This window comes from Clostridia bacterium, from assembly GCA_026414765.1.
Classification (GTDB): domain Bacteria; phylum Bacillota; class Clostridia; order Acetivibrionales; family DSM-27016; genus SKW86.
Window position 1 is genome coordinate 115,343 of record JAOAIJ010000039.1, and the last position, 47,015, is coordinate 162,357.

22 protein-coding genes, 5 tRNA genes and 2 pseudogenes (1 of these 29 cut by a window edge) are annotated in these 47,015 nt (G+C 41.6%); 24 read left to right on the top strand and 5 right to left on the bottom strand.

The genetic code is table 11. The features are described from left to right. The 16 genes from N3I35_14515 to N3I35_14590 all read left to right on the top strand — a co-directional run. Positions 1 to 126, top strand: the final stretch of a protein-coding gene (locus N3I35_14515; protein MCX8131298.1) for a S41 family peptidase. It extends 1,086 nt beyond the left edge of the window; 126 of the gene's 1,212 nt are visible here — the last part of the coding sequence; its start codon lies off the left edge, out of view; it ends in the stop codon at positions 124 to 126. A gap of 188 nt (positions 127 to 314) precedes the next feature. Next, a complete protein-coding gene (locus N3I35_14520; GenBank protein MCX8131299.1) occupies positions 315 to 491 on the top strand; it encodes an alpha/beta-type small acid-soluble spore protein in 177 nt (58 codons plus the stop codon). 49 nt (positions 492 to 540) lie between these two features. Next, positions 541 to 1,290 (top strand): class I SAM-dependent methyltransferase, encoded by a 750-nt coding sequence (locus N3I35_14525; GenBank protein MCX8131300.1) that lies wholly within the window; start codon positions 541 to 543, stop codon positions 1,288 to 1,290. Positions 1,291 to 1,346: 56 nt separating this feature from the next. After that, positions 1,347 to 1,652 carry an MGMT family protein gene (locus tag N3I35_14530; GenBank protein ID MCX8131301.1) on the top strand — a complete coding sequence of 102 codons (306 nt, stop codon included), beginning with the start codon at positions 1,347 to 1,349 and terminating at the stop codon, positions 1,650 to 1,652. A gap of 196 nt (positions 1,653 to 1,848) precedes the next feature. Next, the gene (locus tag N3I35_14535; protein ID MCX8131302.1) at positions 1,849 to 2,052 is read left to right on the top strand and encodes a cold-shock protein; all 204 of its coding nucleotides are present in this window, start codon (positions 1,849 to 1,851) and stop codon (positions 2,050 to 2,052) included. 127 nt (positions 2,053 to 2,179) lie between these two features. Continuing rightward, entirely contained in the window at positions 2,180 to 3,085 is a 906-nt protein-coding gene (gene hslO, locus N3I35_14540; protein MCX8131303.1) for an Hsp33 family molecular chaperone HslO, read from the top strand. 179 nt (positions 3,086 to 3,264) lie between these two features. Continuing rightward, positions 3,265 to 3,340, top strand: a tRNA-Val gene (locus N3I35_14545). 5 nt (positions 3,341 to 3,345) lie between these two features. Then, positions 3,346 to 3,422: transfer RNA gene (locus N3I35_14550), tRNA-Asp, on the top strand. 4 nt (positions 3,423 to 3,426) lie between these two features. Next, positions 3,427 to 3,502 (top strand) — tRNA-Phe (locus N3I35_14555). 31 nt (positions 3,503 to 3,533) lie between these two features. Further along, positions 3,534 to 3,608, top strand: a tRNA-Gly gene (locus N3I35_14560). A 49-nt stretch (positions 3,609 to 3,657) separates the two neighbouring features. Beyond that, positions 3,658 to 3,732 (top strand) — tRNA-Cys (locus N3I35_14565). A 147-nt stretch (positions 3,733 to 3,879) separates the two neighbouring features. Then, positions 3,880 to 4,869, top strand: coding sequence for a tyrosine-type recombinase/integrase (locus N3I35_14570; protein MCX8131304.1), 990 nt, complete (start codon positions 3,880 to 3,882; stop codon positions 4,867 to 4,869). 549 nt (positions 4,870 to 5,418) lie between these two features. Continuing rightward, positions 5,419 to 6,132 carry a hypothetical protein gene (locus N3I35_14575; GenBank protein ID MCX8131305.1) on the top strand — a complete coding sequence of 238 codons (714 nt, stop codon included), beginning with the start codon at positions 5,419 to 5,421 and terminating at the stop codon, positions 6,130 to 6,132. A 246-nt stretch (positions 6,133 to 6,378) separates the two neighbouring features. Further along, positions 6,379 to 7,707, top strand: coding sequence for a helix-turn-helix domain-containing protein (locus tag N3I35_14580; protein MCX8131306.1), 1,329 nt, complete (start codon positions 6,379 to 6,381; stop codon positions 7,705 to 7,707). 530 nt (positions 7,708 to 8,237) lie between these two features. Further along, positions 8,238 to 8,873 (top strand): LysE family transporter, encoded by a 636-nt coding sequence (locus N3I35_14585; GenBank protein MCX8131307.1) that lies wholly within the window; start codon positions 8,238 to 8,240, stop codon positions 8,871 to 8,873. After that, positions 8,870 to 9,622, top strand: a complete 753-nt coding sequence (locus N3I35_14590) for an SDR family oxidoreductase (GenBank protein MCX8131308.1) — start codon at positions 8,870 to 8,872, stop codon at positions 9,620 to 9,622. Before N3I35_14585 ends, N3I35_14590 begins: the two co-directional genes overlap by 4 nt. Positions 9,623 to 9,825: 203 nt before the next feature. On the opposite strand, the gene N3I35_14595 is transcribed toward N3I35_14590, so the two are convergent. Beyond that, entirely contained in the window at positions 9,826 to 10,464 is a 639-nt protein-coding gene (locus N3I35_14595; GenBank protein ID MCX8131309.1) for a hypothetical protein, read from the bottom strand. 188 nt (positions 10,465 to 10,652) lie between these two features. Between N3I35_14595 and N3I35_14600 the strand changes: the two genes are divergently transcribed. The 3 genes from N3I35_14600 to N3I35_14610 all read left to right on the top strand — a co-directional run bounded on the left by N3I35_14600 (position 10,653) and on the right by N3I35_14610 (position 13,233). Next, the gene (locus N3I35_14600) at positions 10,653 to 11,465 is read left to right on the top strand and encodes a metallophosphoesterase (protein MCX8131310.1); all 813 of its coding nucleotides are present in this window, start codon (positions 10,653 to 10,655) and stop codon (positions 11,463 to 11,465) included. A gap of 358 nt (positions 11,466 to 11,823) precedes the next feature. Continuing rightward, positions 11,824 to 12,618 carry a hypothetical protein gene (locus N3I35_14605; GenBank protein ID MCX8131311.1) on the top strand — a complete coding sequence of 265 codons (795 nt, stop codon included), beginning with the start codon at positions 11,824 to 11,826 and terminating at the stop codon, positions 12,616 to 12,618. A gap of 123 nt (positions 12,619 to 12,741) precedes the next feature. Further along, complete coding sequence (locus tag N3I35_14610) at positions 12,742 to 13,233, top strand: hypothetical protein (GenBank protein ID MCX8131312.1); 492 nt, start codon at positions 12,742 to 12,744, stop codon at positions 13,231 to 13,233. 35 nt (positions 13,234 to 13,268) lie between these two features. On the opposite strand, the gene N3I35_14615 is transcribed toward N3I35_14610, so the two are convergent. The 4 genes from N3I35_14615 to N3I35_14630 are packed head-to-tail and all read right to left on the bottom strand — an operon-like array spanning position 13,269 to position 17,273. After that, positions 13,269 to 14,381 carry an endospore germination permease gene (locus tag N3I35_14615; GenBank protein ID MCX8131313.1) on the bottom strand — a complete coding sequence of 371 codons (1,113 nt, stop codon included), beginning with the start codon at positions 14,379 to 14,381 and terminating at the stop codon, positions 13,269 to 13,271. A 7-nt stretch (positions 14,382 to 14,388) separates the two neighbouring features. After that, positions 14,389 to 14,598, bottom strand: coding sequence for a hypothetical protein (locus tag N3I35_14620; GenBank protein ID MCX8131314.1), 210 nt, complete (start codon positions 14,596 to 14,598; stop codon positions 14,389 to 14,391). A gap of 3 nt (positions 14,599 to 14,601) precedes the next feature. Then, the gene (locus N3I35_14625; protein ID MCX8131315.1) at positions 14,602 to 15,756 is read right to left on the bottom strand and encodes a Ger(x)C family spore germination protein; all 1,155 of its coding nucleotides are present in this window, start codon (positions 15,754 to 15,756) and stop codon (positions 14,602 to 14,604) included. A gap of 5 nt (positions 15,757 to 15,761) precedes the next feature. After that, positions 15,762 to 17,273 (bottom strand): spore germination protein, encoded by a 1,512-nt coding sequence (locus N3I35_14630; GenBank protein MCX8131316.1) that lies wholly within the window; start codon positions 17,271 to 17,273, stop codon positions 15,762 to 15,764. 691 nt (positions 17,274 to 17,964) lie between these two features. On the opposite strand from N3I35_14630, the gene loaP reads away from it, so the two are divergent. The 5 genes and pseudogenes from loaP to N3I35_14655 form a co-directional block, all read left to right on the top strand. Beyond that, positions 17,965 to 18,486: an antiterminator LoaP gene (loaP, locus tag N3I35_14635; protein ID MCX8131317.1), complete on the top strand. Its 522-nt coding sequence runs from the start codon at positions 17,965 to 17,967 to the stop codon at positions 18,484 to 18,486. Positions 18,487 to 18,720: 234 nt separating this feature from the next. Then, positions 18,721 to 33,105 (top strand): SDR family NAD(P)-dependent oxidoreductase, encoded by a 14,385-nt coding sequence (locus N3I35_14640; GenBank protein ID MCX8131318.1) that lies wholly within the window; start codon positions 18,721 to 18,723, stop codon positions 33,103 to 33,105. Then, positions 33,099 to 35,123 (top strand): annotated as a pseudogene (locus N3I35_14645) (polyketide synthase dehydratase domain-containing protein). The gene N3I35_14640 and the pseudogene N3I35_14645 overlap by 7 nt, the downstream one beginning before the upstream one ends. 90 nt (positions 35,124 to 35,213) lie before the next feature. Further along, positions 35,214 to 37,037: pseudogene (locus N3I35_14650) on the top strand (type I polyketide synthase). Between the two features lie 786 nt (positions 37,038 to 37,823). Next, a partial coding sequence (locus tag N3I35_14655) for an SDR family NAD(P)-dependent oxidoreductase (GenBank protein MCX8131319.1) occupies positions 37,824 to 47,015 on the top strand: 9,192 nt, incomplete at its 3' end.

Genomic DNA, 47,015 nt, shown 5'->3' on the forward strand with positions numbered 1-47,015 from the left:
GGAAAAGGAATAGAACCCAATGAAGTTATTAATCTCCCGGAGAAATATCAAAACATTCCTGTTTCGAGGATTCCTGCAGAAGAAGATACGCAGCTTCAGAAAGCTATAGAAATGATGCGGAACTAAGATAGTGTGACATGCTTGGTGAATTATTCATAAAATCTATCAAGCTGGCACATAAGGCCAAACTATATGTATAAAATCCGATATTCTCCATAAAATACCTGCTGAAGGGTTTGTGTGACAGACTAAAAATCGTAATAAGAACCCTTAAGAGCTAACTGGAGCTCGTAGGAGGTGTAGAGTTGGATAGGATGCAAAAAGAAGAGGATATGAAGTTGAAATACGAGATTGCAGTTGAGTTGGGCCTGTTTGAAAAGGTAAAGCGTGATGGGTGGAAAAGCTTGACTGCAAAGGAGACAGGTAGAATTGGCGGAATGATTTCAAAAAGGAAAAAAATGATGCAAGCAGAAAAAAGTCAGCAAATATGATTTGCTGACTTTTGTGTTATAATAAAATATATGCATTCAGGGGGTAATTATGTACACTAACTTTGCTTATATATATGATGAGATGATGTATGATGTTGATTATAAAAAATGGGCGGATTACATCGAAAAAATATTCAAGAGGTACAGACAAAAACCTTCATTGATTCTTGATTTAGGTTGTGGTACGGGAAGTTTTACTCTGGAGATGGCAAAAAGGGGCTATGAAATGATAGGTATAGATATTTCTCCGGACATGCTTTCATGTGCCCGTTCCAAAGCTGAGAATGCCGGTACGAATATACTTTACCTTAATCAGGACATGACGGAATTTGAGCTTTATGGAACGGTTGATGCAGTTGTATGCCTTATGGACAGTGTTAATTATGTCACAGTAAAAAAAGAATTGCAAAAGCTTTTTAAGCTGGTAAACAACTACCTGAATCCTGGAGGCCTTTTTATATTTGATATAAACACATGCTATAAATTTGACAAGGTACTGGATGGAAATGTGTTTTATGATGTAGGTGACGACATAACTTATATATGGGAAAACCGATTTGATAAAAGAAAAGGTATTTGCCAATTTGACCTGACATTTTTTGTGCGTGAAGGAATAAACTATAGGAAATATGAAGAAATACACCTTGAAAGGGCTTATACTCAAAAGGAGGTATCCCGTCTTATAGATAATTCCGGGATGGAATTGATTAATATTTATAACGAGATGGAGTTTAAACCTCCCTTTAATGAGAGCCTGAGAAATTTCTTTGTTTGCCGGGAAAGGGGAAAGACTAAATAAATAGTTATACTATTTACATACATATTGTTGGAAAAAGTGGAATTGAGGGGTACTAAATGGGTTTTTTTGAAGATGTATACGGAATGGTAAGGCAAATTCCCATGGGAAAGGTTGCTACTTATGGTCAGATTGCAAAAATGCTCGGCGAGCCGAGGAAATCAAAAATTGTTGGGTGGGCTCTACATGCGAATCCATATTATGGGGATGTCCCGTGCCATAGGGTTGTAAACAGAAATGGTGAGCTAAGTGGAGGATTTGCATTTGGAGGAAGTAAAGCTCAAAAGTTACTACTTGAAGAGGAAGGAATAATTTTTGATCAGGGAGAGATAATAAACTTACAGAAATATTTATGGAAACCTTAATATTGTGTATGTGTAGGGGTATGTCCAGGTGAAGAAATGAGCGGTTGTAGCGGGTAAATAACAGGATTTTGTTGACATAATGATGAAATTAATTCATTGACAAGCTGTTTAGACATGTGTTAAACTTTTAATTGTTTGATTGGTACGAATACTATACATACCAAATCATAGTAATTATTTCAGGAGGAGTGCAATAATGGAAAGAGGAAGAGTAAAATGGTTTAATGCTGAAAAGGGTTTTGGCTTTATTGAAAGAGACGGAGGAAACGATGTTTTCGTTCATTTTTCAGCAATAAACATGGATGGATTCAAGACATTGGAAGAAGGCGCTGAAGTTGAATTCGAAGTTGTTGAAGGAGCAAAAGGCCCTCAGGCAGCTAATGTTCAGAAGGCTATGTAATTAAAGTTAATTAGACTTTAACATAAATTCTAGTAGCCAGTAATTACCCCGGTATATAATATTATATACCGGGGTTTTCAATATGTTGCAGCTTCAGGCTATGTAAGAAAGGTGACAGGAGAATATTATGAGTGAAGAGTATACAAGTCTAAACAAAACCGAAGATTATATTATTGCTGCTACTGCTGCCGGAGGGACCGTAAGAGCTTTTGCGGCGACCACTACAAATATGGTTAGGGAAGCGAAAGCTACCCATGACCTTTCTATGGTATCTTCTGCTGCATTGGGCAGGACAATAACAGCGGCTGCCATAATGTCTAAGATGCTTAAAGGCGAAAAAGATACAGTTACAATACAAATTAAAGGTAATGGCCCTATCGGTGGGCTTGTTGTTGTTTCGGATTCAGCTGCCAATGTGCGGGGATATGTATACAATCCTCAGGTTGAGCTTCCGCTTAATGAAGCCGGTAAGCTGGACGTAGGCGGAGCAATAGGCAAAGAAGGCTATATGAATGTAATTAAGGATTTGGGGCTGAAGGAGCCATATATAGGGTATGTTGATCTGGTTACAGGGGAAATAGGGGATGATATTGCATACTATTTTGCGTTGTCAGAACAGGTGCCTTCTGTAGTTGCACTTGGCGTATTAGTGGACACCGATGGAGGTATAATTAATGCCGGAGGATATATTATCCAGCTTATGCCGGGAGCCGAGGATAGCCTGATTAATTATATAGAAAACACAATAAATGCTATCCCTACTGTATCACAGCTGCTAGCTTATGGGGAATCCCCGGAAAGCATTCTGGAAATAATATTCGGTGAAAAAGATCTCAGGATTAATAGTAAATCGCCTTGCCGCTACTTATGCAACTGTTCCAGGGACAGGATGGAAAGAAATCTTATCAGCGTGGGAAAGGATGAAATACGCAGTATCATAGAGGAGCAGCACGGCGCAGAACTCCATTGCCATTTTTGTAATAAAAAGTATCAATTCACTGAACAGGAACTAAAGGGACTTATTGGCGAATAATGGGCTGAGAGCATTAATTGAGTGGTGTTTGAAAAATTACTATAAGCAAGCATGAAATAGAATTAAGCAGATATAGAGAGTTTAATTTGTGTAATTTGAAATTAATAAGGTTTTTGATATTGACTTTGAATTATTATTTTTGTATACTATGTATTGTCGCTTGACGGCGACAGACATGTGGGCGCTTAGCTCAGCTGGGGGAGCACCTGCCTTACAAGCAGGGGGTCATAGGTTCGAGCCCTATAGTGCCCACCACATGTGGCCCGGTAGTTCAGTTGGTTAGAATGCCAGCCTGTCACGCTGGAGGTCGAGGGTTCGAGCCCCTTCCGGGTCGCCAACTTGCCCAGATAGCTCAGTCGGTAGAGCAGAGGACTGAAAATCCTCGTGTCGCTGGTTCGATTCCGGCTCTGGGCACCAAGATTTTTACTCAGGTAAAAATCTTATATATGCGGGTTTAACTCAGCGGTAGAGTGTCACCTTGCCAAGGTGAAAGTCGCGAGTTCAAATCTCGTAACCCGCTCCAAATAGAGACTAGTCACTAAAGAATATTTAGTTCCTAGTCTCAAATATTCGGCGCCATAGCCAAGTGGTAAGGCAGAGGTCTGCAAAACCTTTATCCCCCAGTTCAAATCTGGGTGGCGCCTCCAAACGTATGAAAGTGGCTTGAATCAAGACTTCTAAGGAAGTTGGAAATTCAAGTCACTTTTTGTTTTTCTGAGACCTTTGTGTTGTGTTTTAGGGGTAGACCTTTTCGTGGAGCAGGATAACGGTTCAAATACTAAGGGGGTCTACAAATGGCTAGAAAACGCATTTCTTTGGATGAAAAATTCAACTATTCAGAACCTTTTTGCTCTGAAAAAGAGGAAAATTCGGGCTTTAGTATGAAGGATTTTTTCTCGCAGCACGAGCAGTTTATGACTGTGAAAAAACTCGAAGGGCTTGCAAAAAAAACACTTCAAGACCATGTTGCTTTTATGAGGTATGTGCAGGAGTGGATGAAAACTGAGGTAAAGGACTACGAGGACCGTTTCGTCGAAAAGGGCTTATTTTTGGAGTATATCGCTTATATGTTCGGTAAGGAATATAAGCCCTGCACTATGAATTTGAGGCTGCGAACGCTTAAATGCTATTTGAGGTGGTTGTACTCTGAAAAGCTTATCAACGAGGATGTATCAGCAAAAATCAAGCTTGTGAAAGTTCCTAAAGACACAAAAGAGCCATTAACTCCAGCGGAGATTAAGAGGATATTTAAGGTGCTGGATTTGGCAGAGTATTCACATTACAGGGATTTTGTTATTATGCTTGTTATACTTGACTGTGGAGTCAGGATAAATGAACTGCTGAATGTCACTATTGATGATTACAACAATAAGGATAAGACCATTAAAATCGGCAGCGAGACTGCCAAGACCAGAGAAACAAGGATTTTACCCATCAGCCCCAAGACAGCCAAGCACCTTCAAAGACTGATTGATATTGCCAAGACTAACAATGAGGAATACATTTTTAATTCGACCTATGGAGGCAGAATTTACACTCTTAATGTGATAAAGAATTTTGAGAAATACGGCAAACAGGCTGGGATAACCAATAAACAGACTACGCCTCACCAGTACAGGAGGACATTCGCTGTAGAGTGCGTAAAGGCTGGAATGGATGTGTTTACACTACAGAAGATGTTGGGACACGCAAGCATTTCTACAACCCGTATTTATGTCAATCTTGATAATAGTCATTTGATTAACAGTCACAGCAAGATTAATGTGATATCCAAGTTCATATGAGCAGAAGCTTCCAGCCGATGGCAGTATAACACTGTTGCCGGTTGGACTTTTTATGTAGTAAACAGTAGATGATGACACTAACGGAGGAGGCGGTATAGAGGTTATGTTGCATTAGCATTTAAACGAAATGTACACCCAAAAAACTTTCAGCAATTAAATGATATTCATGAAGCCCAGCAATAATGCGGTATACAGGTGAACAGTCTAACACAAAATTTATATCTGTTAAGTAACGGGCTTCTAATCAGAGCAGCCAAACACAACATTATTTTAACTGCTCATTGACTTATTATGTTGCGATACAGGAAATTTGCCTTGACTTCTTCCCTTACCATTATCATTAATACTGTTCTAAATGCTGTATGAGGGATTGGCAGTATATACAGTAGTATATAATATACTCCCATGTGCTTACACTCTTATAATACTATTAAATTCTGATTGTTTGACACATCATGAGAATTTTTTTCACAATTAACCGCCTTTCCATACATTACTTATGTCACAAATAGCAAAGTATTAACTTATTTATTATGGGAGGCGATAGAAATGTTATTTATTACAGCACATGGAGCTATAACATATAGTTATCAGGAATGGGAAGCAGATTTATATAGAAGACTGTCTGGAAAGTATAAGACATCGAAGATAAAGTTTATTATTGAAGTTGAAGATTTATGGAAGGATGGGTACTTCGATAAGTTATATAAAAAGCTGGCAGGGATAATCCGAGGAAAGGCTAAAAAGCATGTTGGGCAGTGGGGGAATACCTATAAAATTGAGGTAGAAGAACTGGAAAGCCTATATTCTGAACGGCTGTGGCGGCTATTTGAAGATGATTATTACTGCACATCATCGAAACTTTCTTTCTATGAGAACTTTATTAATCATATTGAGAGTAATGTTCTTATGAACTATTTGAAGGGATTGAAGGCAAACAAAAGGTTTTTAGCTTATTCACAAAAAGAAGTTTGTTCATTTGAACAAGCAGTTGAAGATAGAAGCAGAGGGAACGCTTCAAATAAAGATAAGGCATTAGAGGTACCTGATGTTGCAGAGGAAGCACTGGCTAAAGTAATTATTGAAGAAATATATGATAAAATTGGCAGTGGTTACTTCACAGAAAGGGAAGAGGCTGTCTTGAAGGCGTTAAGGCTTAACCCAGAGGCTAATTATAGCGAAATAGCAAGGATAACTGGATTGTCACATGCTAAACAGGTTCAAAGGGTAATGGAGTATATCAGGCGTAAACTATTGCCGTAAACATGCCGCTGGGTAGAGCTGAAAGAGTTGGGAAAATCTAAAAATCAATACACCGGTTAGATAGACCTGTTCTTCTTATGGAACTATTTGCTGTACAACCCAATATCGTGTACTATCATTATAGAAAATTAATTGATAATTTGTTATTTTTGTTTTGCAGAATTCCTGAATTTTCTGCAATATTGAAAAAAATATCAAAAATGAAAAGATGATGTTTGCTATAATTCGTATAGAAGGAGCAAGTAAATGAATTACTATGAACGCGTTCAAAATGCACTTGATTTTATAGAAGATAATCTTACAGAGCCTATAGAGTTAGAGGAAATTGCTTTAAAAGCTGATATGTCATTAACAAACTTTTACAGATTGTTTTACTCTATTGCCGGGTATACAGTTAAGGACTATATCCGAAGGAGAAGGCTTTCTCATGCCTCGATGCTGTTAACTAATACAAATATGAGGATTTTAGATATTTCACTGGAATGTCAATTTGAAAGTCAGGAAGCGTTTACAAGGGCATTTAAACAGCAATTGGGGTGCACTCCGAAGGTGTGTAGGACAGGAATGAATTTATTCAGATTTGAAAGGATTGATATAATGGACACATATTTTGAAGTTCAAGATAAAGAACTCATTAAAAAGTACCCAGATATAAAGGTTTTCAAAAGGCTTGAACCAATAAAGGTTGCATATTACAAGGCATACAGCAGAACTCCAGAAAACGACGCTTTTGCTGTGTTGAGGGAATGGGCGGAAAGGAGTAAACTGCATGTAGGAGATACTAAATACCGCATATTTGGATTTGACTCTCCTGACTCGAAGCCAGGTGATGAAATTTATGGTTATGAAGTATGGATGACGATAGACAAAGACTATGCTGTTAATGATGACAAGGTTCAATCAAAGTTGTTTGAAGGTGGAATGTATGCCGTTACATCAACATTTATCAAAGACATTGTAACTACATGGGACAGGTTTAGAGAGTGGTTAAAGGTAAGCAAATATGGCTTGGGTAAACACCAGTATCTTGAGGAACACCTGCCATTTAGTGAATGGGATAGGGATAAATCCCAGGGTGAACACAAAGTTGACTTGTATATGCCAATAGCTGATAAGGAAGATAAGGTGCCGGAGCAGATACTGCCAGTACAGGTAGTGTATTGTCGGGTAAATGGAGTAGAGAAGAAGGCTCCATTTGAGGCGTGGGGGATAATTCTTGATTGGGCTAACAAAAGTGGCCTTTTTAAAGGTCAACAACATAGTTTTTTCACTTATCATAACTACAACATTGAGAAAGACAAAGATAAACAGTGGTATGAGGTTATGGTAACTTACGATAGAAATATTGAAAATACTGATGAAAAAATAAAACTGAAAGTGTTTGAGGGTGGCGACTATATTACAAGCAAAACTATAAGAAAAAACCTTCCGAAAGCATGGAAGGATATGCTGCGCTGGCAGGATATAACAAAAACTAAAGGTGGAAAACACCAATGGGTAGAAGAATGGATTGTTATTGATGGCTCAATCTCAATGGAAACGGATATGAAGATTTATCTACCTGTACAGAAATAACTTACCGTTTTACAAAGGAGGCTGGTAATATCTGCTGTAAGCTTGCTGTAACTTGACTGTCAGGGTTAGCAGTAGTAAACTGAAGGTAACCGTTACATTTCTGCAAGAGTAAACAGGCTCAAAGCCTTATAATAACTGGGTTGTGACAACTGGATTAACTGTAGGGAACTGCAAAACCTTTACTCCCCAGTTCAAATCTGGGTGGCGCCTCCAAATTATAACTCAAATTTTAATACAACAAGAAGTCCTTATATAAGGGCTTCTTGTTGTATTTAGGGCAAAAATTCAGTAAGAATTCGTTCTGTTATATCCAAATATGATGTTAATAAGTGAGAAAAACGAGCATGTTTTTAGGATTTTTGGCATAAGGGTATGCGTACTATTCGGTGATTATGACATATAAATCTGATTTTTTGATGTGGTAGAATTATGAAAACTCTAGATGTATAATGTTGGTACATGGTATTTTTCGTCCATGTACAATTTTTCTTATGGAGGCTATTTAAATTGGTACTTTTAGGGGATTCAATATGATTGTAAAAGGTTTCAGATTTGGAATGTTACTTCAGCTTGCGGTTGGACCGGTATGTGTTTTTATTTTTAATCTTGCAAGCAACAGAGGTTTTACAGAAGGCATTTTTGCTGTCATAGGAGTTACATTAATTGATGCATTATATATTCTTCTAGCTACTGTTGGCATTTCAAAGCTTGTCGATTTGAAAAGACATGAACGGTTATTTACTATAATAGGAGCATCCGTAATATTACTTTTTAGTCTAAATATCATTTTGGGAGCTGCATGTAGCATAGACATATTCCCCCAATTATCGGGTATCGCTGGCAACGTAAATGCTTTAAGCGGATTCTGGCAAGCGGTTATTCTTACAGTTTCAAATCCCATTACGATATTGTTTTGGTCTGGAGTCTTTTCTGTAAAGATAATAGAACATAAAATGGGTAAAACAGATGTACTTTTTTTCGGCATTGGAGCTGCACTATCAACGTTTGTATTTTTGAGTTTAATTGTCTGTTTAGGAATGCTGTTTCATAGTTTTTTATCTGAGACATTCACAAAATTGCTGAATATTATCATTGCAATAATTCTTATACACTTTTCGGTAACAAACCTTGTGAAAAAAAGAAAAAGGAGTGATATTTCATTATGAATATATATTATGATGAAGTCTTAAAGGGCAAGGTAGCGGTTATTACCGGAGCAGGGCGAGGCATAGGAAAAGCAATTGCAATAGCTTATGCAAATGCAGGTGCGGATGTTGTCTGTGCAGCTAGGACAGAAGCTGAAATCGAGCAAACTGTAAATGAAATATCAGCGAAGGGCGGAAAGGCGATAGCAATAAAAACAGATGTTACTTGTATTGAATCAGTTAATAGTATGTTTGAAAAAGCTGTACAGAATTTTGGAGGTATTGATATCCTGGTTATAAATGCAGGCGCAAACTATGACCGGGAAACAGTAGAAAACAGTAAATTTGAAAACTGGAAGAGAACGCTTGATGTTAATCTGTACAGAGCCTACTACTGCGCTCATGCAGCTATTCCATATCTAAAGCAGAGGGGTGCGGGTAAGATAATCACTGTAGGTTCAGGCCTTGGACACCGTGGATATGCAGGTGGTGCAGCATATTCCTGTTCAAAAGCCGGCTTATGGATGCTGACACGCATATTGGCTCAAGAACTTTTGCAGTACAAAATCAGTGTAAATGAATTAATTCCAGGGCCTGTACAAACATCGATTGATGATAATGCTAAAACCAGTAGTAATAAAGTTCAGGCAATGGAAAGCGAGTGGCAAAAGCAGCCTGAAGATGTTATCCCACTTGCGTTATTTCTGGCAGGCCAGCCTGATATTGGGCCAACAGCTCAAAGCTTCAGCTTAATGCGTAGAGATAATTAGCTTTTGTTTTACGTACTGCTGGCAAGTAATGCTTAGTAAATTTTACCGGTCAGGTTTTATTTGTAATGCACTCTTTTACAGCAACTGGATACGAGTACGCTGATGCCCCTGAACTCGAGGTATATCCACCGGAGAATGAAGATTCAGAAGGCTACCGTTGCGAAGTATGGGTATTTATTCTAAATATTAACCAATGAAATAAATTATGGGATCCTTCTGAAGCCCAGGATGTTGCTCCTATATCGCAGCTCAGGCACTAAATTCCCACTCCCATTAAATATCATATGGCTATACCAAATACGGTAAGGCTTATCCGATTGATTAAGTATGCAGTGCCGGTTCAGGTCTTTATCCTGCCAATACAAATATCTGCCGTTGTGTACATCTCTTTTCCCGTCATCCCTTATGTAACAAAAAGCAATGGATTGGGTAGGGAGTATTTTATCAACATCATTTTTATGGATGGTATAGTATGAAGAGCCCGGCCGGAAATCTTTACAATAACCGCTGATATCCTTATACCTGATAGGATTCTCGAAATCCCTATAACGATAATTGAAGCCCGGAACCAGCTGGACCTCCCTCACATTGAATACTCCGATTTCACTAAAATTCGGATTTCCACTCGTACAATGTCCTGCGTGGTTAAAAACTACTACTTCCACACTATTAATAGCATTCGTATTAAAGGTATCGACCTTAGCCCCATTCACTATTGCATACGTAAATTTTCCATTATGGATGCAATACCGCCCGCTTTTATCCGAATGTGAACAATACTCTTCATTATTTGCACGTGTAAATTTGATTCCAATACAGGAACCTTTCACAATAATTGCCATTTAAGTTCACCTCTATACTATATTATGAAAACTCTATTTATAGTGTTACTCCATCGCTTCAAATCAACAGCCTCCATTATCAACAAATATAGTTATGTTAATGAAGGTAAAAGAATTTATCAAAACACTGGTGACATTTTATGTCTACTCAGCATATCTGTATAGTAATAAGTATACGAGGTGGAATTATGAGATTATATGAAGAGTCACTACAGTTGCTTAACAGGAGAAAAGGTCAATTAAGCCCAATTGACTATAATATTGTATATTTAGGGGACAGCTGGGTAGAAAAAATCAATGTTCCCCACTATAGCTATACCAGTAATGAAATTTTTGCAGCTGCTCTTAACGAAGCAAAAAAATTTAACCCGCTGTTCATCATGCACGGAGGTGACATCGTTTTTACAGGAAGTAGAGAACTCCTCGAAAATTTCATTGTAGTAAAGAATGAACTTGTACCTGATATCCCCTTATTTGTCACCATAGGAAACCATGAGCTGGAGCCTACACCAAGTGGTCCCTGGTCTCCGGAAAATTTCCTGTCCATCATTGGACCTCTACACTTCCTTCTGAATGTGCCCGAATATCAGTTGACTATGATCGCTCTAAACACTTTATATCACTTTGTTTATAATGAATATGGGCTGACGGCGGAAGAACTAAAATTTCTCCGGCAAAGTCTGCAGCAAAGTCTGCATAATACTTTTGTCGCTACCCATGTTCCGCCTCAAAGCAGCGAGTGGTCAACTAATAGTGGTACTTTCACTATAAACAGGGAGCCCTTCCTCCACGAAATAAAGGATAAGGCTTCTATTGCATTTGTGAGTCATGTGCATGCCTACGACACTGCTGAAATCGAGGATACTCGTTTTGTTTTGTCAGGCTGTGCTGGAGCACCTCCAAACGTAAATCAAGTAAACCATATTGTTGTAGTCAATGTAAGAAATGAAGGCGGTAGAAGCCGTATCCGCTTTAAGAAGGTACCCGTAGGTTGGACCTGATAAATTTTATTGCTACGAATCTTAACCACCCGTAAAGGGTGGTTTACTATAACAATATAAGGGGATAGAGGTGAAACCGCTATTTCCAGACAGATACCAGGTAGAGGGCTGAAAATGTTCTCTATTTTTTTCTGTGGCTTATAGGACTAAGAAGTCTTACTGTATAGAAGATAGAAGTAGTAGCGGAGCCGGATAAATAGACCTTTATACTGCAATGCAGATTTTGTCATGCGTTTTAAAGGTATATTGCTCAAGACCAATCATATACTATTCAGTGCTGTGGAAATTTGGTATGCTATGGTAATAAAGGTTGTCTAATTTTGTTATATATAGAAGATCTTTTTGAAAGGGGTCATGTATGAGCAATAACAGTTTTAAAATACCTAAATTAAATATGATGGCAGTTGTAAATGAAGCAATTAGGCTATACAAAGAAAATCTCTGGTTCTTTATAAAAATATCATTTATTGCATTTCTCATTAACTTGTTGAGTAATGCGCTTATCGTTTTTCAGTACCTACTCAAAGAGACTACAATGGTTTTAGTGTACAAACTTTTCTTGTTTGTTATGATGTTTCCATTTTTATATTTTAGTATTAAGTTTTCGATAGCCACTTATGTTTGTATAGCGGCAAGGTATAAGGAAAAAGACATCAGCATAAAAGGTGCGCTAAATGTGGCTTCAGAAAGATTCTGGAAATATGTTGGAGTAAATATCCAGTTCTTTCTTGTTCTATTAGTACCTTTTGCCGGAGTTATTGTCCCGTTTTTTCTTGTGAATGGAATTATACTTAAGTGGACGATTATTGCGATATTTGCTACCCCATTAATTTATTTGGTGACAGTATATGGATTTGCACCGCTTATGACAGTTTTGGATAAGGAAAAGAAGCAATATTTTAGTACAAGTAAGAAATTGGTCGAGGGTGATATCTGGAAAACGATTATATTAATATTAGTTGTAACTGGGGTTTTCTATATCCCATATTACATGTATATCTATGTGTTTAACGACTATAAAGCGATTCTACCAGTAAACAAGTATGTAATTTCAACAATAAAACAAATGCTGTTTGTATTTATTACCCCATTTACTAATTCAGTTTATGTGACACTTTTTTATAAGCTAAAAGAGAATAAAAGAATAGGATAACAGAATGATTTAGTCATACTTCTTTTTTATTTACAGAATATTGGAGTATTGTGGTATAATGGTATGATTGATTAACATTGTTGAATACTGCCAGGCTGCATTTATCAATGGGAGTGAAGTTGAGTGAAATTAAAATCGAAAATAAGGATTATTGCGATCCTTGGGATAGCTATGCTGATAGTGTCAGTTGGTGCTTTCTTTGCTTATAGATACATACCAATACTTTTAGCAGATAAAACATGGATTAAGGATTTAGGATATAATGAAAATGAAGTTCACAATCTAACATTCAATTGCTACGGTGATAGAAGTTGCCCTGAAATACCTGTTAAAGTTGGAAATAAGGAATACAAATTAGGGTTTGATACAGGATGTGGTGGCGGAATATTTTTTGCTAATGCTGTTAAGGATAAAATTGACTATGTCTTATTGGGTAAAACAGAGGAACTTAACAGAGATGACTCACATCGTGGCTGGTCAGAAAGTGTGAAGGTTAATGAAATTGATGTATTTGGAAGTTCATATAAAAATATACAAACCACTATCTCCGATTGGTCTATGTACTCATCAAAAAAGTTTAATGGAACGATAGGCTTGGCTTATACCTTTCTTTGAAGCAGAATATAATAATAAGTCTGTAGCAGTTCCCATTATGGTATCCTTTTTTCGGTACTATATGCAGTTTTCTGTATTTTTTTCGTCTTAACTTCAGCCAGAATCCATATGAGCAATGGAAAGATTACTTGAAACGGGAAAGCATAGTAAGCATAAACCTTAAAAGCCCAATACCGCATTTCCATGATATTTTCATAAACTATATAAGAAAAGAAAATCATTAGTAGCCCTGTTTGTATTACGATTGACGTGTAGTCATGTAAGTTGAATATTTTACTTACACCTTTACTCGCCACAAATAAGCATATACTGCTCTTAATAAGTGCACAGACAACAAATACAAAAGCAACAGCAATTTCAATTCTCTGCAAAAAATCGCCGATAGATATCCGGCTTACAGCCACATGGGAAGGAAAGTATAATCTTCCAAGCAGATCCCCTAATATTACTATATTTCTTACTGTAAGCATAACTATAACTGTTCCTGCAAAAAGTATTCCTGCGAAGTATACCTTGTATGGAGACTTTTTTGTTTTTAAGGTAAACAAGACACCTATAAAAAGTATTGTTTCTGCAAATGGAAATGAAAAAGCAGAGAAACCGCCTTTTATTATAGGTGAAAAACCTCCGCCCAAAATCGGTTTGATATAACTTATATTAAATTGAGGTATTGCTAATATATTGACTACTAGTATAATAAATATGACAATGGGGAGAAAGTACGCACTTAATCTTCCCATTACTTCAACTCCTGATTTCACAGCAGCTATACATACCAGACCCAAGAATAGCATGGGAACAAGCATTGGTGTTTCGGGCATTGCGACAGTATTTATAAACTCTCCAAAGTTGCGGATAACCAATGCGCCCAGGTGAAATGCATACCAGGCATACAGAATTGAAACAATCTTACCACCAACCTTTCCTAATACAATATTTAAAATATCAAATAAATCTTTTCCTTGGAAGAGGGATGATATTCTTGAATATATGAGTATTAGTGGGAGCGCTATAATAATACCTGCAATTCCGGCAATCCAGGCATCATTTTTAGCATCCCCACCTATACCTAAAATCAGTGTACTTCCCATGGTGAAAATGGTAATAAGACAAATGCCTTCTTTGTCAGTAATTTGTTCCTTGCGCATCGAATACCTACTTTCCAAATAATGAAGTGACCGCTCTACTTATTGGTACTGCTGGGCTAGGCACAGGTATATTTAAGGATAGTAGGGCTGCAATTGTAAACGAAAAAACGTATAATGCAGCATTGACCCAGAAGTCAACCCACTTTTTCTGCTTGTATAAGGGTACAAACTCATAAACGGCTAGTAAAGCATAACCTATAAATATTAATATAATCATATGTTAATCACCTATCTCCAATGGTTTTGAGAGCATTGCACTGTTCTTTATATGTACTTTTGCCTCTACATTGACTTTTAAAGTTTTAAACACATCTCCCCAATTATCGGAAACAGTATTCCATGCCTTAGGTTTCTCTTCACGCAATTTGGCTCCAAAGCCGAATATATCTACACCATATTCTTCCTGAACTTTTCTTATAATATTCTCAAGCCTATATTTAAGCGATTTTTCTGCTGATTCTTCCAACCTTTTTCTTCCTGTATCTTCAATAACATTTGCAACACCTCCTATTTCGTCAATAGCAACATTTGTTTCTATCTTTACGTTAAATTCAATATTTCCATTATTGACAACAGGTTTAATCTTTGTCTTGCTATTGAATATTTCAAGCGATACTTGTGAAATACCTTCTTTATTGTTTTCCTCTGCAACCAGTATTCCACCCTTTATCTGGTTTTGAATAAACAACATATCCTTTGTCTGTTCTCCATCGATAAAACCCAAAAGGCTATCATCTTTGAAAACAGCTGTTCCCATAATATGGGGAAGCTTTTGGTTGTTTTCTGGCCTTAAATCAATCGCTGTTGCAATCGAACCAACACCTTTGGATACTAATATATTAGTAAACTTCCAGATTTCAATATGCGGAGCGTTTGAGAGGCTTCGTTGGTTTGTAATTATTTCATCCAGAACAAAGGATGTGACTTCTTCTGTTGGAGATTTTGCTGCTAAAATTTCCTTAGCACTCTCGCCTTTGGATACTAGTATATGAATATCTGCACGTGTTTCAGCATCTCTGTTGAACCAATCAAGTACTTGGACAACTCCCTCCTCTGCTATCTCTCGGCTTATAATAACGACCTTTGCATGACTCCAGTAGATCCTTCTGCCTATTAAGGAGATGCTATGTCTTACAGCGTCAAAAATAGTTTTTCCTTCGATGGTAATTGTCTGTGACTTTGTTTGAGATTCTTTGCCTGTAGTTATTTCGACAATCTCTACTGTAATGCTATATTTTTCATGTATACCTTTATCTATTGCAACACCTGCAACTACTGCCATTTGGTCTAATTCCCTGTAATTCCAGCACCCTGTAACAAGTGCTGAAACAAATAACAGTAGGAGAGAAAGAAGGAGCATTTTAAAAGTTCGCATAAACATTATTTCCCCCGGGTCTTTCTGTTTGATTGTCTTACCAGATTCCTTGCCCCTATGATCTTAGGTCTTAATGTCATAGTCCACCAAGGAGCTCGTATCCAAATATCCTGACCGCTATGGTTTTTAATAGAAGTAATACTTAACATGTAAGGAACCCCAAAAGATCTAATACTGACCAGGTGAATAACCAGTGCTATAAAACCGAATATAAGCCCGTAGATGCCTAAAATAGATGCCAAAACTAAAAATATAAACCTTATTATAATAACTGAACCTATCAGATTTTTATTAATCAATGTTAGAATGCCTGATATAGAAGTAATTATTACAACAGGGGCACTTACCAGTCTTGCTTCAACTGCAGCTTGGCCTAATACCAGCGTACCTACTATGTTTATTGCCTGTCCTATAGGAGAGGGCATCCTTGTACCTGCCTCCCTTAACACATCAAATACAAGAAGCATAATGAACATAGACAATGCTGTTGGGAAAGGAACACCTTGGCGTGAAGCGGCTATGCTCAAAAGCAAGTGGGTGGGTAACATTTCCTGATGGAAAGTTACGATAGCAAGGTATGCAGATGGGATAATTAAAGACAATATAGCGCTGGAGGTTCTGAAAAGCCTGTTAATTGAGGAAAAAATAAAGTTATTATAGTAATCTTCATTGGATTGTGTGGTCTCCGCTAATATATACGGAACTGTCAGGACAAAAGGACTCCCATCAACAAACAGGGCAATTCTTCCTTCGAGAAGCTTTGCTGCAATAACATCCGGCCTTTCACTGGCACCTACAGTATCAAATGGTGAAAATGGCTCATCTCTGATAAGCTCCTGAATATACCCTGAATCAAGGACAGCATCAATTTCTATTTTTTTAAGGCGATTTTCCAGTTCATTCAATATACTTTCGTGTGCCAATCCTTCTATAAAACAAATACATATTTTTGTTCGCGTTCTTTCTCCGATTTCACTAAACTTAAATTTCAAGTCAGGATTATTAATTTTTCGTCTGACTAATGACAGGTTAGTGGTTATGGATTCTGTAAATCCTTCTCTTGGGCCACGAACAACCTTTGCTGACTCTGGCTCGCTAATGGACCTTGTTTGCCAGCCTTTTAAACTAATAATGAGAGCTCTTTCATAACCTTCCAGTAAGAATATTGTTTCCCCATTAATTATAGAATTTACAATTTTGCTTATGTCTTCTGATGTCTTAATATTGTTAGCTGCAAGTACCTTATACTGTAATTCCTCTAAGAGATTGTTTCTGGTGATTCCTTCACATAAGTTATTGCCTAAAATTGGCTGGATAATATTTTCATTGAGTAGTTCAGTATTAACCATTCCATCAAAGTATAGGATGCAGCAGTTTGCATCAGACAAATATTTGTTCTGAAATCTTCTCGTAATTAACATCTCATCGCCTGAGAACATATTCTCAAGCAATGAGATATTTTCTTCGATTGACTTTGCTAATGATTTCTTAGCGAATATTTTACTGTGGGGGCTCATTTCCAGCTTTTTGTTAGCATTAGTAAGTTTTTTTCTGAACACGTTCTATCATCCTCAGTCGTTGTTTGTCATTTAAGTAAATAATATATGTATTATTTTTTGCCGAAGAAGTTGATTTGTTTTTTCTTATAAATAATGTGTAATCACCTAATTAATAGTATTGCCAAAACTCAATGTAGTTAAAACCTTCAGCAAGTTCAATTATCTCATATAATAAAAAGGACTTTATGGTGAAATTTGTTATTATAGATCAGAGTTGGTAAATCGGTTGACATATAAAGTATATTTTGGTAAAATGCTGACATATAATGCAGAGTTTTGCTGTAATAGCTTGCATCTATTCGAAATGTTTATTACTATTCATAATGCTTAATGTTGTATCCTAATTATGTTGGAGTCACTTAGCTGTAAAGAATTTCAAACAATTAGTATTTGGCATAATCTTGCAAAATGATTCACTGGATGGAAAATTATTTCTAATACGCAGTCAATATTCCAAAATTAATAAATGTAACAATAAAACAGATTAGCACTTAAAGCATGACAGGCACTTGTTGGTTGTTAATCGTTGGAGGGGCACGTTAACCGCTGATGAGGAATATACAGTAAATGTTATGGTTGCTTATCGATTGAGGTAAGTGAAAGGGCGAAGCTATGTAAAATGTTATGATTAAATTGTGAGGTATTAGAGATGTATTGGTATATACTCCATGTGCAAACAGGAAGGGAATATAATGTGGAGGAGTTGTTAAGGAAGCGACTGGATTCTAATATTTTTATGCCGTTTATACCATTACAAGAGAGCCTTTTCAAGATAGCCGGTACAGTAAAGAAAGAACTAAAACCATTATTTCCGGGGTATGTGTTTGTTGAATCTGAGTTATCCGAACAAGAATTTATGAAAAGGACAAGCAACTTAATTTATGCTACGCATATCATAATCAGGCTATTGAGGTATTCAGATACGGAAATTGCGTTGAGGGAATGTGAAAGGCAGATGCTACTATGCTTGAGCAATGACAAATATTGTATTGAACCATCGAGTGGTATTATAAAAGGCGATAAAATATATATAACTGATGGACCGCTCAGAGGGTGGGAGAGTATTGTTAAAAAAGTAAACAGGCATAAAAGACAGGCTAGCATTGAGATAGAATTTATGGGGAGTCTCCGGTTGGTTAGTGTATCGTTGGAGATTATGGATAAGGTGTAAAATGGGTATAAGTTCTGTTGTTAGTGTAAAAAGAGATTAACAATAATAAATTATCTATGATATATAATCCAACGCCAAGGGAACTGTGTATTGATGGGTGAATTAAAGCTTCAGTACGATGAAATATTGAGTATATGTTATTCATATACTGATTTTTTTTGTTTAGAGCAAGCAAAAAAGTTATAGAGTATTATTGAACATAATATAAATTTTATTATTTGTATGGGGGTTTATATGTTAAATGTATTATTCAATTATGCTAACGGCTATATCGCTGTTCCGGTGATACTAGCTTGTAAGACCCACGGCCTTTTTAAGAAATTGGATCTGGAAAAACCTGTTTTATTCACTGATCTTGTCAAGGAACTGCAGGCTAATAGCGGCTACCTACGTGTAGCGTTACATATATTGGAGTCCTTAAACTGGATACTAAGAAATGACAATGATGAATACTTGCTGACCCCCGAAGCCTATATTCACCTGGAAATTCCCGAAACTATTATAGAATTAATGTCTTTTCCAATGAAAGATTATCTCAATAAAAACCAGAAGAAATACAGGCTCAGAAAATGGATTGAATTGTCTAGCCGTGGCTGGGATACTGACAACCCAATGCTGGCAAATTTTCTTGACGGTATGCTGGTTATTCCGCTGCTGTCTGCCCTAAAAGATAATAATCTGTTAAACAGCCCGGAAAATCAGAAAATACTATTGTCTTCAGAACTAAATCCTGTTGCCCGTAAGGAGATTATTGAGTTATTTATAAATAAAGGCTGGATTTCTCAAAAAGATGGCTCTATCTGTTATACAGATGAGGGCTGTTTTATTATGGACAGAATTTTTATCACAGCCATAGAGGCTTCATACAAACCGGTGCTGAATAATATATCGAAAATCATCTTTGGAGATTGTAAAGGCGTTATTGAACAGGACCTGTCCAAAAACGGAATGCATGCAGGCTATACCTTAAATATAATAAGAAGCGCATTTCAAGATGAAAAGTACTTTTCCGATCTGGAGGAAATCATCCTATCGATATTTAACCGCAAACCCTTCACAGAACAGCCGAAATATGTAGTGGATATGGGCTGCGGGGATGGAAGGCTGCTCAAAAAAATATATGAGGTTATTAAGAATAAATCCTTACGTGGTAAAGTCCTCCATGAACACCCTGTCAAACTCATAGGAATAGATATTAACGAAAAGGCCTTGGAAGAAACGGTCCACACCCTGAAAGATATTGACCATATTGTGTTAAAAGGAGATATCGGTGAGCCTGAAAAGGTGATAGTTGATTTGAAAAATATTGGCGCCCAGGATGCGGAAAGTATCTTGTATGTAAGGTCTTTCTTGGCTCATGACCGCCGGTATATACCGCCCTCAGATGATCTGGAAGCTATTGCCCGCTCAAATACCTTCTCAAAAGCTGTGCATGTGGATGAGGATGGTAATGAGATACCTTCCTCCTTTGTGGTACAAAGCCTTGTAGAAAGTTTTAAACAGTGGGTGAAGGTTACTGGCAGGCATGGCCTTTTAATTCTGGAAGAACATTGTTTGGAACCTAAAATATTGAGGCAGTTTGTAGATAGGTGCGAAAGCTTGCACTTTGATGCTTTACACAGGCTTTCAAGGCAGCCGCTGGTAGAAGCCGAGCAATTCTTAATGGCAGCAGCAGAAGCAGGTTTATTTCCCAACCAGGATTTTTTTAGGAAGTACCCCAGGGACTTGTCCTTTAGCCGGTTTACGCTTAACCATTTTGAGTGCAGGGAGTATAGCATACGGTATATGCAGGAAAGAGATTTGCCAGCCCTGGAAGAGCTGGAAAAACAGTGCTGGGAGCCAGACATGCAGGTGAGTATTTCAGGTTTGAAAAAACGTTGGCAGATATATCCTCAGGGACAACTGGTGCTCGAAATGAATAATAAGGTGGTAGGCGTTATTTATTCACGGCGCATTACCAGTTTAGAGACTTTAAGAAATACTTCTTTTGAAGACGGAGACAAACTTCACAGGAAGGATGGGGCTACTGTTCAATTGCTGGCTGTAAACATTCTGCCTGAGTTGCAGCATCAGAATTTGGGCGACCAGCTGCTGGAATTCATGCTGCAGCGGTGCAGCTTTATTAACGGGATTCATTCAGTGGTAGCCGTCACGAGATGTAAAGATTATTACCGTCACAGCAACCTCACCATACAGGAGTATATCAGCCTCAGAAACGGGCAGGGAAGATTGTCTGATACCATACTGCGGTTTCATGAATTACATGGCGCACAGGTTAGAGGGCTGCTACCCAATTACCGTATCCAGGATACAAAAAACCAGGGCTGTGGCGTACTGGTAGAATATTACATACTAAACAGGCGGCGCAATGAAATTCAAGTCGAGGGCGGATATCAGGAAAAAGGTGTCGGAGTATCGGCCGGCGATAAGACCAAGATTTTGAAAGATTTCGTGGTAAAATCCATAAATGCCGTTCTGGGCAAGACAAAAGAAGAGGAATTTGCCTTAGATCGCCCGTTAATGGAAATGGGACTGGATTCGACAGATTTACTGGAGTTGAATGAACAGATCAGCTCAAAGTACCAAATCCATCTCGAACCGGCCTTTTTCTTCAAGTATCGTACAGCTGAGAGTATCATTGCTTATCTGCTGGAAAGAGTTTATCCGGAAGAAGTGGAAGAGGTAACGGAAAACAGGGAAATTACCATTGCTGGACTGGATAAACAAAAAGGTCGCTGTGAAACGAAGGAAGCTGATAATTTTATGGCAAATCCAGCTCCCTCGAAGAAAGACATTGCCATCATCGGGATTGCCTGCCGGCTTCCGGGAGGAGTCAGAAATAAAGAACAGCTGTGGGAACTACTGGCAGAAGGGCGTGATGCCATTGGCAACCTGCCGGAACAAAGGCTTAACTGGCCTGACAATATTGATATCCACAGTAGTCACAAAGGCATAAACAGGGTAGGGCTCTTAAATGAAATCACCGGTTTTGATTCGGCTTTTTTCCGTATTTCTCCTAAAGATGCTGAGTTAATGGACCCACAACAACGGATATTGCTGGAGTTAAGCTGGGAATGCCTGGAGACAGCCGGATACCCGGCCAAGGCTTTATTTGGCAGCAAGACAGGCGTCTTTATTGGTGCCAGCGGTTCTGATTACAATAACAGGCTAATAGAGAGGGGTACGCAAGAGATAGAAGCCCATTACGGCGTAGGAATTTCAATGTCTATCCTGGCAAACCGGATTTCATATTTTTATGATTTCAACGGTCCAAGCCTTCAAATTGACACTGCCTGCTCAAGTTCTTTAGTAGCCGTTCACGAAGCGGTAAAATCACTGCAGGCCGGTGAGTGTGGACAGGCTTTGGTAAGCGGTATCAATATCATATGCCATCCGGCAAACAGCATTGCATACTATAAAGCTGGGATGCTGTCCAAAGACGGGCGCTGCAAAACCTTTGACAAAGAGGCAAACGGTTATGTACGGGGTGAGGGTGCGGTAATGCTGCTGCTGAAACCATTGGAGCAGGCACTTTCAGACCAGGATTCTGTATTTGCCGTGATTAAAGGCTCGGCTGTCAACCATGGCGGGCAGGCAAGCGGACTTACTGTGCCCAATCCTGACAAACAAGCGGATTTACTGATTGAAGCGTATAAAACTACCGGTATCGAACCTGAGACTGTAGGATATATCGAAGCCCATGGGACAGGCACCCCATTAGGAGATCCGATAGAGATAAATGGGTTAAAGGGTGCTTTTTCGAAGCTTTCAAAAGCAAAAGCCGGAATACCGGAGCCATACTGTGGCCTGGGCTCCATCAAGACAAATATTGGACATCTGGAAGCTGCCGCAGGCATAGCCGGCCTTTTAAAAGTAGTATTAAGCATGCAGTATAAAATGATACCTGCTTCCCTGAATTTCAATGAAATAAATCCGCATATCAGTCTGGACAAAACACCTTTTTATATCATAAATAAAAACCAGCCCTGGCAGATGCCGGATAACCATTCATTGAGAAGAGCGGGAGTGAGCAGCTTTGGATCGGGAGGCACAAATGCCCACGTTGTCCTTGAGGAAGCGCCTGTTATAAGAAGGCAGCCCAGTAAGAGCTTACCGGGCTATATAATCTGTTTATCCGCCAAAACAGAGGAAGCATTGCGGCAAAAAGAGCGGGATCTGGCTCTTTGGCTGGAAAAGGAAGGACAGCAATACGAACTTGCGGATATCAGCGCTGCTTTGCTTTTTGGCAGGGAACATTTCAATATAAGAGCCGCCTATGTAGCAGGCGGTATTGGGGAAATCCGGGAAAAGCTAAAAGAAGTACTGGAAAAAGGTGATGCAGAAGGATATTTCAGAGACGTCAATCCCAAAAAGAAAAAGCAGCCTCAGCCTGTTTATGAGGAGTTAGGGCGGACAATTTCCCAAGAGCTGCTGCTTGGAAGGGAAATGTGCAGGCAGGAGTATGAGGGTAAGCTCATAGTGTTGGCAGAATTGTATGTGAAGGGCTATAATCCCGATTGGCAAGCTATATCCACTGAATACAAAACGCTCCGCATCAGTTTGCCGACCTATCCCTTTGAAAGGGGATACTATTGGATACCACAGGCTGAAATGATAAATGAGCCCTCTGATAAAGCAGGCCGGAAGAAGGATTCAGCTCCAGAAACACAAGAACTTCATAAGCTGATGACCTTTGAAGAATTTTGGCAGGAAAAAGCCTTACCGGAAATATCCCCGGTAGATTTCAAAACACTGGTCTGCTTCCTATCAAGACCGGAGAACCAGCAAACGGTCGAGAAAACTATGCAAAAGCTTAGTCCCAAGACTAAAGTGATCTTTATTGCACAGGACGGAACTTTTGCCGGGCAGGATAAGCAAAGGTACAGCGTTGACAAAACCGGAATCGGCGGATATACGGAAGCTTTCCGGAGTATTGTGGAAGGGTCCGGCACTGCGGATGCTGTGCTCTATCTCTGGCCTCTTGAAGACCGGAATTGTATTTCGGATTATTACATAATTGTCTATATTCTGCAAGCGCTATCCAGGGCGAAATTGAAAACGCAACGGTTAATATTGGCGGGCCAGTTTGGGAATGCTCTGGAACGTTGTTACCTGGAATCCTGGATTGGCTTTGAACGGTCTTTGCGACTGGTTTTGCCGGATACTCAAATAGCAGTGGTCTATGGTGAAAACAGCGGCCAGAACACCGAAAGCGTCATTCAGGATTGGTTGCCGAGGCTTTTGAGCGAACTCGGGTCTCAGAAAATGCAGAGTAGCTGTTATCAAGCCGGAAAACGGCATATTTGCCAGATCAAACCTACAACGCTTGAACCAGGTGACAGCCTGGTGAAGCCGGGAGGCACCTATCTGATTACCGGAGGGTGCGGCAGACTTGGATTCCTGGCAGCGGAGCATCTTGCCAAAACCTGCACTGTAAAGCTGATTTTGATCGGACGTTCTTTAAACGACGCTGATAAGCAAGCTAAACTCAAAGACCTCGAAGCCTACGGGAGCCAGGCCATATATTTGCAAGCCGATGTAAGCGATCCCGACCGGATGAAAGAAGGATTGAGTCGCGCAAGGGAACGTTTCGGAGAGATCAATGGAGTTATTCATGCAGCGGGCATAGAGGGTAGGAAGAGCATCCTTGATACAGAGTACCGGAGTTTCCAGCAGGTGCTTGAACCAAAGATTAAAGGAACCTTGGTGCTTGATGAGATATTACGGGAAGAAGCTCTGGATTTTATCTGTTATTTTTCATCCTCCTCGGCAGTTTTAGGAGATTTCGGCTCTTGTAATTATGCTGTGGGCAACCGCTTCCAAATGGCCTATGCTCATTATCGCAATCAACTCAAAAGTCAGGGAGAACTGCATGGTAAAACTGTTGTGATCAATTGGCCACTCTGGAAAGATGGCGGTATAAAGCTCGGAGAAGAAGAAAATGCCGGAATGTATCTTAAGTCCAGTGGTCAAAGCTATCTGGAGACAAGGGAAGGGCTAAGTGCATTTGACCGCATTTTAAGCCAGAATAAAACCCAGCATTTAGTGATAGTAGGCCAACCCAGCCGTGTTCAACGTTTCTTGGGCCTGGGTCAGCAGCAACCGGTGAAAGATGCCCATAAAGCTGCCAGTATCCCGGGTAGAGGCCGACGCCCGGAAATGAAGGGAATGAACCTGGAACAATGCCTGGAATGGGATATTAAAGAGCAGATCAGTAAGTTGCTAAAAACCTCGCGGGATAAGCTATATGTTGGAGCCAACTTAGCAGACTTTGGATTCGATTCCATCAGTTTAGCCGAAATGGCAAAGCTGCTGACAGCTCATTATGGAATAGAAATAACCCCAGCCCTGTTTTTTGGGCATTCAACTATAGAAAAATTAATTCAATATTTTGCAGATCAACACCAGCAAGCTGTAATGGAATTTTATCGGGAAGATGTTGTTGAGCAGACCGTAGAGACAATAACACCGATGTCAATGCCACTTCCTAAATGGCAGCTAACCGGAAAATTCAGATTTAAGCTGGGCAAGTCCGGGCAAAGTACTCCGGAACCAATTGCAATTATCGGAATAAGCGGGCGGTTTCCTGAGGCTCGGAATGTCGATGAAATGTGGCGCATTCTGAGCGAAGGGCGGGAAGTGGTAAAAGAAATTCCTTCAGAGCGGTTCGATTGGAGGCAATATTACGGAGATCCTACCAAAGAAGCTGGAAAAACCAATTGTAAATGGTGCGGTTGTATTCCGGGGGTAAGTGAATTTGATCCCATGTTTTTTGAGATATCGCCCCGTGAAGCGGCGGGCATGGATCCTCGGCAGCGGCTGTTACTCCAGGAAGCCTGGAAGGCCTTGGAGGATGCAGGGTATGGAGCAAAACATATTAAGAATAACAGAATCGGGATGTTTGTGGGAGTAGAACAGGGGGATTATCAATCGCTCCATAAAGAAAAGGGCAGCATCACTTTTAACAATAACGCAATTTTAGCAGCGCGTTTAGCATATTTCCTGAATCTGAACGGGCCTGTAATGGCAATTGATACTGCTTGCTCATCCGGTTTAGTTGCAGTACATCAAGCTTGTATGAGCTTGCGCAATTACGAGAGCGATACCATGATAGCCGCGGGAGTCAATTTGCTGCTGACTCCGGAGCTTTATCTGCAGATGAGCGGGGCCGGGATGCTGTCTGACGACGGCAAATGCTATGTGTTTGACAAACGAGCTAATGGGATAGTTCCCGGTGAAGCAGTAGCGGTAGTAGTGCTGAAACGGTTATCTCAGGCAATAACCGATGGTGACCCGATTTACGCCGTGATTAAAGGATGTGGAATCAATTATGACGGAAAAACCAACGGAATAACAGCTCCCAGCGGGGTAGCGCAAACCAGACTGGTGAAAGAAGTATATGACAAATACCGTGTTAATCCTGAAGAGATAGAATATATTGTGACTCATGGAACCGGAACCAGGTTAGGCGATCCGGTCGAGATCAATGCTTTATATGATGCTTTTAAAGACTATACTCAAAAACAGCATTATTGTGCCATTACTTCAACCAAGACCAATTTCGGGCATACTCTTGCCGCTTCAGGAATAGTCAGCCTGATTAGTCTCGTACAAGCTCTTAGCCATGAGACAATTCCTGCCAGTCTACACTGTGAAATTGAAAATGACTATATTAAGTGGAGGGAAAGCCCTTTCTATGTAAGCAAAACGGCTAAGCCCTGGCCAAAGGAAGGTAGAAAAACACGGACCGGTGCAGTAAGTGCTTTCGGAATGAGTGGAACAAACGCCCATGCAGTGCTACAGAGCTATTCTCAGGAGGAACCCTGTGTATATCCGGAGCAGCCTCCGTACTTCCTGCTTGCGTTTTCAGCGAAGACCAGGGAGGCTTTGCAAGAAAAAGTCCGGGATATGATCGCTGTGTTACAAAGTAGGGATCTACAGGAGAAGGATTTGCTCCGGGTCAGCTACACCTTGCTGGAAGGCCGGCAGCATTTTAGCTGCCGCTTGGCAGTTGTGGTCCGGGACAGGGAAGATGCTGTATATGTATTGGAGCAGGCAGAGAGTATGGAGAAATTGCCCAATCTGTTTCAGGGAAATGTTTCCCGGGACTTTACGGAACAAACAGCAATGCGGCAGTGTGCTCAAGACCTGCTAAAGCAGGGCTTGACCCTGCAAAAGGATAGGAATAAATATAAGGAAGTACTTTATGCCTTGGCAGATCTTTATTGTCAAGGCTATGAAGTCCCGTGGAACCAGCTGTACGGCGGTATGAAGCTTAGCCGTATTCATCTGCCTACTTATCCGTTTGCCAGGGAACATTATTGGGCATCCAGGACCGGGACTGAGTCTGCAGATAATGGAAGGGCATCAACATCAGCTCCTAAAAACCTTTTACAACCACTAACCACAGCATGGACGGCTTTGTGCAAAATACCTGACAAACCCTGTGGGATTTCGTTACGGCCTGCATCAGACGAAATAATTCCGTCTGTTAGACCAATTAATCAAGCCCATCAATCATCCGCACTGCTGCCGGAGGGTGTGTCATTCCTGCAACCGGGAGCCGGCAGCGAATCCGAATCTGCGAATTATAGCCAAACAACCGTGTCAGTAGAATCACTACAGGAAGAGCTTGCAGCCAGTCTGGCGGAAGCTTTGTATATGGAGTGCCGTGATGTGGACTTGGATAAAAAATTTATCGATATGGGACTGGATTCGGGAATAGGGGTGGAATGGATACGGACAATAAACAAACGCTATGGTATTTCTATTTCGGCAACCAAAGTCTATGAGTATCCGAGTATTTTTGAATTTGCAGGATTCCTGGAAAAGGAATTGAATAAGTTTGGTCAAGCCCATCAATCATTCGCACTGCCGTCATCGAATATCTCATTGTCACAATTGTCAGATGCCGAAGAATCCGAATTTGCGAATTACAGCCAAACAACCGTGTCGGTAGAGTTACTGCAGGAAGAGCTGGCAGCCAGTCTGGCCGAAGCTTTGTATATGGAGTGTCGTGATGTGGACTTGGATAATAAATTTATCGATATGGGACTGGATTCGGTAATAGGGGTGGAATGGATACGGACAATCAACAAACGGTACGGTACTTCTATTTCAGCAACCAAAGTCTATGAGTATCCGAATATTTTTGAATTTGCCCGATTCCTGGAAAAGGAATTGAAAAAAAGTGGTGAAGGGTTGATGTATAGGCCTTATGAACCTACCCCCGCAATTACAGGTACATCACAGGGAATCGAAGTAAATCCCGGGGATGTAAGAAAAGAACCGGTAAATGTAAAAAAAATGCCGGAGCATGCCTGGAAAAGCTATTCTTCATGTACATCCAAGTATGATGAAGCTGTCGCCATTGTGGGGATGTCGGGAAGATACCCTGATGCCGGCAACCTGGAGCAATACTGGAATAACCTGGTTGACGCCAGAAATTCTATCCGTGAGATTCCAGAATACCGTTGGGATGTGAGTAAATATTATGATCCACATCCTCTTCAAAAAGGCAAAATTTACTGCAAATGGCTTGGGTTATTAGAAGATATAGAATATTTCGATCCGCTATTCTTTAATATTCCCCCTACAGAGGCAGAAATCATGGATCCACAACACCGTATTTTTTTACAGGAAGGATATAAGGCGTTTGAAGATGCGGGCTATAGCCGCCAATCGCTAAGCAACAGAAAATGCGGTGTATATCTTGGAATTATGAGCAATGAGTACGGTATGATGCTATATAAAAACCAGGTCGGAATAACTAACATAACCGGTAACAGTTACGCTATCGGAGCAGCTCGTATTCCTTATTTCCTTAATCTTAAAGGACCGGCCATTCCTATTGATACAGCCTGTTCTTCATCACTGGTAGCTACGCATTTAGCGTGCCGGGCCTTACTAAACAGGGAAATCGATATGGCCTTGGTTGGTGGTGTAAGCGTGTACCTAGGACCGGAATCATATATCGGTATGTGTGCCGCCGGGATGTTATCACCTGAAGGACAATGCAAAACCTTTGACAATGGTGCAGATGGTTTTGTGCCGGGTGAAGGCGTTGGAGCATTGGTGCTGAAACGGTTAAAAGATGCTGAAGCTGACCGTGACTCCATATATGGTGTTATTATCGGCTCGGGGATTAACCAGGATGGTAAGACAAACGGAATTACTGCTCCCAGTGTGAGCAGCCAGATTGAACTGGAAAGGGAGATATATGAAAAATTTGATATTCACCCTGATAGTATTAGTTACGTAGAAATGCACGGGACGGGAACCAAGCTGGGAGATCCGATTGAACTGGAAGCATTAGCAACAGTTTTTACGGAAAAGACAAATCAGAAGAATTATTGTGCCATAGGATCTGTCAAAAGCAATATAGGTCATACTTCGGCAGCGGCCGGTATAGCAGGCATCCAAAAGGTGCTGCTTTGTATGAAGCACAGGAAGCTGGTTCCGACAATGAATTTTAAAAACCCGAATGAGCACTTCAATTTCGAAGAGTCTCCGTTTTATGTGAATACCGAATTAAAATCATGGGAAGTCGGTTCAGGGAATGCCCGGCGTGCTGCTGTGAGTTCCTTTGGATTCAGCGGAACCAATGCCCACATTGTTATCGAAGAATACCGGCCTAACGACTGTACAGCAAGGACACCGGTTTCAATCAACATAAACAACCCGGTACTGTTTGTACTGTCTGCTAAAAGTGAAGAACAGCTAAAAATCTATGCAGGGTCCATGAAGAATTTCATTGAATCACATAAGGACCTTAACCCGGCAGACATGGCCTATACCCTGCAGGTAGGACGTGAGGCGATGGACTGTCGCCTGGCCTTTTTGGCAGATACCATAGAGACAATAGTCAAAATGCTGGAAGGATTCATTAATAACAGTACAGCAACGGGAGTTCTGACTTCCCGGATAAAGAAGGATAGGGAAGGAGTATCGGTCTTTGAAGAGGATGAAGACGCGAAAGTCCTGCTCCAAACCTGGGTTCAAAAGAAAAAACTAAGAAAAATAGCGGAATTATGGGTGAAAGGTTTAAAACTTGATTGGAATCAACTCTATAATGATATCAAACCGTGCCGGATCAGTTTGCCGGCCTATCCGTTCGCCAGGGAACGTTACTGGGCGCTCAAGACAGGGGATGGATCTGAAGGCAGCAGTACCAGCCTTAATTCGGCAGAGGCTGTCAACTCTTTGGCTACCCAAAAAGTAATTCTTATAAAAGACTGGCAGCGAAAACCGGTATCAACCGGAACTGATGCACAAGCAGGCTTGGTAGTTGTTTTGGGAACAGATGCAACCGCGAAGCTTGCGTCGGCTTTGTTTGAAGATACGGAAGTAATCCGGGTGATTCAGGTTATTCATGGCGGGAGTCATTCATCTGAGTGGATATCTGCAGATTTTTACTCTGTCGCCTCAGGTGAAAGGCTTTATCAACATATAAAAAATAAACAAAAAAATCAAAAGTTGCTCGGTATTATTGATATTACAGCCTATGACAGCAGGTATGAACAATCTGCAGCCGTAGAGTCCGGGAAGATAGCATTTCTCCAAAAATTAATCGAGCATGACTGCAATGAGGGTTATTTCCTTTTGCAGGTCACACATAAAATAAATGATTTTCACATAGCAAAAACAACAATGCAAGGCGCCCGGCTGGCTGGGCTATACCGGATGCTAGGAGTTGAGTATAAGAGAATTGAGTCCATGACTATGGACAGCGATTGTTCACTCCAGGACCATGGTAAGCTGGCGAAGCAGATTCAAGATGAGTTTTTTAGCAGAAACAAAAACCTCACTGAATGCTGTTACCGGAATGCTGACCGGTATGAACCCCGGTTAAAGGTTATTAAGACTGATGAAGACATGCAGAAGAGCCTTTATACTCCGGAAAAGTATGATGACAATGATGTTATCATAATCACAGGAGGATCCCGTGGAATTGGTGCATCCATTGCAGAGCATGTCGTTTCTCAGGGAGTAAAAAATCTTGTAATAATTGGAAAAGAAGAATTACCAAATCAGTCTGATTGGAAAAATATACTGGAAAACAAAGGGATACCGGAGATTGAAGAGAAGCTCAAGCGCATGCAGTTCCTCGTTGAGAAAGGGGTAAAAGTCCATTATTACAGTACGCCTTTAACCGATCAAGCTGGAATAAGCGCCATGGTGGAGAAAATCCATCATGACCTGGGACCGGTCACAGGTGTTATCCACTGCGCAGGATTAACAAGCAATAATCCTGCTTTCTTCAAAAAAACACTATTCGAAATAGAAGCGGTTTGTGAGCCGAAAATGAAAGGACTGGTAACCTTACATAAGGCTCTTGAAAAAGACCCCCTGACCTTCTTTATCCTGTTTTCATCCATCTCAAGCGTTGTGCCGACACTATCAGCGGGGCAAAGTGATTATGCCATGGCAAATGCTTATATGGATTATTACGCATCGTACCAGGCAGGAGAAGGAAACTCTTATTTTAAATCGATCCAATGGCCGGCGTGGGATGAAACAGGGATGGCTGCTGGAAGGCTGCGCACGCCTGCTTACGCAAAGACGGGAATTGTATCCCATACAACAAGAGATGGGTTAGTATTCATGGACATTATTAAAAGGACATCCCTTGCTGTAAGCTTACCTTGTATGGTGATCCAGGGTGAAATATGTGATCAACTGCTGGAAAAAGAAATTATATCGGTAAAAAAAGAATCCGGGTCTATGTCGCAGCAAAAATCGGAATTATGGAGCAAGACGCTGCCGGGAGCGCAAAATGATTTGCGGACATCTATTGTCAAATGGCTGCAGGAAATTTTTAAATCTGAACTAAAGCTAACAATTGAGCAGCTGGACGAAGGCAAATCCTTTGATGAATATGGGGTTGATTCCATTATTCTGGCTCAATTGACGCAAGTTTTGCAGGAAGAGGCAGGTAAAACAATAGAACCGGCGTTGCTTTTGGAATACAGTACAATAGCCTCCCTGGCAGATTATTTTATGACCAGTCATGCGGAAGCTTTACAGAAAAAATTCAGACTTGAGATAAGAGAGACAGCAGGGGACTCCCCTCAAAAAGGCAATATTTCCGCGGACTATGAACCTTCTGAAACAGTAAAGGAAGGTCCTCTTAGCAGAAGTGAGCAGGTACATAACGGTCAGCCGATGGTCAGCAAACCGGTGGAATCAGCAGAAGATATTGCCGTGATTGGACTGTCATGCAGGTTTCCGGGGGCACCCGGAAAAGAGGCGTATTGGGAGTTGTTAACACAGGGGAGATCTGCTATTAAGCCTCTACCCGGACAACGGTGGGGTTTCAGTGGTAATAGTGTGTATTATGGCGGATGGATAGATAATATTGATCTTTTTGATCCGAAATTTTTCAATATTAATGATAATGATGCGGCGGTAATGGATCCACAGGCACGGCTGATTCTGGAAGAAAGCCTGGCGGCGGTTTATGATGCGGGGTATGACCATCAACAATTATCGGGGCAAAAGATAGGAGTCTATATAGGTGGGCGTTCGCAGCCATATATAAATGTGAATACTGTTTTGCAGGCTCCCAACCCTATTTTAGGAGCGGGGCAAAATTATTTGGCTGCAAATATTTCCAGGTTTTTCAACTTCAGAGGACCGAGTCTGGTGGTTGACACAGCATGCTCATCAGGATTAACCGGTTTGCAGTTTGCCTCTGATTCCTTAAGGGAGAGGCGTATTGATATGGCTTTGGTGGGTGCTGTAAACATACTGCTAAGTCCTTTTGCCCATGACATGTTTGCTGCCCGTAGTATTCTTAGTAAAAACGGAGAGTTCCATATATTTGATAAGCGGTCAGGCGGAGAAGTGCTAGGTGAGGGAGCCGGTGTTGTCATGCTAAAGCGGCTCAGTGACGCTATAAAGGATGGGAATCATATATATGGCATCATTAAGGCTGTGACAGTAAATAATGACGGACGGACTCTAGGTCCCGGATCACCTAATATCAATGCTCAGAAGCAGGTGATGCAGGAGGCATTGGCTTCAAGCAGTAAAAAACCTGAAGACATAGGATATATTGAGGTCAACGGGGGCGGCTCTCCGGTGGTTGACTCCCTCGAGATTAAAGCCCTGTCGGATATTTATCAGTTAAGCAATAATAAACTGGCATCCTGTGTTATTGGTTCGGTCAAGCCCAATATAGGACATTTATTATTAACGTCAGGACTGGCTGGGTTCATCCGTTGTGTGTTAAGCGTATATTATAAGCAAATCCCTCCATTTTTATCTGCAAGTGATCCATTTGAATACTACGATTTTTCTGCATCACGTATACACTTTAACAGGAAGATAATGAGTTGGGAGGCGGCTCCCGGAAAGAAACGCGTCGCCGCGCAGAATTCTTTTCCGGACGGAGGCACCAATTGTCATGTCCTTATAGAAGAATTTGTGCATGGTGGAAGCTACCGACAACGGTATTTTCCAAAAGGCGCTCCCGGTATGGTCAAAAAACACTTTCCTATATCTCCGGTACCTGTTCCGGAACCTTCTTTTGTCGTCCTAAAGGAGGGGCCGGAGAAAGAGGCAGGACAGCACGAAGGTTCGCTTATCAAAAACGTATGGGGGGAAATACAATGGTAAAAAACATATATAGCTTAACCATAACTGCGGATAATCCGATCATTAAAGGCCATATAGTTCATGGGCAAGCCTTATTGCCTGGATTAGCCTATATTGATATGCTGTACCAACTGGTGCAGGATACTATGGGACTAGACTACAGGAAACACTGTTTAAAACGCCTGTCTATTTCTAACCCTATGATCGTGAAAGAAAGTCAGCCGTTAAAGTTAAGGATTTCTTCCGAGAAAATGTCAAACTACTGGAAGATTGCTGTTCAAGGTGTAGAAGCAAACTGCCGGGGAGATAAATCACTGGAAAAGTTGTATATCACTGCTGAATTGCATGAAGAAATAATAACCCTTGGCGGAGAAATAAATATTGAAGCCATGAAACAAGCAGCCACACAGTGTGTGGATATCGAAACGGAATATGCCGCTGCTAGAAAACTGGGGTTGGTACATCAAGGGATGATCAAAGCCAGGGGAAATGTTTATCTGACAGACCCCGGGTGTCTGATTGATGTAAAGGTGGATGACACTTACCACGGAAAGGCTTCAAATTTCCTCTTTCATCCTGCCCTAATAGATGGTGCAGGAATGGCAGCGGGAGTTTTAAACGAAAAATGTGATACCGGAGATGACGAAGGCCTGTATTTACCTTTGTGCTATGAAGCTTTCTTTTGTACTGAACCTTTGCATACCCATTGTTATGCCATGGTGAGTTTATCTTCACTGCATATGGTTAATGAGATCCGTGCAATGGATATAGCGTTTTTCAATACAGGAGGAAGACAAATCGGAGAGTTGAAGGGAATAACGGCAAAGCGGGTGCGGTTTAAGGAACAAATAAACCCGGATATACGGAAGGGAGTTCCCATTTCCCTTCAAGGGACTCCTGCAATGCCTGAAACAACTCCTCAGAACTATAATGAAAACATCATTGAAATGAATACAGTATCAGCAAACATAACAATCAAATTGCAGGAGATTTTTTCAAAATACCTAAACCGTCCGGCCTTTGAGATTGATCCGGCCCGCGGTTTCTTTGAACTTGGACTGGAATCATCACAGCTGCTGGCTTTGGTACAGGATATTGAAAGCAGCTTTGGATTATCTCTAAATCCGACATTACTGTTTGAATATGACAATTTGAGAGAGTTGAGCGGGTATCTGGCAAATAGAAGAGATGAAGAGGGTGCTAACCATCACCTTGGGGCTATAGAAGAGCAGAAAAATTATTCTCTCAAAGAAGATATTATATCAAACTCAAATACATATGAATTTTACGAAAATGAAGCGTTTTTGCAGGATCATTTAGTATATAAACAACCAGCCTTAATGGGCGTCACCCATCCTTGCGCGGTGCTGGAGACCTATACTAAAAACAACCCGGGTGCTTATCCTGTTGAACTGAAAAATATACGGTTCATGGGAGGGCCGATTACGCTTAATAAAGGAGAAACAGTTCATTTACAGGTTCAGTTTTATGAAAATAAGGGTGAAACAAGCTTCAAAACTTATTATCATGTAGCAGAACCCGGACATATGAAACCCTGCTGTAAAGGAAAATGTATTCAATCCATAAAAGAACCGCCCGGAGCAATGGATATAGTAGCGATGCTCAGCCAATCAGAATCTGTAGATGGGAAAAGGATTGAAGAATGGTACCGGGCCATAAAAGATTTCACAATAGGACCGATGCTGCAAACAATTGATTCTGCCTATATATATAGCCAATCTGTGTTTATCAGTAAGGTTTGCTTATCAGGAAAATTGAGGAAGGGAGATGTCTCGCGGTTTGTATTTGATCCGTTATTACTTAACTCCTGCTATTTACTGTATTTTAAAGACGGTGAAAAACAGAGTGATAATATCTTTATCCCTTTGATGATAGAGAGTTTGACAGTATTTAAACCCATGACGGAAACCGCTTATATTGTAAAAACGGTACGGTGTCAAAAGTCAGGTTTTGTTTCCTTTGATGCCATAGTATTAAGTGAGAAAGGTGATGTTATTGCAGAGATTATCAATGCATCCATGAAAGAGGTGCTAGCCCCTTCTTTATTGAAAAACATGTCATTACCCTTATCAAAACCGGAATTTGTGACCGGCAATAAGAGCGGAGAAGAAAAACCACAAGGGCTGGATATAGCGATTGTGGGATTGGCCGGCCGTTATCCGCAGTGTGAAAACATAAAGGAATTCTGGAATAATCTATGTGCAGGAAAAGATTGCATCACTGAAATCCCCAAAGAGCGGTGGGATTGGAGAAAATACTACTCGGAAGACAGGATGGAAAACGGATGTGCTTACAGCAAATGGGGCGGATTTATAGATAACGTTGATTGTTTTGATCCACTGTTCTTTAATATTTCACCGCGTGAAGCGGAATTGATGGACCCCCAGGAGAGATTATTTTTGGAACATTGTTGGATTGCGTTAGAAGACGCAGGATATACCAGAGAGAAATTGCATAATACAACAAATTCCGAAGTCGGAGTTTATGTAGGAGTTATGCATCAGGAATATCCTTTGTATGCGGCGGAATCCAGTGCCAGGGGGCAGAGGTTCGGTTTGGGGGGAGGGATATCTTCCATAGCTACCCGTGTTTCTTATTTTTGTGATCTCCACGGCCCCAGTATGGCGATAGATACAATGTGTTCCAGTTCTTTGACGGCTATCTATATGGCCTGTCAAGCCTTGAAGGAAAAACGTATTCATGCAGCTCTGGCTGGCGGAGTCAATCTTTCCATACATCCGAATAAATATCTATTACTCAGCCAAGGCCAATTTATTTCATCAAAAGGTCATTGCGAAAGCTTTGGTGAAGGTGGCGACGGCTACATTCCCGGAGAAGGGGTTGGAGTTTTGTTTTTAAAACGCCTGGACGACGCCCGGCGCGATAAGGACCACATTTATGCTGTTATAAAAGGTGCAGAGGTTAACCATGGAGGAAGAACGGGCGGGTATACCGTGCCAAATCCTAAACCTCAGAGCATGGTCATTGATAGGGCTATGAAAGAAGCCATGGTTGATCCCGGAACCATCAGCTATATTGAGGCTCATGGGACAGGAACAAAACTGGGCGATCCCATAGAGATTGCCGGATTGACCAGGGCGTTCGGAGATAAAGCAAAAGCAAAACAATACTGCTGGATCGGGTCGGTAAAGTCCAATATAGGGCATTGTGAATCAGCGGCAGGTGTTGCAGGTGTTACAAAAGTATTATTGCAGATGAAATTCGGAAAGATTGTTCCGTCGTTACATTCCAGGGAACTGAATCACAATATTGATTTTATAGCGACACCATTCATAGTAAATCAAGAACTGAGAGACTGGGAGAGACCCGTAGTCAATGGACAGGAACAGCCTCGCCGGGCTGGAATCAGTAGTTTTGGCGCAGGGGGATCAAACGCCCATATAGTAATTGAGGAATACTTACCCGATGAACAGGGGCAGCTTCTCGCACCCCTTAACCCTCAGAACCCGGCAATTATCGTGTTGTCGGCTAAAAATGAGGACCGCCTAAAAGAACGGGTTCAGCAATTGTTGACAGAGATCGGGGAGCGGCAGTCTTCCGGCATCAGCCTGGCTGATATGGCATATACTCTCCAGGTCGGGCGTGAAGCCATGGAAGAACGCATGGCTATAATCGTAAGAACTGTTAAGGAACTTGAGGAAAAACTGAAGGCTTTTCTAGAAGGGAAAAACGATACGGAAGACCTGTACAGGGGACAGGTTAAACATAATAAGGATGCTTTGGCTGCTCTGGCAGCAGATGAAGAAATGCAGGAAGTAATAGAAAAATGGGTACAGCGCAGAAAATATGGAAAGCTTCTTGAACTATGGGTCAAAGGACTGGTTTTCGACTGGAACAAGCTGTATGGTGATGACAAACCGCATTGTATCAGCTTACCCACTTATCCGTTTGCTAGGCAAAGGTATTGGGTTCCCAAAACTGATGATTGTTTCCGGATAACAACTCCCGATGCCGGACAGGAAGTTGCTGTTGACACCCAGCAGTTTGAACAGGGGTACTTGAGGGAACAACTGGCTGAGTTGATGTATTTGCCTGTGTGGGAGGAGCAAGCTGTTCCGGCATCCGGTATACAGATTCAGCCCAATATTATTTTGATTGTTTATACGGGCTCTTCTGCAGTATTTAAAGAAACAATTGTTGATAACTGCCGTCAGCATACATCTGTAAAGACAATAGTTCAAATCCGTTTATGCAGTGAAACGAAGAAGCTTTCAGAACACGAATGGCAGTGCGGGGTCGATGATCCGGATGGCTTTGAAACGTGTTTATGTGAGTATACATCGATAGATAGTATTTTCTTTCTCTCAGAATTTCAGAGTGAAGTGCTGCGGGATATTAATAAACTGTCTCAAAGCCAGCATAGCGGTGAGCTTCAATTACTGAGGCTAATAAAGCTGTTAAAGAGGAAATTTGTCTCGGATGCCCCCATGGATTGTTATGTTATTACACAGGATAATTACTGCCTTAGAGATACGAATATCAATCCTTACGGCGGGGGTATTACAGGATTGGCCTATGCCGCAGCACAGGGGGATTGCAAATTCCTGGTGAGGAATATCGATATATCTATAGAGGATTTGGAGGACTACAGGAAGCAGAACAGCTTACTGAAAATGATCTTGAATGAAAACCCTTCCGACCATGGCGAGGTCATCAAGCTCAAAGACGGCAGAAGGTATCGGCAGGCATTTCTAAAGATGGACAGCACTCTGACTAAAAAAACCGAGGGGCTTAAGCAGGAGGGTGTGTATGTCATTGCAGGCGGCAGCGGGACAGTGGGAAGGATAATTACCGGCTATTTGATACGGGAATATAATGCTAAGGTTATCTGGATTGGCCGTAAACCTGAGAGGTCGGAGGAAGTTCAGGAGAAGCTGGTTGCTATGAATGCATTGGGACAGGCTCCTTTATATATCCAGGCGGATGTAACCGACTTGAAGCAGCTGAAACAGGCGGTGAACAAGATCAAGAAACAGTACTCCGGCATAAATGGCGCCATTTTCTCAGGATTGGTCTTTACGTTTGAAAATTCCATTTATAAAACAACCGAACAGGAATTTTTAGATATACTCAGTGTGAAAACAAGAGGCAGTCTTAATTTTTATTCAGCCTTCCAGCATGAAACTCTGGATTTTATGTGCTTCTTTTCATCAGGGCAGGCTTTTTCCTTTTCCGGAGCTGCCAATTTATCTGCATATGCCTCCGGTATTACCTTTTCTGATACCTTTGTACGGTATATCCAGGGAAAGGCTAAATTTCCGGTAGGTGCGATCAATTGGGGATTTTGGGATTCTTCTGTAAAAGATACACCCTTAGGCGATAAAATAAGTTCACTGGAAGACAGGGAAGGCTTTGACTGTTTTAACAGTATTGCAGGATTACTTCAATGCGGCCTGAGCCAGGTCGTCTGCATAAAAGTTTCACGCTCTTTAAATGAATTAATGAATTGTAAGGAAGAAATCGCTACAGTTTATGATAGAAGTTCCAGGCCGATCCTAAGGTCTTTGCTGAATAATCTTGGGACCAGGGAATACCCGGGCGGAAACCTTTTGTCAAGCTATATTCCGGAGGGTATGGCCCAGTGGGTACCCAAAATGCTCTTTATCCAGATGCGGAATTTATTGTTCAGGCAAAAAGGTGTACCGATGGAGATTGCCGGCATCAGAAAAGCAGCAGGGATAATTGATAAGTATGGGTTATGGTTAAAAGAGTGCCTGAATATTCTTGAAGCGTATGGATATGTTCAGTCTGATGCAGTACGAATAACGGCAAACGATAGTCCTGAGCTGCAGGATGTAGAAAATGTATGGCGGGAATGGGATTCTGTTAAAGAATCATTCTGCAGCAACCCGGACTGGAAAGCATCGATAAGACTGTTGGATGTGTGTCTGAGGAAACTGCCTGATATTTTAACAGGGCAGATATCATCTACGGATGTGCTCTTTCCGGATTCGTCGATGGAATTGCTAGAGGGAATTTATAAAAACAATACAACAGCAGATTATTTCAACATTTTGCTGGCGGATGTAGTTGAAGCTTATATTTGCAAAAGAATTTGCGAAGATATGCAAGCAAAGATACGTATTATTGAAGTTGGAGCAGGTACCGGGGGAACCAGCGCAGTTGTTTTTGACCGGATAAAATCCTATGCCTCAAATCTTGAATATTGTTATACAGATATTTCAAAGTCATTTTTATTGTATGCAAAGGAAAAATATGGGCCGGATAATCCATATCTTACATATAAAAGCTGGAATGTGGAGCTCCCATTAGCCCAACAAGACATTGAGGCGGGAGCTTATGACATCGTTATCGCCGCCAATGTGCTTCATGCCACAAAAGATATCAGGCAGGTTATACGCAATACAAAAGCTGCTCTTAAGTGCAATGGTATTTTACTTTTGAATGAGATGAGCAGAAAAAGTGTGTTTACCACATTGACCTTTGGACTTCTGGATGGCTGGTGGAGATTTGAGGATCAGGCTTTAAGAATAATCGGGGCTCCGCTGTTGGAGCCAAAAGTATGGAAAGAAGTCCTGGAAGATGAAGGATTCAGGCATATCAGCTTTCCTGCAGAAGCAGTATTGGAATTGGGGCAGCAAATCATTGCTGCTGAAAGTGATGGGGTGGTAAGACAGAAAGCAGTCGGTAGTTTTATACTGAAAGATAACCTGTTTGCAGACCATGAGAAAGACAATGCCGGTCAATCCGCAACATATAAGGCACTGCCAGCTTTACCTGTGCAAGAGACATTAAGAAATGTGACAAATCCAGCCTTCGATCCATCTGATGAAGGTATGCAGAAATATATAATGACAGTAGTTCTTAAGCTGCTGTCAAAAGTTTTGAAGGTGCCGCAGGATGAGATTGACAGCGACATAGCTTTTTCAGATTACGGGGTGGATTCAGTTCTTGGGATTTCTTTTGTAAATCAAATAAATAGCGAATTTGATATAAAGCTGAACAGTGCTATTCTCTTTGACTACACGACGGCAAATCTTTTAGCCGGCTTCATCATAAAAACATACGGAGAAAAAATCAGGGATATGGCTACTACTGCTTTAAGTGGTGCAGCCTCATGGGGGGGCGCCGGAATTCATGCGGTTATGGCGGGAAATAACGATACTAAGGTTTTGCAGGAAGTGAAACGGGAATTATCTGCTGAACAGCAGGAAATGAAGCTTACAGGAGATATAGTTCCCACAAAGGAAGATGTAAAAAGATTTAAGCCGGCAGCTATTGCTGTGGTGGGTATAGCAGGTCAGTTTCCGGATGCTGAGGACGTAAATATATTTTGGAACAACATGGAGAATGGGCATGATGGTGTCCATGAACTTTCAAGAACATATCTGGATCAAAGCAGATACTATGATTGCAGAAAGCAGGCCGGTAAGACCTATTGCAAGTGGGGCGGCATTTTAGAGGGAAGGGATTGCTTTGACCCACTGTTTTTCAATATCTCGCCCCGGGAAGCAGAATCCATGAATCCACATCAGAGGCTGATAATGCAGGAAAGCTGGAAGGCTTTGGAGGATGCCGGCTATAATCCGAAATCATTGGCAGGCTCTCAGGTTGGCGTATTCATCGGAGCCGAACCTGCAAACTATTTTTATGAATCATTTACAGGCTCCTCAGATGCTATTGTTGCCTCACGCTTGTCCTATTATTTGAATTTGAACGGGCCAGCCCTTGTGGTAAATACAGGCTGTTCCTCTTCGGCAGCGGCTATACATCTGGCTTGCGAGAGCTTACGGAATGAAGAATCGTCATTGGCGCTCGCGGGAGGAGTTTACGCGAAGCTCGACCATACTACTCTTGTGACACTTTCGGATATTGAGATGATTTCTCCTACAGGCAGGTGTTTGACCTTCGACGAAAGGGCTGATGGAACCATTATGTCGGAAGGTGTAGGTATGGTAGTCCTGAAGCGGCTTTGCGATGCTGTAGCTGACGGAGACCATATCTATGGAGTTATTGCAGGTTCAGGAATGAATCAGGACGGTGCCAGCAACGGAATTACAGCTCCAAACGGCTTGGCACAGGAGCGGTTAATTACAGACACATATAAAAAGTATGGCATTAATCCTGAGGAAATAACCTATGTGGAAGCCCACGGGACAGGTACAAAGCTGGGAGACCCGGTGGAGGCCAATGCCCTTATCCGTGCCTTCAGGCAGTTTACAGATAAAAAATGCTATTGTGCCATAGGGAGTGCAAAATCTTATATCGGTCATACCGGTGCCGCTGCGGGGGTAATAAGCTTAATCAAGGTATTATTATCTTTAAGGCATCGCAAGATTCCAGGTTTATTAAATTTTAAGAAGCAAAATCCTTTGATTGATTTTAATGATGCGGCTTTCTATATAAATACCGGGTTAATCGAATGGAAAAACGACAATAACAGGCCTTTAACGGCCGCACTGAATGCTTTTGGACATAGCGGGACTAATGTCCATCTGGTTATTCAGGAGTATCATCAGAATGACCAAGCTTTCCTTACTAAAGATAACGGTCCGGTACTTATTCCTCTTTCAGCCAGAAATGAAGACCGTTTGAAAGAATATGCGGCTAAGCTCAAGGATTTTTTAGAGAATTTGATTTCAAATCAATACGCTGGCGAGGCAAGGAAAAACCATACAATACTAAGCCTGGGGTCGCTGGCCTATACCCTGCAAAGAGGCAGGGAGGCGATGGAGGAACGTATAATTTTCCTTGTGCATAATGTATCGGAATTAATCAGCGGACTGGAAAGCTTCATCGAAGGTAAAACCGGGGTGGACAACTTTTGGAGCGGGCAAATCAGGAAGGATAAAAACCAGCTTCATGTCTTCGATACGGAGGAAGACACAAAGGAAATCATTGATAAATGGGTCTCAAATGGCAATTTGAGAAAGTTAGGGGAGCTTTGGGCAAAGGGTTTTGATATAAATTGGGAGGCTCTTTATGACGGGATAAAGCCGAAGCGTATGAGTTTACCCACCTATCCATTTGCCAGGGAGTATTACCGGGCGCCTCTAGTCGAATCTGAATCAGGTGATAGTCAAGATATAGGAACATGTGGCCATTTGCCCCTGCTGCAGGCATCCATCCATCCATTTCTACACCAAAATACCTCCGATCTTTTGGAGCAGCGCTTCAGTTCAATCTTCACCGGTGAGGAGTTCTTTCTGGCCGGCCATGTGGTAAATAGGCAGAAGGTATTGCCGGGAGTAGCTTATCTTGAAATGGCCCGGGCAGCGGCAGATCAGGCGGCGGGGAGGTTTGATGCAGCACGGACGGGAATCCGGCTGAAGAATGTAGTTTGGGCAAAACCTGTTGTGGTAGAAACAGAACCGGTCAATGTGCATATCGGGTTATATCCTGAGGAAAACGGGGAAATTGCCTATGAAATATATAGTGAAGCGGGCGAGGAGAAGGTGGTACACAGCCAGGGCAGTGCTTTGCTGACCGGTATTACCGGAAAATCCCGGTTGGATATTCAAGAGCTGCAGCATCGGTGCAGCAAGGACAAACTTTCATCTGACAGGTGCTATGAAGCTTTTAAAGCAATAGGATTGGACTATGGCCATGGATACCGGGGTATAGAGAAGGTACTCATTGGACAGGGGGAAGTATTGGCGAAGTTAACCTTACCTTCATCCGTCTTAAATACACAGGGACAGTATGTGATGCATCCCGCTATGCTGGATTCGGCGTTACAGGCATCAATAGGCTTACTGGGTGTACCGGATGAACATAAACTTTCCCTGCCCTTTGCACTGGATGAGTTGGAAGTACTTGACGGATGCACTTCGGAAATGTGGGCTTATGTAAAGTACAGTGAAGGTTGCAAAGCAGGGGATAAAGTAGAGAAGCTCGATATTGTCCTGTGTGATGGACAGGGTAATGTCAGCGTACGTATGAGAGGATTTTCGTTAAGGGTGCTGGGGGCTGATTTGCAAGACGCTAAGACTGCTTTACCTGTAAGTAATGGTGAAATACCGGAAGGGCGCGTCATGCTGGCTCCGGTATGGGATGCGGTTCCGGTTGAAAAAGGACAGACGTTACCATTGCCATCCGCAAGAATTGTATTAATGGGAGGTACAAATGAAAACCGGAGTCTGGTACGACAGCACTATCCTGAAGCGCATATATTTGAAATACAAGAGGAAGAGGGCATAGAAGCAATCGCCCAAAAGTTGAAGGAATATGGAGTTATAGATCATATATTCTGGATTGCGCCATATTATCCCATAGAATCCCTGGCAATGAATATGGTGATAGAAGAACAGAACCGTGGCGTTATACAGGTATTCAGAATAATCAAAGCATTATTGGAATTAGGCTATGACAGCCGGGAACTGGGATTTGACATAATAACTCTGCAGGCTCAACCTATCCACATAGGCGATATTGTGAACCCGTCACATGCAAGTGTGCATGGGTTTGCTGGTTCCCTTGCCAAGGAGTATCCTGATTGGAGAATCAGGGTTATAGATCTGGAAGCGGGATATAAATGGCCTCTTGAGGAAATATTCACACTGGTGCCGGAGCCTTATGGGAGTCCTTTGGTTTACCGGAACGGCGAGTGGTATCGTCAGCAGGTGATACCGGTAGACTACAACACTACCGGTAAAACAACGTATAAGACTGGCGGAGTATACGTGGTCATAGGTGGAGCCGGGGGAATAGGCGAGGCCTGGAGCGAATATATGATAAAAACTTACCGGGCTCGGATAATCTGGATTGGCCGCAGGGAAAAAAATACGGAAATCCAGGAAAAGTTGGATAAGCTTGCAGCACTGGGGACTGCCCCACATTACATTGCCGCGGATGCTGCCGATCTGAAAGCTCTGTTGAAAGCTTATAAAGATATTAAAAAGCGGTATGCGCAAATCAATGGAGTGATTCATTCAGCCATTGTCTTGCAGGATCAAAGCCTTGCCAGGATGGATGAGGAGCGGTTTAAGACCTCACTTTCGGCAAAAGTGGATGTCAGTGTGAGGATAGCTCAGGTATTCGGAAAGGAGCCCCTTGATTTTGTCCTGTTTTTCTCTGCTATCCAGTCATTTATAAAAGCTCCGGGGCAGAGTAACTATGCGGCAGGGTGTACTTTTAAGGATGCTTTTGCACACCAGCTTGACAGGGAGTGGCCCTGTCAAGTGAAAGTTATGAACTGGGGCTATTGGGGGAGCACCGGGGTTGTAGCGTCCCCGGAATACCGGGAACGTATGACCAAAGCGGGTATAGGCTCTATTGATACTGAGGAAGCTATGGAAGCATTGGAAAGACTTCTGTCGGGAGATATGAATCAGGTCGCGTTTATAAAAACAACACGGTCGACTACGGTTGAAGGGATAAATTACGGTGAGTTGATTACGGTTTGTCCGGAAAGCACAATGCCTGATGTTCATACCGTACTTGGACATATTCCCAAGCTTCCGAGACCGGAAAAAACTTTTGGCATTGAGGCGGTTAACAACATGAAGGGAGAGCTGCCGACTCCGGCACAAGAAATGGATGAAATGCTTGGAAAGCTGCTTTGGGGGCAATTACAGGCTGTCGGAATATTCAAAGAAGAAAAATTTGCTTTGGTAGACCCTAAAACCCGTGTCATCAGCTTATATGCCCGATGGCTCGAAGAGAGCCTCGATATCCTGACACGCAGAGATTACCTTGCATCTTGTGACGGATTTGTCATGGTTGTTGATAAGACAAGGGTTGATATAGATGCATTATGGCGGGAATGGGATGAAAAAAAGGTGCGCTGGCTGGAAGCGGAAGGGCTGAAGGCTTCGGTAGTATTGGCAGAGGCCACTCTCAGGGTATTGCCAGAAATACTCACCGGAAAGATTCCGGCCACCGATATCATATTTCCGGATTCCTCACTCAAGCTGGTAGAAGGGATATACAGACAGAATCCGGTTGCCGACTACTTCAACGAAGTGCTTGCAAGCCTGGTAGAGGCCTATGTGAAAGAGCGCATCAAACAGGAGCCTGCTGCCCGGATACGGCTCCTGGAAATAGGGGCGGGTACCGGTGGCACCACTGCAGTGGTTTTACAAAGGTTAAGGCCTTATAAGGAATATATAGGGGAATATTGCTATACCGATATTTCCAAAGCATTTTTACTGCATGCTGAAAAGGAATATGGAGGAGAAAATCCGTATTTGACATACAAAATCTTAAACATTGAAGAGGCGATTGACAAACAGGAAGTCAATGAGGGTGTATATGATCTGATGATTGCCACTAATGTTCTGCATGCGACGAGGAATATCCGGCAGACATTGCGCAATGCCAAGGCAGCCTTGAAAAAGAATGGCTTAATACTTTTAAATGAAATAAGCGGCAATATCCTGTTCACTCATCTGACTTTCGGGTTGTTGGAGGGCTGGTGGGTGTATGAAGATCCGATGTTACGTATTCCGGGGTGTCCCGGACTATATCCTGATACCTGGCAAAGGGTACTGGAAAGAGAAGGATTCCGGCCAGTCTTATTTCCAGCCATTGAGGAGCATAATTTAGGTCATCAGATTATTGCGTCTCAAAGCGACGGGGTCATACGTAAAAAACAATTGCTCAGACAGGCACCGGTGAAGCAGGCTATAATAGCGGAGATTATGGAAAAAGAAGCGGAAAAACTGAAAAAGGGCGGAACACAAGCAGACGAAACCGGGCTGGCTACCCTACGTGAGAAAAGTACTTTATATCTGAAGAAACTGGTTGGAGAAACGCTTAAGATTCCAAGCCATAAGATAGATTCGAGCGAGCCATTGGAAAAGTACGGGATAGATTCGATTTTAGTGGTCCGACTGACCAATAACCTGCGTAAAGTGATGGATAATATCAGCAGTACCTTGTTTTTTGAGTATCAGACTATAGATGCATTAGTAGAGCATTTCATAGATACGAGGAAGGCTTCGTTAATTAGCTTGGTGGGTATGGAGAATGAGGAGCCTGGTGGGCTTCTTGCCGATGAAAAAATTTCCGGTCCATTGTTATCAGAGCGGATCAAATTACCTATGAAGAGGCATCGGCGCTTTATGCCGGTGGCTGATCAGGGAGTTGCGACACCTTCTGTCACGGTTAAGGATATAGCAATTATAGGTCTTTCAGGGCGATACCCCGGGGCAAGAAATGTGGATGAATTCTGGAATAACCTGAAGGCCGGCAAAAACTGCATTTCCGAAATTCCCGAAGACCGCTGGGACTGGCGGAAATACTACGATGAAGAAAAAGGGAAACGTGGATGCATATATACGAAATGGGGCGGATTTATTGAAGATATAGATAAGTTCGATCCTCTATTTTTCAGTATCTCACCCCGTGAAGCCGAGCGGATGGATCCCCAGGAGCGTTTATTTTTAGAAACGGCTTATGCCTGTATTGAGGATGCGGGGTATGTGCCTGCAACCCTTGGCAATAGCAGGAGAATCGGTGTTTTTGTAGGAGTAATGAATGGAAACTATCCGGTTGGAGCCAACTACTCGTCCATAGCCAACCGGGTTTCATATGTGTTTAACTTCCAGGGACCAAGCATAGCAGTGGATACTGCCTGCTCCTCCTCACTGACTGCAATTCATTTGGCTCTGGAAAGCCTGTATAGCGGGATAAGCGAGTGTGCAATTGCAGGTGGCGTCAATTTAATATCGGATGCCAAACACTATGTGAATTTATCGTCAATGACCATGCTTTCTCCGGGTAACCTGTGCAGGTCTTTCGGTGACAAGGCCGATGGCTTTATAGATGCGGAAGGCGTAGGGGCCATTATCTTAAAGCCATTGCAAAAGGCTATTGAGGACGGGGATCATATTTATGGAGTCATAAAGGGGAGCATGATCAATGCCGGAGGAAAGACCAACGGCTATACCGTGCCAAACCCAAATGCCCAGTTCCAGCTTGTTTCA

Excerpts from the sequence above, each read along its gene's own strand:
- N3I35_14525 (MCX8131300.1), top strand. The coding sequence starts at position 541 with ATGTACACTAACTTTGCTTATATATATGATGAGATGATGTATGATGTT.
- N3I35_14615 (MCX8131313.1), bottom strand. The coding sequence starts at position 14,381 with ATGCGCAAGGAACAAATTACTGACAAAGAAGGCATTTGTCTTATTACC.
- N3I35_14640 (MCX8131318.1), top strand. The coding sequence starts at position 18,721 with ATGTTAAATGTATTATTCAATTATGCTAACGGCTATATCGCTGTTCCG.
- N3I35_14625 (MCX8131315.1), bottom strand. The coding sequence starts at position 15,756 with ATGCGAACTTTTAAAATGCTCCTTCTTTCTCTCCTACTGTTATTTGTT.
- N3I35_14575 (MCX8131305.1), top strand. The coding sequence starts at position 5,419 with ATGTTATTTATTACAGCACATGGAGCTATAACATATAGTTATCAGGAA.
- N3I35_14600 (MCX8131310.1), top strand. The coding sequence starts at position 10,653 with ATGAGATTATATGAAGAGTCACTACAGTTGCTTAACAGGAGAAAAGGT.
- N3I35_14595 (MCX8131309.1), bottom strand. The coding sequence starts at position 10,464 with ATGGCAATTATTGTGAAAGGTTCCTGTATTGGAATCAAATTTACACGT.
- hslO (MCX8131303.1), top strand. The coding sequence starts at position 2,180 with ATGAGTGAAGAGTATACAAGTCTAAACAAAACCGAAGATTATATTATT.
- N3I35_14590 (MCX8131308.1), top strand. The coding sequence starts at position 8,870 with ATGAATATATATTATGATGAAGTCTTAAAGGGCAAGGTAGCGGTTATT.
- N3I35_14580 (MCX8131306.1), top strand. The coding sequence starts at position 6,379 with ATGAATTACTATGAACGCGTTCAAAATGCACTTGATTTTATAGAAGAT.
- N3I35_14535 (MCX8131302.1), top strand. The coding sequence starts at position 1,849 with ATGGAAAGAGGAAGAGTAAAATGGTTTAATGCTGAAAAGGGTTTTGGC.
- N3I35_14585 (MCX8131307.1), top strand. The coding sequence starts at position 8,238 with ATGATTGTAAAAGGTTTCAGATTTGGAATGTTACTTCAGCTTGCGGTT.
- N3I35_14630 (MCX8131316.1), bottom strand. The coding sequence starts at position 17,273 with ATGAGCCCCCACAGTAAAATATTCGCTAAGAAATCATTAGCAAAGTCA.
- N3I35_14605 (MCX8131311.1), top strand. The coding sequence starts at position 11,824 with ATGAGCAATAACAGTTTTAAAATACCTAAATTAAATATGATGGCAGTT.
- N3I35_14570 (MCX8131304.1), top strand. The coding sequence starts at position 3,880 with ATGGCTAGAAAACGCATTTCTTTGGATGAAAAATTCAACTATTCAGAA.
- loaP (MCX8131317.1), top strand. The coding sequence starts at position 17,965 with ATGTATTGGTATATACTCCATGTGCAAACAGGAAGGGAATATAATGTG.
- N3I35_14520 (MCX8131299.1), top strand. The coding sequence starts at position 315 with ATGCAAAAAGAAGAGGATATGAAGTTGAAATACGAGATTGCAGTTGAG.
- N3I35_14530 (MCX8131301.1), top strand. The coding sequence starts at position 1,347 with ATGGGTTTTTTTGAAGATGTATACGGAATGGTAAGGCAAATTCCCATG.
- N3I35_14620 (MCX8131314.1), bottom strand. The coding sequence starts at position 14,598 with ATGATTATATTAATATTTATAGGTTATGCTTTACTAGCCGTTTATGAG.